The organism is Pseudomonas sp. R43(2017) (assembly GCF_002112345.1).
In the GTDB taxonomy this organism is placed as follows: domain Bacteria; phylum Pseudomonadota; class Gammaproteobacteria; order Pseudomonadales; family Pseudomonadaceae; genus Aquipseudomonas; species Aquipseudomonas kribbensis.
This window is the reverse complement of record NZ_NEHJ01000004.1, coordinates 1-56925: the sequence shown is the minus strand read 5'-3', so window position 1 is coordinate 56925 and position 56925 is coordinate 1. Positions and strand designations below refer to the sequence as shown.

Annotated in this window: 52 protein-coding genes, 2 tRNA genes, 1 rRNA gene and 2 pseudogenes (1 of these 57 only partly in view); 36 read left to right on the top strand and 21 right to left on the bottom strand. The window is 61.2% G+C overall.

Annotated elements, in window-relative coordinates:
- The 9 genes in view from CAG02_RS12265 to CAG02_RS12225 are tightly spaced (at most 52 nt apart) and all read left to right on the top strand, a layout consistent with a single transcriptional unit that may run on beyond the window.
- Window positions 1-396: the 3' portion of a MerR family transcriptional regulator gene (locus tag CAG02_RS12265; RefSeq protein ID WP_085709305.1), read on the top strand. The gene continues 546 nt to the left of window position 1, outside the view; 396 of the gene's 942 nt are visible here — the last part of the coding sequence; its start codon lies beyond the left edge, outside the window; its stop codon occupies window positions 394-396.
- 20 nt (window positions 397-416) lie between these two features.
- Entirely contained in the window at window positions 417-1862 is a 1446-nt protein-coding gene (gene phrB, locus CAG02_RS12260) for a deoxyribodipyrimidine photo-lyase (RefSeq protein WP_139831870.1), read from the top strand.
- Window positions 1855-2277, top strand: coding sequence for a nuclear transport factor 2 family protein (locus CAG02_RS12255; RefSeq protein WP_085709303.1), 423 nt, complete (start codon window positions 1855-1857; stop codon window positions 2275-2277). The genes phrB and CAG02_RS12255 overlap by 8 nt, the downstream gene beginning before the upstream one ends.
- Window positions 2274-3056: an SDR family oxidoreductase gene (locus CAG02_RS12250; RefSeq protein WP_085709302.1), complete on the top strand. Its 783-nt coding sequence runs from the start codon at window positions 2274-2276 to the stop codon at window positions 3054-3056. Before CAG02_RS12255 ends, CAG02_RS12250 begins: the two co-directional genes overlap by 4 nt.
- Window positions 3053-4300, top strand: a complete 1248-nt coding sequence (locus CAG02_RS12245) for an NAD(P)/FAD-dependent oxidoreductase (RefSeq protein WP_085709301.1) — start codon at window positions 3053-3055, stop codon at window positions 4298-4300. The genes CAG02_RS12250 and CAG02_RS12245 overlap by 4 nt, the downstream gene beginning before the upstream one ends.
- Complete coding sequence (locus CAG02_RS12240; RefSeq protein ID WP_085709300.1) at window positions 4297-5112, top strand: DUF1365 domain-containing protein; 816 nt, start codon at window positions 4297-4299, stop codon at window positions 5110-5112. The genes CAG02_RS12245 and CAG02_RS12240 overlap by 4 nt, the downstream gene beginning before the upstream one ends.
- Window positions 5099-6373, top strand: a complete 1275-nt coding sequence (locus tag CAG02_RS12235; protein WP_085709299.1) for a cyclopropane-fatty-acyl-phospholipid synthase family protein — start codon at window positions 5099-5101, stop codon at window positions 6371-6373. Before CAG02_RS12240 ends, CAG02_RS12235 begins: the two co-directional genes overlap by 14 nt.
- The gene (locus tag CAG02_RS12230) at window positions 6366-6857 is read left to right on the top strand and encodes a DUF2878 domain-containing protein (RefSeq protein ID WP_085709298.1); all 492 of its coding nucleotides are present in this window, start codon (window positions 6366-6368) and stop codon (window positions 6855-6857) included. Before CAG02_RS12235 ends, CAG02_RS12230 begins: the two co-directional genes overlap by 8 nt.
- 52 nt (window positions 6858-6909) lie before the next feature.
- Window positions 6910-7215 (top strand): YkgJ family cysteine cluster protein, encoded by a 306-nt coding sequence (locus tag CAG02_RS12225; RefSeq protein ID WP_085709297.1) that lies wholly within the window; start codon window positions 6910-6912, stop codon window positions 7213-7215.
- Between the two features lie 40 nt (window positions 7216-7255).
- Here CAG02_RS12225 and CAG02_RS12220 read toward each other — a convergent pair whose 3' ends face one another.
- From CAG02_RS12220 to hemA, 6 genes are all read right to left on the bottom strand, one after another.
- Window positions 7256-7774 carry an acyloxyacyl hydrolase gene (locus CAG02_RS12220; protein WP_085709732.1) on the bottom strand — a complete coding sequence of 173 codons (519 nt, stop codon included), beginning with the start codon at window positions 7772-7774 and terminating at the stop codon, window positions 7256-7258.
- A gap of 110 nt (window positions 7775-7884) precedes the next feature.
- Complete coding sequence (gene murI / locus CAG02_RS12215; protein ID WP_085709296.1) at window positions 7885-8676, bottom strand: glutamate racemase; 792 nt, start codon at window positions 8674-8676, stop codon at window positions 7885-7887.
- Window positions 8669-9424, bottom strand: coding sequence for a molybdopterin-synthase adenylyltransferase MoeB (locus tag CAG02_RS12210; RefSeq protein WP_085709295.1), 756 nt, complete (start codon window positions 9422-9424; stop codon window positions 8669-8671). Before CAG02_RS12210 ends, murI begins: the two co-directional genes overlap by 8 nt.
- The gene (prmC, locus tag CAG02_RS12205) at window positions 9418-10248 is read right to left on the bottom strand and encodes a peptide chain release factor N(5)-glutamine methyltransferase (protein WP_085709294.1); all 831 of its coding nucleotides are present in this window, start codon (window positions 10246-10248) and stop codon (window positions 9418-9420) included. Before prmC ends, CAG02_RS12210 begins: the two co-directional genes overlap by 7 nt.
- Window positions 10249-11331, bottom strand: coding sequence for a peptide chain release factor 1 (prfA, locus tag CAG02_RS12200; RefSeq protein WP_085709293.1), 1083 nt, complete (start codon window positions 11329-11331; stop codon window positions 10249-10251).
- Window positions 11328-12614, bottom strand: a complete 1287-nt coding sequence (hemA, locus tag CAG02_RS12195; protein WP_085700892.1) for a glutamyl-tRNA reductase — start codon at window positions 12612-12614, stop codon at window positions 11328-11330. The genes prfA and hemA overlap by 4 nt, the downstream gene beginning before the upstream one ends.
- Before the next feature lie 182 nt (window positions 12615-12796).
- Between hemA and CAG02_RS12190 the strand changes: the two genes are divergently transcribed.
- The 8 genes from CAG02_RS12190 to ychF all read left to right on the top strand — a co-directional run bounded on the left by CAG02_RS12190 (window position 12797) and on the right by ychF (window position 19713).
- Complete coding sequence (locus tag CAG02_RS12190) at window positions 12797-14521, top strand: tetratricopeptide repeat protein (RefSeq protein WP_085709292.1); 1725 nt, start codon at window positions 12797-12799, stop codon at window positions 14519-14521.
- Window positions 14522-14524: 3 nt separating this feature from the next.
- Window positions 14525-15142: a lipoprotein insertase outer membrane protein LolB gene (gene lolB / locus CAG02_RS12185; RefSeq protein WP_085709291.1), complete on the top strand. Its 618-nt coding sequence runs from the start codon at window positions 14525-14527 to the stop codon at window positions 15140-15142.
- A gap of 2 nt (window positions 15143-15144) precedes the next feature.
- Window positions 15145-15996: a 4-(cytidine 5'-diphospho)-2-C-methyl-D-erythritol kinase gene (ispE, locus tag CAG02_RS12180; protein WP_085709290.1), complete on the top strand. Its 852-nt coding sequence runs from the start codon at window positions 15145-15147 to the stop codon at window positions 15994-15996.
- Between the two features lie 37 nt (window positions 15997-16033).
- A tRNA-Gln gene (locus CAG02_RS12175) sits at window positions 16034-16108 on the top strand.
- Window positions 16109-16153: 45 nt separating this feature from the next.
- A complete protein-coding gene (locus tag CAG02_RS12170) occupies window positions 16154-17095 on the top strand; it encodes a ribose-phosphate pyrophosphokinase (RefSeq protein WP_003171603.1) in 942 nt (313 codons plus the stop codon).
- Window positions 17096-17235: 140 nt separating this feature from the next.
- The gene (locus CAG02_RS12165) at window positions 17236-17835 is read left to right on the top strand and encodes a 50S ribosomal protein L25/general stress protein Ctc (protein WP_085709289.1); all 600 of its coding nucleotides are present in this window, start codon (window positions 17236-17238) and stop codon (window positions 17833-17835) included.
- Between the two features lie 170 nt (window positions 17836-18005).
- The gene (gene pth, locus CAG02_RS12160; RefSeq protein ID WP_007951726.1) at window positions 18006-18590 is read left to right on the top strand and encodes an aminoacyl-tRNA hydrolase; all 585 of its coding nucleotides are present in this window, start codon (window positions 18006-18008) and stop codon (window positions 18588-18590) included.
- A 22-nt stretch (window positions 18591-18612) separates the two neighbouring features.
- Window positions 18613-19713 carry a redox-regulated ATPase YchF gene (ychF, locus tag CAG02_RS12155; protein ID WP_085709288.1) on the top strand — a complete coding sequence of 367 codons (1101 nt, stop codon included), beginning with the start codon at window positions 18613-18615 and terminating at the stop codon, window positions 19711-19713.
- A gap of 64 nt (window positions 19714-19777) precedes the next feature.
- On the opposite strand, the gene CAG02_RS12150 is transcribed toward ychF, so the two are convergent.
- Entirely contained in the window at window positions 19778-20995 is a 1218-nt protein-coding gene (locus CAG02_RS12150; RefSeq protein WP_085668193.1) for an MFS transporter, read from the bottom strand.
- Between the two features lie 333 nt (window positions 20996-21328).
- On the opposite strand from CAG02_RS12150, the gene CAG02_RS12145 reads away from it, so the two are divergent.
- Window positions 21329-23386 carry a methyl-accepting chemotaxis protein gene (locus CAG02_RS12145; protein WP_085709287.1) on the top strand — a complete coding sequence of 686 codons (2058 nt, stop codon included), beginning with the start codon at window positions 21329-21331 and terminating at the stop codon, window positions 23384-23386.
- Here CAG02_RS12145 and CAG02_RS12140 read toward each other — a convergent pair.
- Window positions 23379-24281, bottom strand: coding sequence for a LysR substrate-binding domain-containing protein (locus CAG02_RS12140; protein WP_085709286.1), 903 nt, complete (start codon window positions 24279-24281; stop codon window positions 23379-23381). The two genes, CAG02_RS12145 and CAG02_RS12140, sit on opposite strands and share 8 nt — an antisense overlap.
- Before the next feature lie 226 nt (window positions 24282-24507).
- Here CAG02_RS12140 and CAG02_RS12135 point away from each other — a divergent pair, with 226 nt between their 5' ends.
- The 6 genes from CAG02_RS12135 to CAG02_RS12110 all read left to right on the top strand — a co-directional run bounded on the left by CAG02_RS12135 (window position 24508) and on the right by CAG02_RS12110 (window position 30121).
- Window positions 24508-25626 (top strand): ABC transporter ATP-binding protein, encoded by a 1119-nt coding sequence (locus CAG02_RS12135; RefSeq protein WP_085709285.1) that lies wholly within the window; start codon window positions 24508-24510, stop codon window positions 25624-25626.
- Between the two features lie 15 nt (window positions 25627-25641).
- Window positions 25642-26562, top strand: a complete 921-nt coding sequence (locus tag CAG02_RS12130; RefSeq protein WP_085709284.1) for an ABC transporter permease — start codon at window positions 25642-25644, stop codon at window positions 26560-26562.
- A complete protein-coding gene (locus CAG02_RS12125) occupies window positions 26562-27368 on the top strand; it encodes an ABC transporter permease (RefSeq protein ID WP_085709283.1) in 807 nt (268 codons plus the stop codon). Before CAG02_RS12130 ends, CAG02_RS12125 begins: the two co-directional genes overlap by 1 nt.
- A 27-nt stretch (window positions 27369-27395) precedes the next feature.
- A complete protein-coding gene (locus tag CAG02_RS12120; protein WP_085709282.1) occupies window positions 27396-28442 on the top strand; it encodes an extracellular solute-binding protein in 1047 nt (348 codons plus the stop codon).
- A 61-nt stretch (window positions 28443-28503) separates the two neighbouring features.
- Window positions 28504-29958, top strand: a complete 1455-nt coding sequence (locus CAG02_RS12115) for an amidase (RefSeq protein WP_085709281.1) — start codon at window positions 28504-28506, stop codon at window positions 29956-29958.
- Between the two features lie 86 nt (window positions 29959-30044).
- Window positions 30045-30121 (top strand) — tRNA-Met (locus tag CAG02_RS12110).
- An 84-nt stretch (window positions 30122-30205) separates the two neighbouring features.
- On the opposite strand, the gene CAG02_RS12105 is transcribed toward CAG02_RS12110, so the two are convergent.
- On the bottom strand, window positions 30206-31306 hold the full coding sequence (locus CAG02_RS12105; protein ID WP_085709280.1) for a DUF2817 domain-containing protein: 1101 nt from the start codon (window positions 31304-31306) through the stop codon (window positions 30206-30208).
- A gap of 155 nt (window positions 31307-31461) precedes the next feature.
- Between CAG02_RS12105 and ggt the strand changes: the two genes are divergently transcribed.
- The 3 genes from ggt to CAG02_RS12090 all read left to right on the top strand — a co-directional run bounded on the left by ggt (window position 31462) and on the right by CAG02_RS12090 (window position 34236).
- Window positions 31462-33294 (top strand): gamma-glutamyltransferase, encoded by a 1833-nt coding sequence (ggt, locus tag CAG02_RS12100; protein ID WP_085709279.1) that lies wholly within the window; start codon window positions 31462-31464, stop codon window positions 33292-33294.
- Between the two features lie 264 nt (window positions 33295-33558).
- Complete coding sequence (locus tag CAG02_RS12095; RefSeq protein ID WP_085709278.1) at window positions 33559-33861, top strand: type II toxin-antitoxin system HigB family toxin; 303 nt, start codon at window positions 33559-33561, stop codon at window positions 33859-33861.
- A gap of 3 nt (window positions 33862-33864) precedes the next feature.
- Window positions 33865-34236, top strand: a complete 372-nt coding sequence (locus CAG02_RS12090) for a type II toxin-antitoxin system HigA family antitoxin (RefSeq protein WP_074692315.1) — start codon at window positions 33865-33867, stop codon at window positions 34234-34236.
- Between the two features lie 199 nt (window positions 34237-34435).
- Here the strand turns inward: CAG02_RS12090 and CAG02_RS12085 are convergent, their stop codons facing one another.
- The 4 genes and pseudogenes from CAG02_RS12085 to CAG02_RS30180 form a co-directional block, all read right to left on the bottom strand.
- Entirely contained in the window at window positions 34436-35059 is a 624-nt protein-coding gene (locus CAG02_RS12085; protein ID WP_085709277.1) for a LysE family translocator, read from the bottom strand.
- Window positions 35060-35133: 74 nt separating this feature from the next.
- Window positions 35134-35733 carry a flavin reductase family protein gene (locus CAG02_RS12080; RefSeq protein WP_085709276.1) on the bottom strand — a complete coding sequence of 200 codons (600 nt, stop codon included), beginning with the start codon at window positions 35731-35733 and terminating at the stop codon, window positions 35134-35136.
- An 87-nt stretch (window positions 35734-35820) separates the two neighbouring features.
- Window positions 35821-36252 (bottom strand): annotated as a pseudogene (locus tag CAG02_RS30185) (methyl-accepting chemotaxis protein); the annotation flags it as partial.
- Window positions 36253-36360: 108 nt separating this feature from the next.
- Window positions 36361-37047 (bottom strand): annotated as a pseudogene (locus CAG02_RS30180) (PAS domain-containing protein); the annotation flags it as partial.
- 329 nt (window positions 37048-37376) lie between these two features.
- Between CAG02_RS30180 and CAG02_RS12070 the strand changes: the two are divergent.
- Window positions 37377-38747 (top strand): gluconate:H+ symporter, encoded by a 1371-nt coding sequence (locus CAG02_RS12070; RefSeq protein ID WP_085709274.1) that lies wholly within the window; start codon window positions 37377-37379, stop codon window positions 38745-38747.
- A 38-nt stretch (window positions 38748-38785) separates the two neighbouring features.
- On the opposite strand, the gene CAG02_RS12065 is transcribed toward CAG02_RS12070, so the two are convergent.
- Entirely contained in the window at window positions 38786-40099 is a 1314-nt protein-coding gene (locus CAG02_RS12065) for an MFS transporter (protein ID WP_085709273.1), read from the bottom strand.
- Window positions 40100-40298: 199 nt separating this feature from the next.
- Between CAG02_RS12065 and CAG02_RS12060 the strand changes: the two genes are divergently transcribed.
- The 4 genes from CAG02_RS12060 (at window position 40299) to CAG02_RS12045 (ending at window position 45569) form a co-directional block, all read left to right on the top strand.
- A complete protein-coding gene (locus CAG02_RS12060; protein WP_085709272.1) occupies window positions 40299-41717 on the top strand; it encodes a short-chain fatty acid transporter in 1419 nt (472 codons plus the stop codon).
- Between the two features lie 156 nt (window positions 41718-41873).
- Complete coding sequence (acpA, locus tag CAG02_RS12055) at window positions 41874-43574, top strand: acid phosphatase (RefSeq protein WP_085709271.1); 1701 nt, start codon at window positions 41874-41876, stop codon at window positions 43572-43574.
- A gap of 119 nt (window positions 43575-43693) precedes the next feature.
- The gene (locus CAG02_RS12050; protein WP_085709270.1) at window positions 43694-44866 is read left to right on the top strand and encodes a hypothetical protein; all 1173 of its coding nucleotides are present in this window, start codon (window positions 43694-43696) and stop codon (window positions 44864-44866) included.
- Window positions 44867-45044: 178 nt separating this feature from the next.
- Window positions 45045-45569: an SET domain-containing protein-lysine N-methyltransferase gene (locus CAG02_RS12045; protein ID WP_085709269.1), complete on the top strand. Its 525-nt coding sequence runs from the start codon at window positions 45045-45047 to the stop codon at window positions 45567-45569.
- A gap of 8 nt (window positions 45570-45577) precedes the next feature.
- On the opposite strand, the gene can is transcribed toward CAG02_RS12045, so the two are convergent.
- On the bottom strand, window positions 45578-46222 hold the full coding sequence (gene can / locus CAG02_RS12040) for a carbonate dehydratase (protein WP_007951756.1): 645 nt from the start codon (window positions 46220-46222) through the stop codon (window positions 45578-45580).
- Between the two features lie 142 nt (window positions 46223-46364).
- On the opposite strand from can, the gene CAG02_RS12035 reads away from it, so the two are divergent.
- Window positions 46365-46769, top strand: a complete 405-nt coding sequence (locus CAG02_RS12035; protein ID WP_085709268.1) for a serine kinase/phosphatase — start codon at window positions 46365-46367, stop codon at window positions 46767-46769.
- A gap of 47 nt (window positions 46770-46816) precedes the next feature.
- Here CAG02_RS12035 and rimI read toward each other — a convergent pair whose 3' ends face one another.
- A complete protein-coding gene (rimI, locus tag CAG02_RS12030; RefSeq protein WP_085709267.1) occupies window positions 46817-47269 on the bottom strand; it encodes a ribosomal protein S18-alanine N-acetyltransferase in 453 nt (150 codons plus the stop codon).
- Window positions 47262-48014, bottom strand: coding sequence for an energy transducer TonB (locus tag CAG02_RS12025; protein WP_085709266.1), 753 nt, complete (start codon window positions 48012-48014; stop codon window positions 47262-47264). The genes rimI and CAG02_RS12025 overlap by 8 nt, the downstream gene beginning before the upstream one ends.
- A gap of 231 nt (window positions 48015-48245) precedes the next feature.
- On the opposite strand from CAG02_RS12025, the gene mksB reads away from it, so the two are divergent.
- Genes mksB through mksF form a run of 3 tightly spaced genes read left to right on the top strand, consistent with a single transcriptional unit; the run spans window position 48246 to window position 53054 of the window.
- Complete coding sequence (mksB, locus tag CAG02_RS12020) at window positions 48246-49526, top strand: Mks condensin complex protein MksB (RefSeq protein ID WP_170931593.1); 1281 nt, start codon at window positions 48246-48248, stop codon at window positions 49524-49526.
- Window positions 49516-50217 carry an Mks condensin complex protein MksE gene (gene mksE / locus CAG02_RS12015; protein ID WP_085709264.1) on the top strand — a complete coding sequence of 234 codons (702 nt, stop codon included), beginning with the start codon at window positions 49516-49518 and terminating at the stop codon, window positions 50215-50217. Before mksB ends, mksE begins: the two co-directional genes overlap by 11 nt.
- Window positions 50214-53054, top strand: coding sequence for an Mks condensin complex protein MksF (mksF, locus tag CAG02_RS12010; protein ID WP_085709263.1), 2841 nt, complete (start codon window positions 50214-50216; stop codon window positions 53052-53054). Before mksE ends, mksF begins: the two co-directional genes overlap by 4 nt.
- 67 nt (window positions 53055-53121) lie before the next feature.
- Here the strand turns inward: mksF and CAG02_RS12005 are convergent, their stop codons facing one another.
- The 4 genes from CAG02_RS12005 to rrf form a co-directional block, all read right to left on the bottom strand.
- Window positions 53122-55425, bottom strand: coding sequence for an intermembrane transport protein PqiB (locus CAG02_RS12005; RefSeq protein WP_085709262.1), 2304 nt, complete (start codon window positions 55423-55425; stop codon window positions 53122-53124).
- The gene (locus tag CAG02_RS12000; protein ID WP_085709261.1) at window positions 55418-56041 is read right to left on the bottom strand and encodes a paraquat-inducible protein A; all 624 of its coding nucleotides are present in this window, start codon (window positions 56039-56041) and stop codon (window positions 55418-55420) included. Before CAG02_RS12000 ends, CAG02_RS12005 begins: the two co-directional genes overlap by 8 nt.
- A complete protein-coding gene (locus CAG02_RS11995) occupies window positions 56028-56687 on the bottom strand; it encodes a paraquat-inducible protein A (RefSeq protein ID WP_085709260.1) in 660 nt (219 codons plus the stop codon). Before CAG02_RS11995 ends, CAG02_RS12000 begins: the two co-directional genes overlap by 14 nt.
- Window positions 56688-56837: 150 nt before the next feature.
- Window positions 56838-56925: ribosomal RNA gene (rrf, locus tag CAG02_RS11990) — 5S ribosomal RNA — on the bottom strand; the annotation flags it as partial.

Genomic DNA, 56925 nt, shown 5'->3' with positions numbered 1-56925 from the left:
TACCATAACAACCGTCAGTTGCGCACAGCGCCGCTGATGCTGGTCAACCAATCGGATTTACTGCTGGAGCCGCACCTGTGGCTCTGCGCCTGGCTGATCAGCAGCGCCGACTGCCCGGTGCAGGTGTTCGACTGGCCGTTGCCCGCCGGGGAGCTGGCATTGGCAGTCGATCACCTGCAAGCCCGGGGCGTACTGCTGTATTCCAGCAAGGCCATGAACCTGGCGCAGTTGCCGAAACTGTTGAATGGCATCAGTTGCCCGAAAATGATTGCCGGACCAACGGTGTGCATCCACCACGCCGAGTTGTCCGTAAGAACTTCCGAGATCGCTGATCTGTACCTGGCCGAAGATCCCTTGTCGGCACATCGGGCACTCCTTCAGCGTGGGTTGATTTAATGATTCGTGCAGAGAACACCATGCAATTGATCTGGCTGCGCAGCGACCTGCGCCAACATGACAACACCGCCCTGACGGCCGCCGCCGAGCGTGGCCCGACCGTGGCCGTGTACCTGTTGAGCCCGGAGCAATGGCAGGAACATGACGACGCCCCGTGCAAGGTCGATTTCTGGCTGCGCAACCTGCGGGAACTGAGCAAGAGCCTCGGCAAGCTGAACATTCCGTTGCTGATCCGCAGCGCTCCGCACTGGGATCAGGTCCCGGCGGTATTGCTTGAGCTTTGCCGGGATTTGCAGGTCGAGGCTGTTCACGTCAATGAGGAATACGGCGTCCACGAAAGCCGCCGCGATGCGGCCGTTGCACGGGCATTGCAGGCCGAAGGCATCGCCTTTCACAGCTATCTCGATCAGTTGCTGTTCAAACCCGGCAGCGTGCTGACCAAAACCGGCACCTACTTTCAGGTCTTCAGCCAGTTCCGCAAAGTCTGCTACGAACGCCTGCATCGCTCGATGCCGTCCTTGATAAAAGCGCCGTCCGCACAGGCCCCGCTGAACATCGCCAGCGACCCGGTACCCGATTCCATCGAAGGATTCCCGACACCCGGCCAATCCCTGCGCAACCTGTGGCCCGCCGGTGAAACCGAAGCCCAACGACGTCTCGACACCTTCGCCGACATGCAGATCGACTACTACAAAAGCGAACGCGACTTCCCGGCCAAGCCCGGCACCAGCCAGCTCTCGGCCTATCTCGCGGCCGGGGTGATCTCGCCGCGCCAGTGCCTGCATGCCGCGCTGCAAAGCAATCAGGGCGAATTCGAAAGCGGCAAGGTCGGCGCGGTTACCTGGATCAACGAACTGTTGTGGCGCGAGTTCTACAAACACATTCTGGTCGGCTACCCACGGGTCTCCCGGCATCGCGCGTTCCGCCCGGAAACCGAAGCCCTGGCCTGGCGCGATGCGCCCCAGGAGCTGGCGGCCTGGCAGGAGGCACGCACCGGCCTGCCGATCATCGACGCGGCCATGCGCCAATTGCTTGAAACCGGCTGGATGCACAATCGCCTGCGCATGGTCGTAGCAATGTTCCTGACCAAGAACCTGCTGATCGACTGGCGCGAAGGCGAGCGTTTTTTCATGCGCCACCTGATCGACGGCGATCTGGCGGCCAACAACGGCGGCTGGCAGTGGAGCGCGTCGACCGGCACCGATGCGGCGCCGTATTTCCGGATTTTCAACCCGGTCAGCCAGTCGGAAAAATTCGACAGCGAAGGCCTGTTCATCAAGCACTGGCTGCCGGAACTGGCCGGGCTGAACAAGAAAGAAGTGCACAACCCTGCAAGCGCTGGCGGACTGTTCGGCGTGGCGGACTATCCGCCGCCGATCGTCAACCTGAGCACCTCGCGGGAGCGGGCACTGACCGCGTTCAAGAATCTGCCCTCCCGTGCATCTGTCGGAGAAGGCCATGAGTGAATTCCTGCGCCGTTTCGCCCGCCAGTTCGCGCAGTTGAACAAGGACAACCTGCACAGCCTGGACGCGCTCTACAGCGAGGACATTCATTTCACCGATCCGCTGCACGAGGTGCAGGGGCTGACGCAATTGCGCGACTACTTCAGCGAGCTGTACGCCAACGTCAGTGAACTGAGGTTCGACTTCCACGGCTTCGACCAGATCGGCGACTGCGAAGGTTACCTGCGCTGGGTCATGAGCTACCGCCACCCGCGTCTGGCGGGCGGACGATTGATTCGTGTCACGGGTTGTTCTCACCTGCTCTGGCGCGACAAGGTTTATCGCCACCGGGATTACTTCGATGCCGGAGCGCTGCTTTACGAACATTTACCGATATTGGGCCGGGTGATCGCCTGGCTGAAAAGGAGATTGGGATGAGTCGTACAACTCCACGCCGTTATTGGCTGACCGGCGCCAGCAGTGGCATCGGTGCGGCACTGGCTGAAGAGATTCTGAAAACCGGCGCGCACCTGGCGGTCAGTTCCCGTCAGGTCGCACCGCTCAAAGTATTGTCGCAGCGTTACCCGGGACAGGTGCTGGTGGTGCCGGGGGATTTGACCAACAGCCAGACCGTACGGGAAATCGGTGAACAGATCGCGCTGGACTGGGGATCGCTGGACAGCGTGATCCTCAACGCCGGCACCTGCGAGTACGTCGATGCCCAGCAGTTCGACGCCTCGATCGTCGAACACGTGGTGCGCACCAATCTGCTTGCCAGCAGCTATTGCATCGAAGCCGCCCTGCCCCTGCTGCGCAAAGGAACCGCACCGCATCTGGTGGGCATGGCCAGTTCCGTCACCTACGTGCCGCTGCCGAGAGCCGAAGCCTACGGTGCGTCGAAGGCCGGGCTGCGTTATCTGTTCGAATCGCTGCGCATCGATCTGGCAGATGAAGGCATTGAGGTCACCATCATCAGCCCGGGCTTTGTGGAAACACCGTTGACGGCGAAAAACGATTTCCCGATGCCATTGAGCTGGCCTGTGGATAAAGCCGCACGCCACATCTTCGCCCGGCTCAAGGATCGGCCGCTGGAGATCGCCTTTCCGGCCTTGTTCATGGCGGCCTTGTGGCCACTGTCGAAATTGCCTGCCCGGGTGCAACTGGCCATCGGCAAGCGCATGGTGCGCAGCAGCCCACCGCTGCGGGATATGACGTGAACATCGCCATCGTCGGCAGCGGGATCGCAGGCCTGACCTGCGCCTACCTGCTCGGTCGCCGACATGACGTCACGGTGTTCGAGGCCGGCGATTGGGTCGGCGGCCATACACACACGGTGACAGTGACGGTGGACGGGCGTGATTACGCAGTCGACACCGGGTTCATCGTGTTCAACGACTGGACGTACCCGAACTTCATACGCCTGCTCGGCCAATTGGGTGTGAGCAGCAAAGCCACCGAGATGAGTTTCTCGGTGACCGATCCCGATACCGGCCTGGAATACAACGGCAACAACCTCGACAGCCTCTTCGCTCAGCGCAGCAATCTGTTGTCGCCGGGGTTCTGGGGCATGCTGCGCGACATCCTGCGTTTCAACAAGGAAGCCCGGCGCGACCTTGCCGAACAGCGGATCGCCAGCGACACCACACTGGACGACTACCTCAAGGCCGGCGGCTACGGCGAGCGTTTCATCCTGCATTACATCGTGCCGATGGGCGCGGCGATCTGGTCGATGCCGATGGCCGAGATGCTGAGTTTTCCGCTGCAGTTCTTTGTGCGGTTCTTCGAGAACCACGGTTTGTTGTCGGTCAGCAATCGCCCGCAATGGCGAGTGATCGAGGGCGGCTCCAGTGCCTACCTCGCACCGTTGACCGCGTCATTCAAAGAGCGGATCCGCGTGAACTGTCCGGTAAACCGGATCGAACGCAACGAACACGGCGTGGTTATCCACAGCCCCGTCGGCATCGAACACTTCGACAAAGTCGTGCTGGCCTGCCACAGCGATCAGGCATTGCGACTGCTGGCCGATCCGAGCCGTGCCGAACGGGAGATTCTTGGCGCCCTGCCCTACGCCGACAACGAAGTGGTGCTGCACACCGACACCCGTCTGCTGCCGATGCGCAAACGGGCCTGGGCCAGCTGGAACTATCGCCTCGGCGGTGCGGGACATACCCAGGCGGCCGTGACTTACGACATGAATATCCTGCAAGGCATCCAGAGCGACACCACGTTCTGCGTCAGCCTCAACCAGAGCGCCGGCATCAGCCCGTCCAAAGTGCTTGCCCGTTTCACCTACGCCCATCCGCAATTCAGCCTCGCAGCGGTGGCGGCCCAACAGCGCTGGGCCGAACTCGACGGCGCGCAGCACACCCATTATTGCGGTGCCTACTGGGCCAACGGTTTTCATGAAGACGGCGTGGTCAGCGCTTTACGCGTCGCCGCCGCGTTCGGAGAAAGCCTGTGAACAGCGCGCTCTACAGTGGCTGGATCGCCCACCGGCGATTCGCCCCGCGTCGGCATGAGTTCCGCTACCGGATCGGGCTGCTCTATCTCGACCTGGCCGAACAGGACGCTGTGCTGAACCTCTCGCCACTGTCCGGCGCGAGCCGCTTTGCCCCATTCTCGTTTCGCGAGACCGACTACCTCAAGACCTTCACCGGTCGCGGTGTGCGACTGATCGATGCGGTGCGCCTGCAGGTCGGTGCGGCCCTCGGTCACGAGCCGCAGGGCTCGATCTGCCTGTTGACCCAGCCGCGAAGCTGGGGCCTGGCATTCAACCCGGTGAGTTTCTTTTATTGCCACGAAGCCGACGGGCAACTGGCGGCGATTCTCTGCGAAGTCAGCAACACGCCGTGGCGCGAGCGCTATCACTATGTACTACCGGCGCGGGCACCAACCAGCGTGCGCGACTTCCACCAGCACTTTGCCGTGGCCAAGGCGTTTCATGTGTCACCGTTCCTGCCACCGGATCTGGAATACCGCATGAGCTTCAGCCCCGCCGCGCAAACCCTCGGCGTGCACATGGCCGACTGGCAGGGCGAACGCAAACTGTTCGACGCCACGCTCAACCTGAAACGCGAACCGCTTGATCGACGCAACTTGCACCGGCATCTGTGGCGCTTTCCGTGGATGACCGCGAAAACCGCCCTCGCGATCTATTGGCAGGCCCTGCGTTTGCTGCTCAAGCGCACCCCGCTGTTTCCCCATCGGACGGCTGACGACAGCTTTCGAACCGCCACTGCGACTCCCGAGGAGCACCGCCATGAAATCCTCTAGCGTTTCGGCCAGAGCCGCCATCCCGTTCAGTACCCACGGCATCACCGGTTCGCTGCTGCGCCGTGGTGTCCTGCGTCAGCTCGCACAGCTCAAGCATGGGCAACTGGTGGTGATCGAGGACGGCGAACGCCAGGTCTTCGGCACACCGGGCAGTGCGTTGCTGGGCGAAATTCATGTCCTCGATGCGGCGGCCTGGGGCATGGTCGCGGGCAACGGCTCGATCGGCGCCGGGGAAGCCTTCATTCACGGCTACTGGAGTTCACCGGACCTGACCGCCGTGGTGCGCGTCTTCGTCAGCAACCTCGAAGTGCTCGACGGCATGGAGGGTGGACTGGCAAAAATCGGCCGGCCGCTGGTGCGCGGTCTGCACTGGCTCAATCGCAACACGCGCAAGGGTTCGCAGAAAAACATCGCCGCGCACTACGACCTCGGCAACGATCTGTTCGAGCAGTTTCTCGACCCGACCATGATGTATTCGGCGGCGCAGTTCCTCAGCCCCGACGACAGTCTGGAACAGGCGCAACTGAACAAACTGGAGCGAATCTGCCAGAAACTCGCACTCGAGCCTGGCGATCACCTACTGGAAATCGGCACCGGTTGGGGCAGCATGGCACTGTATGCCGCGCAGCACTATGGCTGCAAAGTCACCACGACCACCCTGTCCAAAGAGCAATACGCGTTCACCGCCCGGCGCATCGAAAGCCTCGGCCTGCAGGACCGGGTGACGCTGTTGCTCAAGGACTACCGCGACCTCACCGGCCAGTACGACAAACTGGTGTCGATCGAGATGATCGAGGCGGTCGGCCATCGCTTCCTGCCGACCTACTTCAAGCAATGCGCGCACCTGCTCAAGAGCAACGGCCTGATGCTGCTGCAAGCGATCACCATCCGGGACCAGCGCTACGAGCAAGCAAAACGCGGCGTGGATTTCATCCAGCGTTACATCTTCCCCGGCGGCGCCCTGCCCTGTGTGCAGAAGATGCTCGAAATCGTCAGTCGCGACACCGACATGAACCTGCTGCACATGGAAGACTTCGGCCTGCACTACGCCCGGACCCTGCGCCTGTGGCACGAGAATTTTCGCCACGCCCACGGCCGCCTGAGCGAATTGGGCTACGACGATTATTTCCTGCGACTGTGGGAGTTCTATCTGTGCTACTGCGAGGGCGGCTTCCTCGAACGCACCATCGGCACCGCGCAATTGCTGCTGGCCAAACCGGCGGCGATGCCGGCGCCACTGCTCGGACGCTTCGATGCTTGAGCGAATCGCCAACGCGGTACTGTTCCAGGTCGGCTGGCTGGCCTGCGTGCTCGGCGGCAACAGCCTGTGGTTGCTGGTGGCGCTGGCGGTATTGGTAATTCATCTGCGCTGGATCAGCAACTGGGCGGCGGAGGGCCGACTGATTCTCGGCGTGGTGATTCTGGGCACCGCCGTGGACAGTGGCCTGCGCGGTCTCGGGGTCTTTGAGTTCAAGGACCTGTCGCCGCTGATTCCGTTGTGGCTGATGTTGTTGTGGGCACTGTTGGCCACGACATTGCGCCATTGCCTGCAATGGAGCGCCCGGCCATGGTGGCTGGCAAGTGCGCTCGGGGCTGTCGGTGGCGCGTTGTCGTACTGCGCCGGTGGACGACTGGCCGGGGTGCAGTTTCCCTATGGCGAGTTACCGACTTTGATCGGCATCGGCCTGTTGTGGGCGTTGCTGTTTCCGTTGTTGCACCTGTTGTCGCGGCGCCTGGTGCAGTAATCGTCTGTCAGGGCTTTCACACGCACGAGGTTCGCTGCCGTACACTGCGGCCATGAAAACCATTCCCCTGCAGCCAATCGATGAGCCCGCCGTCACTTGTTCGACTTGCGCGGCCTGCTGCTGTCAGCTCGAAGTCATGCTGATCACCGACACCGGCGTGCCCGAGCGTTATATCGATACCGATGAGTGGGGTGGTGAAGTGATGTTGCGCCTGGACGACGGCTGGTGCGCGGCGCTGGATCGCGACACGATGATGTGCACGATCTACGAAAAACGCCCGCTGATCTGCCGCGAATTCGAAATGGGCGCGCCGGAATGCATCGAGGAACGCCTGGGGATTGCCACGGCGTATCGTTGAATACAAAAAAGGAGCGCTTGGCGCTCCTTTTTCATGGGTGTTACAACGGCATCGTGTAGTGCAGCGAGTAGCTTTCTACCCCGTCGTTGTTGCTCGACATGCCGGCGTTGGAATAGTGGGTCGCACGGATCCCCACCTCGTGCCCGCCATGGAAGCGCAGACCGAAACCGATACGGTCTTCAAACTGGAAGGCCTGGCCGATCTTGTTGCCTTCATAGTCGGTGTTGGAGAACACCGCGGCGCCAATGCCCGCCTCGATGTAAGGCTTGATCGACTCACCGGAAAACTCGTAAACAAACACCGGCGAGAACGACAGGCTGTTGTTGCTGGAGCCCTTGTCGCCTTCCCAGTAGGTGTAGGCGCCGCTCCAGTAACCGGTCAGGCGACCGACATCGCTTTGCAGCCAGCTCTTGTCCCAGTCGAAATTCATCCCCAGGCGATAGGTCATCGTTGAATCGCTGGTGGCCCCAACCCCGAATTCCACGCCAGCGGCCTGTGCAGTAATACTTTGCCCCATCAGTGCAGCCGCAATCGCGGCCAAGCAGAATAGTCGCTTCACTTGAAACATCCTTTTCCTAACGGTCGTATGGTTTTTAGTGTGCTTGACGCTTATAGAAATCGGCGCTTGAACAGAAGTTCAGCTGATTTTTCAGTTATGACACAACTTTTTTACATCGCGAAGCTTTGCACATCGCCGGGCGTTTGTCCCAGCAGTGGCAGGATGTTTTTCAAGGATTGCGGATCAGCGCTGGTCCAGAATTTCGCAGGTCGATTCGGGCCGGCGGCGAGCAGATCTCGCTCGGCCAGCAGACGCTGAAGTTGCCGGGCTACGGCGGCGCCGGTGTCGATCAGGCTGATGTCGTCGGGGAGCATCGTCTTGAGCAGCGGCTTGAGGAACGGGTAATGGGTGCAGCCGAGAATGATCGTGTCGCAACCCGCGCCCAGCAGCGGTTCGACATAGCGCTGAAGCAGCTCGCGCAACTCGGCGCTGTGCAGGTCGCCGCTTTCGATCAGTTCCACCAGCCCCGGGCACGGCTGGGTAATGACCCGGATATCGGTGGCAAAACGGTCGAGCAAAGCCGCGAACTTCGCGCTCTGCAAGGTGCCGGTGGTGGCGAGGACGCCGACCACGCCGCTGCGAGTGGCGGCGGCAGCCGGTTTGACCGCCGGCTCCATGCCGACAATCGGCCAGTCGGGAAAATCACGCCGCAGATCGGCAACGCCGGCCACGGTCGCAGTGTTGCAGGCGATCACCAATGCCTTGGCGCCCTGCTCGCGGAAAAAACCGGCCATCACGCTGCAACGCTGGCGGATGAACTCCGGGGATTTCTCGCCATAAGGAATGTGGCCGCAATCGCCGAGGTACAGCAGCGATTCATTGGGCAGCAGCTGCTGGATTTCCGCCAGCACCGACAGGCCACCGACGCCGGAATCGAATACGGCGATCGGCGCTTCACGCATGGTGCGAACCACAGACGCTGCATCCCGGATCCCGCTTGACCCGCAGCTCACGGAATCGCGAGCCCAGTGCATCGATCAACAGCAGGCGCCCCACCAGTGGCTCGCCGAAACCCGCCAGCAGCTTCAAGGCTTCCAGCGCTTGCAGGCTGCCGACCAGCCCCACCAGCGGCCCGACCACGCCGGCTTCGCTGCAAGTCAGTTCGGCTTCGCTGCCGTGACCGTACAGGCAGTGGTAGCACGGGCTCTCGGCGCGACGCGGGTCGAACACCGACAGTTGTCCTTCGAGGCGGATCGCCGCGCCGCTGACCAGCGGTTTGCACACCGCCACACACGCGGCGTTGACCGCTTCGCGGGTGGAGAAATTGTCCGAGCAGTCGAGCACCAGATCCACCGCTGTCACGGCGGCGGCGAGGGAATCCTCGTCCAGTGCCTGACGGTGGGGCACCAGTCGGATTTCAGGGTTGATCGCGCTCAGGCGCTTGAGCGCCGAGTCGACCTTGGTCATGCCGACGCTGTCCGTGTCGTGGATGATCTGGCGTTGCAGGTTGGTCAGGTCGACCGTGTCGAAGTCCGCCAGATGCAGCTCGCCGACGCCCGCCGCCGCCAGATACAAGGCAACCGGTGCACCGAGACCGCCGAGGCCGACGATCAGCACGCGGCTGTCCTTGAGCTTCAACTGGCCATCGATGTCGATGTGTTGCAGGAGGATCTGCCGACTGTAGCGCAACAATTCCTGATCATTCAGCACGGCAGGCGCCCCAGGCTGATCCGTTGATGGCCGCCCAGATCGGTGCGGCTGTGGACTTCTTCGAAACCTTGCGTCAGCAACAGATCGCGCACGGCCTCGGCTTGATCATAGCCGTGTTCGAGCATCAGCCAGCCACCGGCCACCAGATGCGCCGGCGCCTGGGCGATGATCAGACGCAGATCGTCGAGCCCGTCAATGCCGGCCACCAGTGCGCTTTCCGGTTCGAAACGCACATCGCCTTCGACCAGGTGCGGATCGGCGGCGCGGATGTACGGCGGGTTGCTGATGATCAGCTCGAAACGCTTGCCTTCGAGGGCGCTGAACCAGTGACTGCTGAGCACCGTGGCGTTGTTCAGGTGCAGACGCTGACGGTTGCGCTCGGCCAGGGCCACGGCTTCCAGCACGCGATCCACCGCAGTGACGTTCCACGCAGGACGCTCGCTGGCCAGAGCGAGCGCAATCGCCCCGCTGCCGGTGCCCAGGTCGAGAACCTTGGCCGGGGTCGCCGGCAATAACTCCAGTGCGGCTTCCACCAGCAATTCGGTGTCCGGACGCGGAATCAGCGTGTGCGGTGCGACTTCCAGATCCAGCTTCCAGAAACCCTGCTGGCCGAGAATGTAGGCCACCGGCTCGCCGCTGCGGCGGCGTTGCAGGTATTCGGTGAAGACCAGCACGGCTTCGCTCGGCACGATGCGTTCGGGCCAGGTGTGGAGAAAACTGCGGGACTTGCCCAGCGCCGCAGCGAGGAGCAGTTCGGCATCCAGGCGTGCGGTAGGCGAGTCCGGCAGTTCGGCGGCGCGCAACAGGCTGGCGATGATGGTCATTTATTCACCTATCGCTGCCAGTTGGTCGGCCTGGTATTCGGCCAGCAACGGTTCGATCACCGCTTCGACGCCACCGGCGAGGATTTCGTCGAGGGAATACAGGGTCAGGTTGACGCGATGGTCGGTGACCCGGCCCTGGGCAAAGTTGTAGGTACGGATGCGCTCGGAGCGGTCGCCGGAACCCACCAGCAATTTACGTTCGCTGGCGATGGCGTTGGCCGCTGCGGTGGTTTGCTGGTCGTTGAGCTTGGCCGACAGCCAGGCCATCGCCCGCGCACGGTTCTTGTGCTGGGAACGTTCTTCCTGGCACTCGACCACGATGCCGGTCGGCAAGTGGGTGATACGGATCGCCGAGTCGGTCTTGTTGACGTGCTGACCACCGGCCCCGGAGGAACGGTAGGTATCGACGCGCAAGTCCGCCGGGTTGATCTCGATCGCTTCCTGCTCGTCAGGCTCCGGCAACACAGCCACGGTGCAGGCCGAGGTGTGGATCCGGCCCTGGGATTCGGTGGCCGGCACGCGCTGTACGCGGTGGGCGCCGGACTCGAATTTCAGCTTGCCGTAGACATTGTCGCCTTCGACCCGGGCGATGACTTCTTTATAGCCGCCGTGCTCGCCTTCGTTCTCCGAGAGGATTTCCACCCGCCAGCCGCGTTTCTCGGCGTAGCGCGAGTACATGCGGAACAGGTCGCCGGAGAAGATCGCCGCCTCGTCGCCACCGGTGCCGGCGCGGATTTCGAGGAACACGTTGCGCCCGTCGTTGGGATCCTTGGGCAGCAGCATGCGCTGCAAGGTGGCTTCCAGCTCTACGAGTTGCTCTTTGGTTTCGCGGACCTCTTCCACGGCCATTTCGCGCATGTCCGGGTCACCGTCCTTGAGCAGCGCCTGGGCGCCTTCCAGATCGGCCTGGGCCTTGAGCAGCTGTTTATAGGCTTCGACGACCGGCTCGACTTCGGCGTATTCCTTGGAATAGGCGCGGAATTTGGTCTGGTCGGAAATGACTTCGGCGTCGCCGAGCAGCGCCGTCAGTTCCTCGAAACGGTCCTGGAGGATGTCCAGCTTATTGAGCAGTGACGCTTTCATTGCGGTTTTTTATCCGAAAAGCTATCCGGTGAGCCCTCGAGGGCAAAGAGTTCCTGGGCCATGGCCAGCGCATCGAGGCGGCCTTCGGCAGAAAGCTTTTTCAACTGCACGCTCGGGGCGTGCAGGAGTTTATTGGTCAGGCCACGGGCCAACTGGCCCAGCACGTCTTCGGCGTTACCGCCGTTGGCCAGCAGACGCAGGGCCTTTTGCAGTTCTTCGTCACGCAGACGTTCGCTCTGTTGACGATAGGCCTTGAGCACGTCGACCGCCGCCAGCTCGCGCAGGCGCACCATGAAATCGTCGGCGCCGACCGAGACCATCTCTTCGGCGGCTTGCGCTGCGCCCTGACGGCTCTTGAGGTTTTCGGCGACCACTTCGTGCAGATCGTCGACGCTATAGAGGTAAACGTCGTCGAGTTCGCCGACTTCCGGTTCGATATCCCGGGGAACGGCGATGTCGACCATGAAGATCGGTTTGTGCTTGCGCAGCTTCAGGGCGCTTTCAACGGCGCCCTTGCCGAGGATCGGCAACTGACTGGCGGTGGAGCTGATGACGATGTCGCTGCGCACCAGCTCGGCCGGAATGTCCGAGAGCAACACTGCGTGGGCACCGAACTGTTCGGCCAGCAGACTGGCGCGTTCCAATGTGCGGTTGGCCACCACGATACGCTTGACCCCCAGATCATGCAGATGGCGGGCGACCAGGGTGATGGTCTCGCCGGCGCCGATCAGCAGGGCCTGGCTGCGTTGCAGGTCGCTGAAAATCTGCTTGGCCAGGCTGACCGCGGCAAACGCCACGGACACCGGGTTCTCGCCAATGGCGGTGTCGGTGCGCACTTGCTTGGCGGCGTTGAACGTCGCCTGAAACAAGCGCCCGAGCAGCGGCCCGATGGTGCCGGCCTCGCGGGCCACGGCGTAGGCCGATTTCATCTGGCCGAGGATCTGCGGTTCGCCCAGCACCAGCGAGTCGAGCCCGGAGGCGACGCGCATCATGTGACGAACTGCCGCATCATCTTCATGCACATAAGCACTCGCGCGCAGCTCATCGAGGCTTAAATGGTGATAGTCGGCCAGCCAGCGCAGCACGATATCGGCCGAAAGCTGATCCTGTTCTATATACAGTTCACTGCGATTGCAGGTGGAAAGGATCGCAGCTTCGCGGCTGTCGGTGAGTCGGCAGAGCTGCTGCAAGGCCTCCACCAGCTGCTCAGGGGTAAAGGCCACGCGCTCGCGGACGTCTACTGAAGCAGTCTTGTGGTTGATACCGAGTGCAAGGAAGGCCATTCAAGGTCGCTGATGGTGACGTGAAGCCGGCAATTGTCCTACTTCGTCAGATTCAGAACAACTACCGCTGACTATTGTCCCAATTGTCGGCCCCTATAATGGCCACAATCGAGACTCGGTTATGTTTGGCCGAAGGCTTGTGTCATGATGATCCGACCGCAGGTTAGTCGTCCTCTTCCTATATGAATAGATCTTCCGCGTTGCTCCTAGCTTTTGTCTTCCTCAGCGGCTGCCAGGCCTTGGCCCCCGTTTCGCACGATGGCACCTCATCGGTCGAAGACACCACGCCAGCCCCTGAAAAGCCCAAGGTTTACAGCTCGTTCAGCCAGGAAACGGTGTTCAGCCTGCTGAGCGCCGAACTCGCCGGCCAGCGCAATCGTTTCGACATTGCCCTGGACAACTACGTGACCCAGGCCATCAACACCCAGGATCCGGGTGTTTCCGAGCGGGCGTTCCGTATCGCCGAATACCTGGGCGCGGATCAACCGGCGCTGGATACCGCACTGATCTGGGCGAAAAACGCACCTGACGACCTCGAAGCGCAACGCGCCGCCGCCGTGCAACTGGCACGCGCCGGGCGTTATGACGACTCGATGGTCTATATGGAGAAAGTCCTGCAGGGCAAGGGCGACACCCATTTCGACTTCCTCGCGCTGTCGGCCGCCGACACCGATCAGGAAACCCGCAACGGTTTGATGAAAAGCTTCGACCGTCTGCTGCAGCGTCACCCGCACAACAATCAGCTGATTTTCGGCAAGGCCCTGCTGATGCAGCAGGACGGCGACACCAAAGGTGCGCTGACCCTGCTTGAAGACAATCCGCCGGATGACGGCGAAATCGCCCCGATCCTGCTGCGTGCCCGCCTGCTGCAAGGGCTGAACCGTGGCGACGAGGCCCTGCCGCTGCTGCAGAAGAACATCAAGAAGTACCCGGACGACAAGCGCCTGCGCCTGACTTACGCGCGGATGCTGGTGGAACAGGACCGGATGGACGACGCCAAGGTCGAGTTCTCCACACTGGTCCAGCAATACCCGGAAGACGACGAACTGCGCTATTCGCTGGCATTGGTCTGCCTGGAAGCCAAGGCCTGGGACGAGGCCAAGGGTTACCTGGAAGACCTGATCGCCCGGGAAAGCCATGTCGATTCCGCGCATCTGAACCTGGGGCGCATCGCCGAAGAACGCAACGACCCGCAAGGCGCACTGATCGAGTACGCCCAGGTCGGGCCGGGCAATGACTATCTGCCGGCACAACTGCGTCAGGCCGACATCCTGATGAACAACGGCAAGACCGCCGAAGCCCAGAGCAAACTGGCCGCCGAACGTGATGCGCAACCGGATTACGCGATCCAGCTGTACCTGATCGAGGCCGAGACCCTGTCCGCCAACAATCAGGGCGACAAGGCCTGGAAAACCCTGCAACAGGCGTTGCTGCAATACCCGGACGATCTGAATCTGCTCTACACCCGGGCCATGCAGGCGGAAAAACGCAATGACCTGGCACAGATGGAAAAAGACCTGCGCCTGATCATCAAGCGCGATCCGGACAACGCCATGGCGCTCAATGCCCTCGGCTACACCCTGTCCGACCGCACCACACGCTACGCCGAAGCCAAGGCGCTGATCGAGCAGGCGCACCAGATCAACCCGGAAGATCCGGCGGTACTCGACAGCCTCGGCTGGGTGAATTTCCGCATGGGCAACCTGGATGACGCCGAGAAATATCTGCGTCAGGCTCTGGAGCGCTTCCCCGATCACGAAGTCGCCGCTCACCTGGGCGAAGTCCTGTGGACCAAGGGTAACCAGCGCGAAGCCAAACAAATCTGGGGCAAGTTCCTCAAGGATCAGCCCGACAGCACCATTCTGCGCAGCACCATCAAGCGCCTGACCGGATCCGAGACTCTTTAACTCATGTTTTTGCGCCACGTCATCGTTTTCAGCTTCATCGCCCTGCTCGCCGGTTGCGCGGGCTTTGGCGCCCGCGAATCCGTCGAGGGCCACGGCAGCCCGGCACAATGGGCCGCGAACAAACAGCAACTGACCGGCCTCGACGGCTGGCAGATCGACGGCAAGATCGGCATCCGCGCCCCGAAAGACTCGGGCAGCGGCACGCTGTTCTGGCTGCAGCGCCAGGATTATTACGACATCCGCCTGTCCGGCCCGCTGGGTCGCGGCGCAGCCCGTTTGACCGGTCGCCCGGGCAAGGTTTCGCTGGAAGTCGCCAACCAGGGCCGCTATGACGCGCAATCCCCGGAAGTCCTGCTGGAAGAACAGCTGGGCTGGAAACTGCCGGTATCGAATCTGTCCTGGTGGGTTCGAGGCCTGCCGGCCCCGGCCAGCAAGAGCCGCCTGACCCTCGATGCCGACAGTCGCCTGGCCAATCTGGAACAGGACGGCTGGCAGGTCGAGTACCTCGGTTATGCCGAACAGAATGGTTACTGGCTGCCCGAGCGGATCAAACTGCACGGCACCGATCTGGACGTGACCCTGGTCATCAAGACCTGGCAACCGCGTAAATTGGGGCAATAAGCATGACCGCTCCACGCCTGACGCTGCCTTCTCCGGCCAAACTCAACCTGATGCTGCACATTCTCGGTCGCCGGGAAGACGGCTATCACGAATTGCAGACGATTTTTCAGTTCCTCGACTACGGCGACGAAATCACCTTCGCCGTCCGTGACGATGGCGTGATTCACCTGCACACCGAATTCGACGGCGTGCCCCACGACAGTAACCTGATCGTGCGTGCGGCGAAAAAACTTCAGGAACAATCCGGTTGCTCACTCGGCATCGATATCTGGATCGACAAGATCCTGCCGATGGGCGGCGGCATCGGTGGCGGCAGCTCGAATGCGGCGACCACCCTGCTCGGGCTCAATCATCTTTGGCAGTTGGGCTGGGATGAAGATCGGCTGGCAACACTGGGCCTGACACTTGGAGCCGACGTGCCGGTGTTCGTCCGTGGCCACGCGGCTTTCGCCGAAGGTGTCGGCGAGAAACTGACCCCGGTCGAGCCCGCCGAACCGTGGTATGTCGTGCTCGTCCCGCAAGTCTCTGTTAGTACGGCAGAAATTTTTTCAGATCCATTGTTGACACGTAACACGCCGCCCATTAAAGTGCGCCCCGTTCCCGAGGGAAACAGTCGAAATGACTGCTTGTCGGTGGTAGCAAGGCGTTATCCAGAAGTACGTAACGCATTGAATTTGTTAGGTAATTTTACCGAAGCAAAACTCACCGGAACTGGAAGTTGTGTGTTTGGGGGCTTCCCAAGCAAAGCTGAAGCTGATAAAGTCTCGGCCCTTCTGACAGAGACCCTTACAGGGTTTGTAGCAAAAGGAAGCAACGTTTCGATGTTGCATCGCAAGCTGCAAAGTCTGCTCTAAAGGAACCAAGTGCCCGGCACTTGCAAGCAACAGATACAGGGGCGTCGCCAAGCGGTAAGGCAGCAGGTTTTGATCCTGCCATGCGTTGGTTCGAATCCAGCCGCCCCTGCCATTTTCTATACTCATCCAGGTTACCCTCAGCCTCTAGGTACTGCGCGTGTCCAAGATGATGGTCTTTACGGGGAACGCTAACCCCGATCTGGCTCGGCGTGTTGTACGTCAGCTGCATATCCCTCTCGGTGACATCTCTGTCGGTAAATTCTCCGACGGCGAAATTACAGCCGAGATCAATGAAAACGTTCGCGGTAAAGACGTTTTCATTATTCAGCCGACTTGCGCTCCGACCAACGATAACCTGATGGAACTGGTAGTGATGGCTGATGCCTTCCGCCGCTCCTCGGCTACTCGTATCACTGCTGTTATTCCTTATTTTGGTTATGCCCGTCAGGATCGCCGTCCGCGTTCCGCACGTGTGGCTATCAGCGCGAAAGTCGTTGCTGACATGCTTACCGTCGTCGGCATCGACCGTGTTCTCACGGTTGATCTGCATGCTGACCAGATTCAGGGTTTCTTCGATATTCCGGTAGATAACATCTACGGCTCCCCGGTTCTGGTGGATGACATCGAAGATCAGCGCTTCGAGAACCTGATGATCGTGTCCCCGGACATTGGTGGCGTCGTGCGTGCACGTGCTGTTGCCAAGTCGCTGGGCGTGGATCTCGGGATCATCGACAAACGCCGTGAGAAAGCCAATCACTCTGAAGTGATGCATATCATCGGTGATGTCGAAGGGCGTACCTGCATCCTGGTCGATGACATGGTCGATACCGCCGGCACCCTGTGCCACGCGGCCAAGGCCCTGAAAGAGCATGGCGCAGCCAAGGTCTTTGCCTACTGCACACACCCTGTGCTGTCGGGTCGGGCCATCGAGAATATCGAAAATTCCGTGCTGGACGAGCTGGTGGTCACTAACACCATCCCGCTGTCCGCAGCAGCACAAGCCTGTGCACGTATCCGTCAACTGGATATCGCACCGGTTGTTGCCGAAGCGGTTCGCCGCATCAGCAATGAAGAATCGATCAGCGCGATGTTCCGCTAAGGGCCCTGCCCTTCTCGAAATATCTCGTTGACGAAAAGCGCCCCGCCCCAACACTCATGTTGGGGCGGGGCTTTTTTGCCCATGCCGCTTTGACGTCGGTCGCAGACGTCGCCCGGACATGGCTATTTTGGAGATACAAAATGACTGATTTCATCCTGAACGCCGAAGCGCGTACCGACCTGGGGAAAGGTGCGAGCCGCCGCCTGCGTCGTCTCGCCAGCCAGGTTCCTGCCGTTGTATACGGTGGTGACAAGGCTCCTGAGTCCATCATGATGCTGGCTAAAGAAGTAGCCAAGCTGTTCGAAGACGAGGCTGCTTTCAGCCACGTCATCCAACTGAACATCGGCGGCGTCAAGCAAGACGTGGTTGTTAAAGCCATGCAGCGTCACCCGGCCAAGCAGTTCATCATGCACGCCGACTTCGTACGCGTTGTTGCCGGCAAGAAACTGACTGCTGTTGTTCCAGTGCACTTCATCAACGAAGAAGCTCCGGTCAAGAAAGGCGGCGAGATCTCGCACGTTGTTGCAGAAATCGAAGTTTCCTGCGAAGCCAAAGACCTGCCTGAGTTCATCGAAGTCGACCTGGCCAAAGCCGAAATCGGCACCATCATTCACCTGTCGGACCTGAAAGCTCCTAAAGGTGTTGAGTTCGTTGCTCTGGCACACGGCGATGACAAGGCTGTTGCCAACGTCCACGCTCCACGTGTTGCTCCAGAAGCTGCCGAAGGCGCTGCAGAGTAATCACTCTGTAAAGCCGGAGTGAACAGGTAACATCGCGGACTGGAACGTAGCGAGAAAGCGGGCGGGAACGCGGAGTTTACATCCATGGTAAATGAGCATTTTTCGTCCACTTTCGCCGCCTTCCCCGATCGCGGCGATGTTATCCACCACTCCAAGGAAGGGCCCCTATCGTGACTGCCATCAAACTGATCGTTGGCCTGGGAAATCCAGGTGCCGAATACGAACAGACCCGGCATAACGCAGGGGCCCTTTTTGTTGAGCGCATCGCCCACGCACAGAACGTGAATCTCGTGGCCGATCGCAAGTATTTCGGCCTGACCGGGCGTTTTTCGCATCAGGGTCAGGACGTTCGTCTGCTGATTCCCACCACCTACATGAACCGCAGCGGCCAGGCCGTGGCGGCACTCGCCGGTTTCTTCCGCATCAAGCCCGAAGAAATCCTGGTGGCACACGACGAACTCGATCTGCCTCCGGGCGTCGCCAAGCTCAAGGTGGGCGGCGGCCATGGCGGTCACAACGGGTTGCGCGACATCATTGCGCAATTGGGCAATCAGAATACGTTCCACCGCCTGCGGCTTGGCATCGGCCACCCGGGCGTCGCCAGTATGGTTTCAAATTTCGTCCTGGGTCGTGCGCCACGCGCCGAACAGGAAAAACTCGATGCCAGCATCGACTTTGCCCTCGGCGTGCTGCCGGATATCCTCGCCGGTGAATGGAACCGCGCGATGAAAAACCTGCACAGCCAGAAGGCCTGACTCTAATCCGAGGGGAAACACCATGGGATTCAATTGCGGCATCGTCGGCCTGCCTAACGTCGGCAAGTCCACCCTGTTCAACGCCCTGACCAAATCCGGGATCGCGGCCGAGAACTTCCCCTTCTGCACCATCGAGCCGAACAGCGGTATCGTGCCGATGCCGGATCCACGCCTGAATGCTCTGGCGGAAATCGTCAATCCGAAGCGCATCCTGCCGACCACCATGGAATTCGTCGACATCGCAGGCCTGGTGGCCGGCGCGTCGAAAGGTGAAGGCCTGGGCAACAAGTTCCTGGCCAACATCCGCGAAACCGACGCCATCGCTCACGTTGTGCGCTGCTTCGAAGACGAAAACGTGATCCACGTTTCCAACAGCGTCGACCCGAAGCGCGACATCGAAATCATCGACCTGGAACTGATCTTCGCCGACCTCGACAGCTGCGAGAAGCAACTGCAGAAAGTCGCGCGCAACGCCAAGGGCGGTGACAAGGACGCAGTGGCCCAGAAAGCCCTGCTGGAGCAATTGATCCCGCACTTCACCGAAGGCAAGCCTGCGCGCAGCCTGATGAAGAACATGAGCGCCGACGAGAAGGCGATCATCAAGGGCTTCCACCTGCTGACCACCAAGCCGGTCATGTACATCGCCAACGTCGCTGAAGACGGTTTCGAGAACAATCCGCACCTGGACGTGGTCAAGGCCATTGCCGAAGAAGAGGGCGCCATGGTCGTTCCGGTCTGCAACAAGATCGAAGCGGAAATCGCCGAGCTGGACGACGGTGAAGAGAAAGACATGTTCCTCGAGGCCCTGGGCCTGGAAGAGCCTGGCCTGAACCGCGTGATCCGCGCCGGCTACGAAATGCTGCACCTGCAGACCTACTTCACCGCCGGTGTCGAAGAAGTCCGCGCCTGGACCGTCCGCGTCGGTGCCACCGCACCGCAAGCCGCCGGCGTGATCCACACCGACTTCGAGAAAGGCTTCATCCGCGCCGAAGTGATCGCCTACAACGACTTCATCCAGTACAAGGGCGAAGCCGGTACCAAGGAAGCCGGTAAATGGCGCCTGGAAGGCAAGGATTACATCGTCAAAGATGGCGACGTGATGCACTTCCGCTTCAACGTGTAAAAGCTGCACCCCAAAAAAAAGCCGCGTTTGATACGCGGCTTTTTTGTGCCTGAAATTCAGCCCGTCAGGCCTTTTTGGTTCTCGGCAGGAAAATCGCCAGCACCCCGAACAACGGCAGGAACGAGCACAGGAAGTACACGTATTCGATGCCGTGAATGTCCGCCAGATGCCCGAGCAGTGCTGCGCCAATCCCGCCAAAGCCGAACATCAGCCCGAAGAACACCCCGGCAATCATCCCGACATTGCCCGGTACCAGTTCCTGCGCGTACACCACGATGGCCGAGAACGCCGAAGCGAGGATGAAGCCGATCACCACGCTCAGGACACTGGTCCAGAACAGATCCACATGCGGCATCAGCAAGGTGAACGGCGCCACCCCGAGGATCGAGAACCAGATCACTGCCTTACGGCCGATCTTGTCGCCAATCGGCCCGCCGAAGAACGTGCCCGCCGCCACCGCGCCAAGGAACAGGAACAGATGCAGCTGGGAACTGGCCACCGACAGGTCGAACTTCTCGATCAGGTAGAACGTGAAGTAACTGGTCAGGCTGGCCATGTAGAAATACTTGGAGAACACCAGCAACCCGAGCACCACCAGCGCGCTGACCACCCTGCCCTTCGACAGTCCATGAGTGGCAGCCTGGCCGGCCTTGAGCTTGAACAGGTTCAGGTGATGGGCGTACCAGCGACTGATGCGATACAGCACGAACAGCGCAAACACCGCGAACAGCCCGAACCACGCCACGTTGCCTTGTCCGAAGGGAATGATGATCGCCGCTGCCAGTAACGGGCCGAATGCCGAACCGGCGTTACCGCCGACCTGGAAGGTCGATTGCGCCAGACCGAAGCGCCCGCCGGAGGCCAGCCGGGCGATACGAGATGCTTCCGGGTGAAAGGTCGAGGAGCCGATACCGATCAGCGCTGCCGCCAACAAAATCAGCGGGAAACTGCCGACCATCGACATCATCACAATGCCGATCAACGTGCACACGGAACCAGCCGGCAACAACCACGGTTTCGGGTGCCGGTCAGTGTGATAACCGACCCACGGCTGCAACAGCGAAGCGGTCAATTGAAAGGTCAGGGTAATCAGGCCGACCTGAGTGAAGCTCAAGCCGTAGTTGGCCTTGAGCATCGGATAGATCGACGGCAGCACTGACTGGATCAGGTCGTTGATCAAATGCGCCAGCGCCACCGCGCCGATGATGCGCATTACCAGTGGACTGCTTTGGGGAGGAGCGGACGCCGACGCAGCGGCGGTCTGAACGTTGCTGATAGCCATGGGAGTTTCCGTACAGCAGATGGGTGCACGCAGGCAGGTGCGTCAATGTGCCATTTTTCGGTGCGCCAGCGCCATCCCCTTAGCCAGCTAACGAACTATTCATTCATCGCAGTAAAAGTGATAGCGCAAAGCCATGGTCTGATTCTTGCCTTGCTTCTCCGCTTGAACGCGGCCCCCTTACAAAGGGGATCGAGAATGGGAAGTTCTGCTACAGAGTCTGCCTACAGAGCGGGCGAGAGTGGACTTTCGAAGCCTTTTAGCAGGGCACGGATCGCGCTCGCAAAGAGCGCGGCGCACGCCGATGGTGCGTGGTGTCCAGAGGAGTCATGGGGCATGCAGGCTTTCTTGTTACCGGGGATCAAATTGCTGGGGCGGTTTGGCTTCGCGCGTAAATTCCAGTTGTTGTTTCTGCTGTTCATCCTGCCGCTGGCCGGCAGCCTGTTGATGATCGGCCAGGACTATCGCGTCAAACTCAACCTGATTTCCGGTGAGCGTGCCGGCGTACGGCAGTTGCTCGCCCTCGATGCGCTCGACAACCTGCTCGCTGCTCAGCGCGACCGTGCAGCTCGCTGGCGTGCCACGGAAACCAACCGCCAACCGACGCCCGCCACCCTCGCCGCGATGGCTGCATTCGATGCCGTACAACCTGCCGTCGCTCAGGCTACAGTGGATCTGGGCAATGCCTTGCAAGCCGAAGCTGCAGAAGGTGAAACCCTGGCCCGCTTCCAGGCCCTGCAAACCGCCCTCGGCGGTCTGGACTCCAAGAGCCTGGCCGGCGTCGGCTGGTGGCCGGACGGTTACGATCGCTTCACCAACGCCCTCAGCGCCCTGCAAGCGTTGCGCGAACAGATCGCGATGGACAATCGGCTGATCCTCGCGCCGTGGCTGGAAACCTATCTGCTGACGCAGATTTCCACTCAACATGCACCGGACTTGATCGAACGGGTCGGCCGACTCGCGGCGGTCGGGCAAGCATCCGTAGTCTCCGGTCAGTTCACCCTGCAAAGTCGCCTGCAATTGCGGGACCTGCGCAGCCGCATCGGTGATGCCCGCGAGCAGCTTGTTAAAACAGCGAGCCTTCTGGAAGCGCGGCTGCCGAACGACCTGCAAGGCTGGGCCGGGCAGTACCACGACAGCCTCAAACAACTGGATACCGGTTTGAAGGTGCTGGATGACGGCGTGTTCGGCGGCAGCATCAATCTCAAACCGGAAGACTTCGAACGCAGCCTAGATGCCCTGCTCGGCAATCTCGCCACGCTGCGTCAGCAATCACTGGTGGCGCTGGATCAACGTCTGGACGATTACCACGGTTCGGCGATCCGTCAGTTCATCGTGGTCGCGGCAGTGTTCGGGTGCCTGTTGCTCGCGGCGCTGTACCTGTTCGTCTGCCTGCAAGCCTCGATCCGTCGCAGCGCCAGCGGCATCACGGTGCTCGCCGAAGCGTTGCGCGACGGTAATCTGAGCCTGCAGGTGCCTGTCGTGGGTCGCGATGAACTGGCCTCGATCAGCACCGCACTCAACGTGGCCGTGGTGCAATTGCGCACCAGCCTGCTGGGCGTCGATCACGAAACCTCGCAACTGAGCCACGCCGTGCGCAGCCTCAACGATCACTCCAGCGGCGCTCTCAGCGAGGTCGAGGCCCAGCAATTGCAGATCAGCCAGATCGCTGCCGCCGCCACGCAATTGGCGGCCACCTCTCAAGGCGTCGCGCAGAGTTGCGAACAGGCCTCCGGCAGCGCCCAGCACACCCGGCGCATCGCCACCGACAGCAGCCGCGACAGTCAACGCACCACGGCGAGCATTCAACAGCTCAATCAGCGCCTGAACGAAACGGCGGCAGCGCTGGGTCGGGTCAGCGAGCAGGGGCAGCAGATTCAACTGGTGGTCGACACGATTCGCGGCGTCGCCGAGCAGACCAACCTGCTGGCGCTGAACGCCGCCATCGAAGCCGCTCGCGCCGGTGAACAGGGTCGCGGTTTTGCCGTGGTGGCCGACGAGGTCCGCAGCCTTTCGCAGCGTACGCAATCGTCCACTGCGCAGATCGCCGGTACGGTCGACAGTCTGCGCAACACGGTCAATGAAGCGGTGAGCCTGATGGAGGCGGCCTGCGGCCAGGCGCAATCGGATGCCGAAGCCGTCACCGGACTTGGCGAACGTCTGGGGGAAATCGCCAGCGCCGTGCAGAGCGTCACCGACACCCTCGCCCAGATCGCCACGGCGGTGGAAGAACAGGCCAGCACCGCCGATGAGGTCAGCGGCAATATCCAGCAAGTCGATCAGGCCGCGGTTCGCCTCCTCGACGGCGCGCGGGCCGTCAACCTGGCGGCAGACACCTTGAGCCAGGGCAGCAAGGCCTTGAGCGACAACACCGCACGCTTCCGGCTCAGTTGATCAACGCTTCGGGGAAGTCATTTTCCAGTTCGGACTTGAGCCATTGAATGAACCACGCCGCATCCGCCGACAGCTCGGCGGACGGCGTCAGCACCCGATAGCTTTCCAGCTTCACCTGAGCGTCCACTGCGCGCACCAGTTTGCCGGACCTGAGTTCTTCGCGGACCAGCACCTCATTGGCCAACGCGATGCCCTGCCCGCTCTCGGCCACCGATAACGCGTGATCGTTGTTGACGTAGAGCATGTCGGAGTTGAGGTGAATATCCAGGTCATGGGCGGCGAACCACAGGTTCCACCACTCGCCGTCATCGACGTGGATCAACTCGTGCCGGACCAGATCGGCCGGGCCGCCGAGCGGCTCGATGCTTGCCAGGTATTGCGGGGTGCAGATCGGAAACACACGGGGGCAGATCAACGCTTCACGGGAGTCCGCGTACTGCCCGTCGAGGCCGTAGACGATGCCGAGATCGGCGCTTTTGCCATCCACTTCGGTGAAGGTCGAGTTCGGTTCGATGGCAAACTTCAGCCCCGGGCGCAGGTGACGCATGGCCTCGATGCGCGGCATCAGCCAGCGCTTGGCAAAACCCGGCACCACCATGATCCGCAGCCAGCGCTCGGCCTCTTTGGGGCGCGCCTCCTTGCCGGCCTCGATGATCAACTGCAGGGCGGCCGCGATCTTGCGGTGGTACTTCTCACCGGCAGGCGTCAGGTTGACGCCGCGCGACGTGCGCTCGAACAGCTGAATGCCCAGCCAGTCCTCCAGCAACTTCACATGCCGGCCAATCGCCGGCTGAGTCACGTGCAAGGCTTTCGACGCCTCGACATAGCTGCCCAGGCGGGCAGCGGCATCGAACGCACGCACTGCATTGAGTGGCGGCAAACGGTGGTCGGGCATGTTCCTGGCACCTGTCGGTATTAAATTAACTAACACCTGCCATGTTTAAATTGAAGTTTCGCCCCGCGCAACCCCTCGCCGATAATCGAGCCACAGCAGAACAACAAAACAGCTGGTTTCACCCCGTACGCAATCTCGATCCTGCCCAGAAAAATAATATCCATGGCCCGACAGATTCGCTGACCAACAGCGCAATCGCAGGCGATGGGGGAATCGGAGGTAACGCATGAATGCCCTGCATTCGCTGCAAACGCTGGCGGTGTCGATCCGCTCGGTGCGCAAGGTCTACGGCGATCCGTCCACCGGTCCGGTGGCGTTGAAAAACATCGATCTGGATATTCGCGACAACGAATTCTTCACCCTTCTCGGACCCTCCGGCTGCGGCAAGACCACGCTGCTGCGGATGATTGCCGGGTTCGAATTTCCGACCCAGGGCGAGATCCTGCTCTACGGCGAAAACATCGCCGAGCGCCCGCCGTTCCAGCGCCCGGTCAACACGGTGTTCCAGCACTACGCACTGTTCCCGCACATGACCATCGCCGAAAACCTGGCCTTCGGCCTTGAATCGCACCCGATGGGCAAGGTCCTGAACAAGGCGCAGATCGCCGAGCGCGTCCGCGAGATGCTTGCCCTGGTACAGATGGAGCGCTTCGCCCATCGCAAACCGGCGCAACTCTCCGGTGGCCAGCAGCAGCGCGTCGCCCTCGCCCGCGCCCTGGCGCCGCATCCCAAGGTGCTGTTGCTTGACGAGCCGCTGTCGGCACTTGATCTCAAGCTGCGCCAGGCCATGCGCGAAGAGCTGAAAACCATTCAGGCCAGGACCGGCATCACCTTCATCTTCGTCACCCACGACCAGGAAGAAGCGCTGACCATGTCCGACCGCATCGCCGTGCTGTCCGAAGGCGAAGTGCAGCAAGTCGGTCGCCCGGAGGACATCTACGAACGGCCGCGCAATCGCTTCGTGGCCGATTTCATCGGCGAAACCAACTTCATTCAGGCCAGCGTCACTCGGGTCGAGGACGGCATGGCGTGGTTCGCCGGGCCGGCCGGACATCCGCTGCCGGCACAACCGTGCAACGACGTGCAACCGGGTGCCAGTGTGACGCTGTCGGTTCGCCCCGAGCGCCTGCACCTGGTGCCTGCCAACACTGAGGCGGCGTTGCCGTGCCGGGTCGAAGCGCAAATTTATCTGGGCACCGACCTGCAATACCAGGTCAGCCTCGGCGACGGTTCGCGCCTCACCGTGCGCACGCCCAACTGCATCGATCAGAGCCTGCGTTTTGCCGTGGGCAGTCAGGCCGGTCTGTTGTTCGACCGGGGAAGCGCCAGCGTCCTGCACGATTGAACCCGAGGAATTGCCATGCACGCCTTACCGATAACCAACACGCTTGAACGCCGACGGGCGTTCCAGAGCTTCCTCGGTGTCAGCCCGGCGCTGATCGCCATCGCCCTGTTTCTGGTGGTGCCGATCCTGATCGTCATCGGTTATTCGCTGATGGAAGCCAACCCCTATGGCGGGGTGAACAAGGTGTTCAGCAGCGACGCCTACACCTCCCTGCTGTTCGAACGGCAAATGGACGACAGCCTGGCCTTCGCCGACTCCTACCTGATCATCGCCCTGCGCTCGGTCGGGATTGCCGGCCTGACCACCGTCATCACGCTGCTGATCGGTTTCCCGGTGGCGGTGTGGCTGGCCATGCAACCGGCGCATCGGCGTGGTCTGTTGATCTTCCTGATCACCGTGCCGTTCTGGGCCAACCTGCTGATCCGCACTTACGCGTGGATTCTGCTGCTGCGTAACACCGGGGTGATCAACAACAGTCTGATGGGCCTGGGTGTCATCCATGAGCCGCTGCAGTTGCTGTACACCGACGGCGCCGTGCTGCTGGGGCTGGTTTATACCTATGCGCCCTTCGTGGTTCTGCCGATCTACGCCACGCTGGAAAAGATGGATATCCGTCTGCTCGAGGCCGCTCAGGATCTGTATGCCGGACGCCTGCGCACCTTGCGCAAAGTGGTGCTGCCGATCGCCAGACCGGGAATTCTCGCCGGCGCCATTCTCACCTTCGTACCGTGCCTGGGCGCGATGATCGCCCCGGAACTGCTCGGCGGCGGCACGCGGATGATGCTCGGTAACCTGATCTTCCGGCAGTTCAGCGACGCCCGTAACTGGCCGTTCGGCGCAGCGTTGTCGCTGGTGCTGATGGCGGCGGTGATGCTGGTGCTGACGGTTTATGCCTTGCGCGCCGAACGCCAGCGTATCGCCAAAGGAGGTGCGTGATGATCGGTCTGTTCAAACGCAAGGGCCTGGGCGTCCAGGATTTCCCCGGATTCGGCGGTTTCAGTTTCCTGTTCTACCTGTACCTCTACGCGCCGATCGTGGTGCTGGTGGTGTTCTCGTTCAACGCCAACCAGTCGGCCACGGTATGGACCGGCTTCAGCCTCGACTGGTATCGCGCCGCGTTCGCCAATCAGGCGCTGCGCCAGGCGGCCGGCAACAGTCTTCTGATTGCGGTGTGCGCCAGCATGGTCGCCACCGCGATTGCCACCCTCGCGGCCCTCGGCACCTCAAGGGGTGCGAAGTTCAAGGGCCTGCAACTGTCGATGGGCGCGATCATGCTGCCGCTGGTGCTGCCGGAAATCGTCGTTGGCGTCGCCACGCTCGCGCTGTTCTCCACCATCGGCCTGTCGCTCGGCTACGGCAATCTGATCATCGCCCATACGGTGTTCTGCATTCCGTTTGCCTACCTGCCGATCCGGGCCCGACTGAACGACATGGACCTGTCGCTGGAACAAGCCTCCGCCGACCTGTATGCCGGGCCATGGCGGACCTTCCGCAAGGTCACCCTGCCGTTGCTGATGCCGGGGATTTTCTCCGGGCTGATGCTGGCCTTCATCGTCTCGCTGGATAACTTCGTGATCTCGATGATGGTCTCCCAGGCCGGCACCACGACGCTGCCGATCTTCATCTTCGGCCTGTTGCGCATGGGCGTGACACCCGACGTCAACGCCGTGTCGACCCTGATCCTGGGCGTCTCGGTGCTGTTTGTCAGCCTTTCTTACCTGCTGGGCAAAAAGAACGCCTGAACCTTCCAAGAACCGTGGGGAATTAGCATGAGCAAGTGGATAAAAAGCGTCGGTACTTCGTTGTTTCTGACTGTGCCGCTGGTCATGGCCGGGAGTGTTCAGGCCGCCGAAAAACTCAACGTGGTGAGCTGGAGCGGTTACTTTTCACCGGAGATTCTCGCCAAATTCCAGAAGCAGACCGGCATCGAAGTCACCGTCGACTCCTACGACTCCAACGAGACACTGCTGGCCAAACTGAAACAGGGCGGTGCCGGTTACGACGTGGCGATTCCCTCGCACCAGTTCATTCCGATCCTGATCAAGGAAAACCTGCTGGAGCGCTTCGATCCCGTCAAGGAGCCCTACTACGCCAGCGTGGTCGACAACCTGAAGAAACCGAGCTGGGACCCGGAAGGCGCCTATTCGGTGCCGTTCATCTGGGGCACCACCAGCGTGGTGCTCGACAGTGGCCGCTACAAAGGCCCGGCCGACAGTTACAAGGTGCTCTATGAGCCGCCGGCCGAGTTGCAGGGGCGGATCAACATGTTCGATTCGGTCAGCGACATGGTCGACATGGCCAGCCTGTACCTGAACATTCCGCTGTGCAGCGAAGACCCGAAACAGATGCAACAAATCCTCACGCTGCTCAAGGCGCAGAAGCCATTCGTCAAAACCTACAGCTCCAAGGCCGGCTCGATCCGCGAGAACCTCGCCTCGGGCGAGATCGATATGTCGATGTTCTGGGGCGGTTCGTCAATGCGCGCCCGCGAGATGAAACCGAGCCTGAAATACCTGTACCCGAAAGAAGGGGTGCTGGCCTGGGTCGACAACATGGTCATCCCCGCCGGCAGCAAGAACCCGGCGAATGCCAAGGCGTTCATCGCGTTTCTCAGCCAGCCGGAAAACTCGGCGATGACCCAGAACTTCCTCAAGCATCAGAGCCCGATAAAAGGCGTCGAACCGTTCCTCGATGCGAACCTCAAGGATGCGCCGGAACTGCATATTCCCGAGGGTACCCACGTGGTGTTCAGCAAGACCTGCGGTGAAGGCGCGATCCGTCTGGCCGATCGTCTGTGGACCAACCTGATGCGTTGATTTCTACCGCCCCGGCACGAGGCCGGGGCGTTTTTCCAGCCGTCTGAAGGGCGCCGTCGTCATGAACTCCAATAACATCAGCGAACTGGTCCTGTTGCCGGCCATCGAGCTCGCCGAACGCATCCGCCTGCGTCAGGTATCCTGCCGCGAAGTGATGCAGACCTATCTTGCCCACATCGAACGGTTCAACCCGTCAGTCAATGCACTGATCAGTCTGCAAGCGCCGGAAGACCTGCTGGCCCAGGCCGACACACGGGACGCCGAACTGAGCCGGGGCCAATACCGGGGCTGGATGCACGGCCTGCCCCACGCCATCAAGGATCTGTCGCTGACCTGCGGCATCCGCACCACGCTGGGCTCACCGCTATTCAAGTATTTCATTCCCGAGCGTGACGGCATCATGGTCGAGCGGATCAAGGCTGCCGGCGCGATCATCATCGGCAAGACCAACACCCCGGAATTCGGCCTCGGTTCGCAGAGCTACAACCCGTTGTTCGGGGCCACCGGCTGCGCCTTTGACCCGAGCAAAACCGCAGGCGGAAGTAGCGGTGGCGCGGCGGCGGCGCTGGCGATGCATCTGGTGCCGGTGGCCGATGGCAGCGACATGATGGGCTCGCTGCGCAACCCGGCAGCGTTCAACAACATCTTCGGCTTCCGCCCGTCTCAGGGACGCGTGCCGTTCGACGACAGTGCCGATCTGTTCTTCGATCAACTCGGCTATGAAGGGCCCATGGCGCGCAGTGTGCGCGATGCCGCGATGCTGCTGTCGGTGCAGGCCGGCGGCGATGCGCGGGCGCCGTTGTCGATCCGTGAATCCGGAGAGGTCTTTACCGCACCGCTGGAGCGCGACTTCAGCGGCACCCGGATCGGCTGGCTCGGCGACTTCAACGGGTATCTGCCCATGGAGAACGGCATCCTCGCGTTGTGCGAAAAGACGTTCGCCGACTTTGAAAGCCTGGGTTGCCATATCGAGTCGGTACGTCCTGAATTTGCCCCAGAAAAGCTGTGGAGCAGCTGGCGCACCTTGCGCCACTGGATGGTCGCCGGCTCCCTGGGCGCGGCTTACGCCGATCCGCAGAAACGGGCGCTGCTGAAACCGGAAGCCTGCTGGGAAGTGGAAAACGGTCTGAAGCTCTCGGCCAGCGAAGTGTTCGCCGCCTCGGTGGTGCGCAGCGACTGGTATCGGGCAATCTCACGCTTGTTCGAACAGTACGACTATCTGCTGCTGCCCAGCGCGCAGGTCTTCCCGTTCGACAAGTCGCAGCCGTGGCCGACCGCGATCGAGGGCGTGAACATGGACACTTATCATCGCTGGATGGAGGTGGTGATTCCCGGCACGTTATCCGGTTGCCCGGTGGCGAACGTCCAGGCCGGCTTCAATGCACGGGGGTTGCCGATGGGGCTGCAGATCATCGGCCGGCATCAGGCAGACTTCGCCGTTCTACAACTGGCGCACGCGTATGAGCAGGCCAGTCGCTGGTTCCAGCGCTGCCCTTCGCCACTGTTGAACGCCTGATTTTGATAAACGGTTGAAAGCGTAGAAAAAATTTTGAAATTTACGCTTGACGCTTTTCCATTTCAGGGGAATAATGCGCGCCACTTGGCTACATAGCTCAGTTGGTTAGAGCATAGCATTCATAATGCTGGGGTCCGGGGTTCAAGTCCCTGTGTAGCCACCAAGTACTAAAAACGGCTTACCGAAAGGTAGGCCGTTTTTTTATGCCTCGAGAAAAGTGCCGACCGAGGACGGTCGACACCGTTGCTCAGACGGCGAGCGCCGCCAGCCCTTTCGCCCAAATCTGCCGCGTGCGCAAACCCACCATCGCCCGCCAGTCCGGATCCGCCGGATAGAACTGCTCCAGCAGATTCAACTTGATCGCCCGCCCCGTCGCATCCAGCGGATCGCCGTGCAGATGCAGCCAGTGATCATCGCGCAAATAACGATGAACATCAGGCCCCGGATAAGTCCCGCACTCGATCACGAACGGCATCAACTGCACATTCGGCAGCGCGTCGAGCAATGCCTGCGAGGTGTAACCGGTAGCCGTTGCCGCGACACCGGTTTCGCTCAGGGTTTCAGCGCCTGTGTGCAGCGTGTAGAGCCACGGGCCATAGATCGATTGCGCCCGGGCCAGCGCCGGATACGGGGCCCGAGTGATCGTCAGCAGCATCGGATGACCGTACTCGCCGGCACCGGTGTGCAAGTCGAAACACATCACGGTTTCGGCACCGGCCAGATGATTCTCGATGACCTGGTGCAGCGTGCGATTCGACCAGCTCGGGGCAAAGCCTCCGAAGAACAGGCCGTCGGGATGGCTGTGCTGACCGCCCTCGACAATCGACATCACCGCCGGCCAGCCGTGTTCGGCGATCTGCGCATCGAGCAAGGCATCGGCGCGCTGTCGATCGGGGCCGTTCAAATCGGCGCATGCGTAAATTTCGTGCAGCGCGGCGTAGGCCTGGTTGTCCGGTAGGGGCTGGTTGAAATCCAGATGATTGCGGTTGAGGTCGATGTTGTCTTCGTTGACCCGCCGCAGCCATGCAGTGCCCCACGGGTTGATCAGGTGAATCATCACCACCGCGACGTCCTTCGGCAGCGAACCCGGCGTGAAATGCTTCAGCCAGTCGATCTGACATTCCGAACCGTAATAGCCCTCCACCCCGTGGGTGCCGCTGAGCGCCACCAGACGCCGTTTGGCTTGCGGATCCCCCAGCACCGCCACATCGGTGCTCAACGGTTCGCCAAACGGCCCGCAACGCGGATGGGCGTAGGAAGTGAGCGTCGCACCGGCGGCGGTGGCGGCGGCAAGAAACTGTTCGCGCTGCTGGCGGTAGCTGGAGTGGGTCGGAAACTCGCTGTGCATAGTGGCCTCTTGTTAATTGTTCTGGCTTCACGTTTGCCCATGACCCTACAGAAAATTCGCCAAGGCATGAAGGACAAACATACCGACGGTTTGCGTCCTGCACGGTCGGCCGATACAGTCCGTCAGACTTTTATCCCACGGACGGAGAGCCCCGCGTGTTTCCAGCCCAGCCCCTGAAACGCTTTCGCCTGCCGGCCCTGACGTTGATCGTCAGCGCCATCACCCTCGCCGCCTGCAACGCACCACCCTCCTCGACCCTGCCGCTGGCGCCGGAAGCCGCCTCCGGTTACCGCACAGGCCTGCAAGCCAGTCATGCCGATAAACATATGGCCGCTGCTGCGAATCCGCTGGCTGCCGAAGCCGGTCGTGAGATGTTGCGTAAAGGTGGATCGGCCATCGATGCAGCCATTGCGATGCAAGCCGTATTGACCTTGGTCGAGCCGCAATCTTCCGGGATCGGCGGCGGCGCGATGATCGTGCTGTGGGATGGCAAACAGGTGCGCACCTACGACGGTCGCGAAACAGCGCCGGCCGGTGCGACCGAAAAGCTGTTCCTGCAGGCTGATGGAAAACCGATGCCATTCCCGCAGGCGCAGATTGGCGGGCGCTCTGTCGGTACGCCCGGCGTATTGCGCGCATTGGAGATGGCGCACAAACAACACGGTCGTCTGCCGTGGGCAACGTTGTTCGAGCCAGCGATCAAACTCGCCGAACAGGGCTTTGCGATCTCGCCTCGACTGCATTCACTGCTGGAGTCCGACCCGGTGGTGCGAAGCTCGCCGGACATGGCCAGGTATTTCCTCAACAGCGACGGCAGCGTCAAAGCCATCGGCACGCGCCTGCAAAACCCGGCGTTGGCCGCCGTGCTCAAGCGCATCGCCACCGAAGGCGCAGACGCGCTGTACAAAGGCCCGATCGCCGAAGAGATCGTGGCCAAGGTCCAGGGCCACGCCAACCCCGGCAGCCTGTCGTTGAACGACCTTCAGCACTATCAGGCCAAGGAACGCGCGCCACTGTGCACCGACTACAAGCGCTGGCAGGTTTGCGGGATGCCGCCGCCGTCATCGGGCGGGATTGCAGTGGCGCAAATCCTCGGCACTTTGCAGGCCCTGGAGACCCGCGATCCGCGCCTGTCCCTGACACCGCTCAAACCCGTGAAGACCGATAAACCGGCCGGCCTCGAACCCGCGCCACAAGCCGTGCACCTGATCGCTGAAGCCGAACGACTGGCCTACGCCGACCGCGCCCAATACGTGGCCGATACCGACTTCGTACCGGTGCCGGTCAAGGGACTGGTGGACCCGGGTTATCTGGCCAGCCGCGCCAGCCTGATCGGCGATCGCAGCATGGGCACCGCCAAACCGGGCACACCACCGGGGGTGCAGGTTGCCTACGCACCGGACCGCTCGCCGCTGCGCATCTCCACGTCGCAAGTGGTGGCGGTGGATGACTTCGGTGGCGCGGTCTCGATGACCACCACCATCGAAGCGGCATTCGGCTCGCACCTGATGGTTCAGGGCTTCTTGCTCAACAACCAGATGACCGACTTCTCGTTCATCCCCGAAGAAAACGGACAGAAAGTCGCCAACCGCGTCGAGCCCGGCAAACGTCCGCGTTCGTCGATGGCACCGACCCTGATCTTCGACCGCAACAGTGGTGAGTTCGTCGCCACCGTCGGCTCTCCGGGCGGCTCGCAGATCATCGAATACGTGGCCAAAACCACCGTCGGCCTGCTCGACTGGAACCTCGACGCGCAAAGCGCCATCAGCCTGCCCAACTTCGGCAGCCGCAACGGGCCGACGGAACTGGAACAGGGTCAGTTCACCCCGACACTGATCCAGGCACTCAAGGACAAGGGCCACGTTGTGAGCGAAATCGACATGACCAGCGGCACCCAGGCCATCGTGCGGGTCAAGGATGCGCAGGGGAAGGCAACGTTGGCCGGTGGAGCGGATCCACGGCGTGAAGGGGTGGCGTTGGGGGACTGAAATCGCTTCCGCCATCTGAAAAAGGCTTACCGAGAGGTAGGCCTTTTTTGTATGTCCCTGAATCCAATTCGGCTAAATCACATTGCCTTTTCCTACACCGGAAAAATGCTGTCCGGGATAGAGTCTTCACCCTGTGAATTCACTCACGCCCCCTTTCCCTCCACTCCCGACAGCATCGGTAAAAGTCATCAATTGACACCAACCATTTGTCCAGAATCCACCGACAGACTTGCAACAGTCCCACTGCGGGACTAGGATCACGCCATGAGAATCATCGCCATCAGTCAGCTAAAAGTCTTTTGGGAACAATATCCGGAAGCAGAGCAGCCATTGCTGGCATGGATAGACGAAGCAAGAAAGGCAAGCTGGAAAACACCTGTGGATATCAAGTCACAGTTTGCTTGCGCCAGCATTCTGAAAAGCCGAAGAGTTGTATTCAATATCAAAGGCAATTCCTATCGCCTGATAGTCGCCGTGGCATACCGCTTCGGTGCGGTGTACATAAAATTTGTCGGAACTCACAAACAGTACGACGCAATCGACGCTGATACCGTCGAAATGGAGTAACCCATGAACATACGTCCGATTCATACCGAAGAAGACTACCGTGCGGCACTCAAAGACGTGTCCGCTCTTTTCGAGAATGAGCCAGAACCCGGCACGCCTGAAGGTGATTACTTCGACATCATGATCACCCTTATCGAGGCCTATGAGGCCAGGCACTTCCCACTTGACCTGCCCAACCCGATTGATGCCATAAGGTTTCGGATGGAGCAGTCCGGGCTGTCGGCAGCCGATCTCGCTCCTGCAATTGGCCGGACAAATCGCGTTTATGAGGTACTGAATGGCAAACGTGCTCTGACGCTACCCATGATCTGGAAACTTCACGAGTTGTTCGGTATTCCGGCGGAAAGTCTGATCAAACCCATGAAATCAGTCTGATAAAAAACAGCCATGCAGGCACCTCAACATGTACTGCCTACCCTGAGTTTCCCAGCCAACTGAAAAAGGCTTACCGAAAGGTAAGCCTTTTTTGTATGTCCATGAATCCGTTCGGCCGAGCATTCCGATGGTCAGAATTCACGCTCCGTCGAGCATTTGATGACAGCAAAACAAGCGTCATCCGTCGCCCGATTTCCGGTCAGCGATTCGCCACCAGATGCGCACCGAACAGCAGATAGCAACCACCCGCCAGCCGATCCAGCCATTTGCGTGAGCGCTCATAAATCCCGGCAATCCGTCGGCTGGCGAAGAACAGCGCCACACTGCAGTACCAACTGAAAGACAGCGTGGCCATGGTCAGCACCGCCAGCGCCAGCAGCATCGGGGGCACATGGGCCGGCATGGCGGTGGCGAAGATCGTCGCCACGAACAGTGCCGATTTGGGGTTGGTCATGTTGCCCAGAAAACCTCGCCCGTAGGCACCGAGCAAGGTTTGCTCCGTGGTGCCCGGGGCTCCTTGGGAGACAGTGGCCTTACGCTTGAATTGCTTGAGTCCGAGATAGATCAGGTAGCAGCCACCGGCAATCTTGAAGCTCAGATAAAGCGCCGGTGCGGCACTGAACAGCGACTGGATGCCCAGACCACCGGCCAGCCCCCACAATATCGTTCCGCTGGCGACGCCGAGCGCAGCCACCACGCCATGGCGTCGGGAACGGCTGACAGCCAGTTGCGCGATGTTGAAAAAGTTCGGCCCGGGGGTCACCACCGCAACCGTCCACAACAGCGCCAGCGACAACAACGGTGCAAGGTAACTGGAAAACATGGGGCAGGCGCCTGGTCGGTTCGACAATGCCCCTACCTTGCAACATCCAGCGACGTTTTGCCATCAAGCGGCGTTCAGACGGACAGCGTCTTGCCATCCACCGGATCGCCAATCGTCAGGAAATGCCCACCGGCCACGTGGTGCAAAGTGCGCAAACCGTCGTGCCCTTCAAAATGCCAACGCCCATCGCTGAACACTCGCGAATCCGCCTGCGCTGCAATCACCTCAGCCAGAAACAGATCGTACTGTTCGTGATTACGCGGCTCCGGCAGCAACCGGCATTCGAGCCACGCCACGCAGCCGTCCAGCATTGGTGCATCAACCTGCTCGCCGGCGAAGGTCTGCAAGCCATACGCCTGGAACTTGTCCTGCCCTTGATCACGATTGATTTCCAGGCCCGAAGTCGAACCGACGGTCTGCACGATGTCAGCCTGATTCACGCAAGGGACGTTGAGTACGAAGGTGCCGGACTCTTCGAGCAGTTGCCGGGTCCAGGTGGATTTATCGAGGACCACCGCGACTTTCGGCGGTTCGAAATCCAGCGGCATGGCCCAGGCCGCAGCCATGATGTTGCGCTGCCCGTCGTGAGCGGCGCTGACCAGCACGGTCGGCCCGTGGTTGAGCAAACGGTAGGCTTTGTTCAGGGGAACCGGGCGACGGAAGGACTCGCTCATGGGATCTGCTCCGGGAAAAAGAGCCGATTGTAGCGGGATAAAAACAGCGAAGGGATTGCCATGAACAATCCCTTCGCCTGACAAGCATCAGTTGGATAGCTGGTTGGCGAACTGGCCGACCGCGTCCACCACTTTCTGCGCGCCATCCTGGATTTCGACGATCACCGTGCCCGCCTCCGCCGCCAGCGCCAGCCCTTGCTCGGCCTGGAGCTTGCCGTCGGTCATCAGCGCCACGGCGTTGCGCGCCATATCCTGGTTCTGACGGACCACGCCGACGATTTCCTCGGTGGCCTGGCTGGTGCGCGAGGCCAGTTGCCGTACTTCGTCGGCCACCACCGCAAACCCACGGCCCTGCTCGCCTGCACGGGCGGCTTCAATGGCGGCGTTGAGCGCCAGCAGGTTGGTCTGCTCGGCAATACCGCTGATGGTCTTGACGATGGTGCCGATCACCTGGGATTGCTCGTTCAACGCCTCGATGCCTTCGCCGGCAGTCTGCATGTGCCGCGACAGGTCGCGCATCACATTGACCGCTTCAGTGACCACGCGGGTCCCGCGCTGGGCAGTGCTGTCGGTCTGCAAGGACGTGCTGTAGGCAATGTTGGCGGCCTCGGCGACGGCTTGCTCCTGATTGACCTGATCGGTGATCACCGTGGCGAATTTCACCACTTTGTAGAGCTTTTCGTTGGCGTCGAGCACCGGGTTGTAGGACGCCTCCAGCCAGACCTCGCGACCATGGGCGTCGATCCGCTTGAAGCGACCGGCGACGAACTCACCGTTGTTCAGACGGCGCCAGAAGTTCTGGTACTCGGCGCTGTTGGCCTCGCCCGAGTCACAGAACATGCGGTGATGTTTGCCCTTGATCTGCGCCAGGCTGTAACCCATGCCCTGAAGGAAGCGGTCGTTGGCGCTCAGCACGTTACCGTTGAGGTCGAACTCGATCACAGCAGTCGAACGCACCAGTGCGCCGATCAGGTTCTCGTGCTCGCGAGAGGCTTCGATGGTGCGGGTCAGGTCGCTGGAGAAAATCGAAAAGTGCTTGATCCGCCCGTCCGAAGAGCGGATCGGCTGGACGATCGAGCGCAACCACGCCTCTTCGCCATTGCCGCGTGACAGGCGCACGGCGCCGGCGAAGTGCTCGCCCCGGCTCAGTGCGGCCCGGAAGCGGTGATGAAACTCGTCGGACTTCACATGGGCCGGCACGATGTCTTCGATCGCGCGGCCGATCAGGTCGTGGCTCTTGTAGAGCATTTCATTGAGGAAGTTCTGGTTGACCGATTGAATCCGCCCGTCGGGCTCAAGGGTCAGCACCAGCATCTCGCTTTCCAGGCTCTCCTTCACTTGCAGAAGGCTGGAGAGTTCTTCACGAAGAGCCGCCAGCTCTTGCTTGAGGCGTTTGTTGAACATGGGAAAGCACCGATGGACTGGAGGGAAAGCGGGGTTGCAGCCCTAACCATCGGCCTTGGAAATCTTTTCTGAAGAGCGATCGAGACCGGCCAGTCAAAAATAATCTCAATTGGCCATTGGTCTTATCCGCCCGCGCAGAACGGATACAAAACCCGCCGCTCTGGCCCGGCCATATCAGGTATTCTCAAGTCAAATTGCAACAACATGTTGCCGCTATCCGCCCGATAAGGAGTTCCGTTTTGGATTTATCGACCGCTGCCTGGATGGTTCACGACACCCGCCTGATTCTCTGCTGCCTGCTGGCGATTGCGACGATTATCGTGTTGATCAGCGCCAGCAAGCTACCGCCCTTTCTATCGATCCTGATCGGTACGTTCATCGCCGGCGTCGGTGCCGGGTTACCGCCAGAGGACGTGGCAAAGGCGTTCAGCAAGGGCGCCGGGGCGATTCTCGGTGAAGCGGGGATCATCATCGCGCTGGGCTCGATGCTGGGTGCGCTGATGGCCGAGTCCGGTGCAGCCGACCGCATCGCGTCGACCTTGCTCGGACTGGGCAAAGGCAAGTCCCTGCCGTGGGTCATGGCGCTGGTGGCGATGGTGATCGGCCTGCCGCTGTTCTTCGAAGTGGGGCTGGTGATGATGGTTCCGATCATCTTCGTCATGGCCCGCCGTTCCGGTCAGCCGCTGTTGAAAATCGCGATTCCGGCGCTGGCCGGCATGACCACGCTGCATGCCCTGATGCCGCCGCATCCCGGACCGCTGATCGCGGTCAGCGCATTGCATGCCGACCTCGGGCTGACCATGTTGCTGGGCTTCAGCATCGCCATCCCGGCGGTGATCCTGGCCGGACCGGTCTACGGCAACTGGCTGTCGAAACGCATGCACGTCGATGAGCCGGCAGAACTGGGCGCGCTGTTCAGCGCCCCGCCGAAAGCGCCGCGCCAGCCGAGTTTCGGCATGTCGCTGCTGATCATTCTGTTGCCGGTGTTGCTGATGCTCGGCAGCACGCTGGCGAAAGTCGCGATGAGCCCGGAAAGCGGCGTCGCCCTGACCCTGAAGTTTCTCGGAGAACCCTTGGTGGCGCTGGGCATTGCCGTCATGGCGGCGGTGATCTGCCTCGGCTGGGCCAACGGCATGCCGCGTGAACACGTCGGCGGCACCCTGCGCAAAAGCCTCGTGCCGATTGCCGTGCTGTTGCTGACCATCGGGGCCGGTGGCGGCTTGAAGCAGACCTTGCTGGATGCCGGCGTCAGCCAGACCATCAGCAAAGTCGCCGAAGGCGCGCACATGCCGTATCTGCTGCTGGCGTGGCTGATTGCCGTGGCACTGCGTCAGGCCACAGGCTCGGCGACGGTGGCCACCACGACGACGGCGGGGATTCTCGCGCCGATGATGGCGGGCCTTGCCGCGACGCAAAGTTCGTTGGTGGCGCTGGCGATTGGCGCCGGCTCAGTGTTCTTCTGCCACGTGAACGACGCCGGCTTCTGGATGGTTCGCGAGTACTTCGGCCTGCAGCTGAAACAGACGATCTGGGTCTGGTCGGTCCTGCAAACCATTGTCTCGGTGGTGGGTCTGGTGGGGACCTTGCTGTGGTGGCACTGGTTGACGTGACGACGAGGCGAACTTGCGCAGAGGCCGTCAACCAACCCTCAGGAACAGGGCGCCACCGAACGGCGCCCGCCACCGGGCATGCGCACACCGAAGTACGCCGCGCTGACGATGCCGACCGCGCCCATCACCGCGCAAAACATCACACAAATCCATGGGCTCCACGGCATCAGACCGATCAGCAACAGCGGTGTGATGCTTGCCCATGCGGCGTAAGCAATGTTGTAGGTGAAGGAGATGCCCGAAACACGAATCCGTGCCGGAAACAGGCTGACCATCACCGACGGCACCGCACCGACCACACCGCAGGCCAGGCCGGCGATGGCGTATGCCAGCCCTACCCAGTCGCCGCCCATAATCAAACAGCTGTAAAGCACACCGATGCCCAATGGCAGCAGCAGGCTATAAAGCATGACTGTGCGCCAGGCACCGAGACGATCGACCAGCAACCCGGCGATCACGCAGCCAATGTTCAGGAACACGATGCCCAACGCGCTTAGGGCAAAGGTATGGCCGGCGGTCATGCCGAAGGTCTTCTGCATCATGGTCGGGGTAATGACCACAAACACCACCACCGCCGAAGTCAGTACGCACGTCAACAGCATGGCCGGCAGCATCGCCAGACGATGCTCGCGCAAGACTGTGCGCAACGGCAGTTCGACCCGCGCCTCACGCTGCGCTTCCATGGCCATGAACACCGGGGTTTCGCTCAGCCAGCGGCGCAGGTACACGCCGATCACGCCGAACACTCCACCGAGCAGGAACGGATAACGCCAGGCGTAATCGAGGATTTCCGCCGGGGTAAACACCTGTGCGAGAAACGTCGCAGTCAATGCGCCGATCAGGTAACCGAAGGTCAGCCCGGCCTGAAGAAAGCCCAGTGCATAACCACGATGCGCAACCGGTGCGTGCTCGGCCACGAACACCCAGGCGCTCGGCACCTCACCGCCCACCGCCGCGCCTTGCAGGATGCGCAGCGCCAGCAGCAACAGCGGTGCGAAATAGCCGATCTGCGCGTAGGTCGGCATGATCCCGATCAGCAGGCACGGCAGCGCCATCATCAGGATGCTCAGGCTGAAGACCTTCTTGCGCCCCAGCCGGTCGGCGAAATGCGCCATCAGGATCCCGCCCAGCGGCCGTGCCAGATAGCCCGTGACAAAGATCCCGAAGCTTTGCAGCAGGCGCAGCCACTCGGGCATTTCCGGCGGGAAGAACAACTGGCTGAGGGTCAGGGCGAAGAACACGAAAATGATGAAATCGTAGATCTCCAGCGCCCCGCCCAGGGCCGCAAGGCCGAGGGTCTTGTAGTCGGAACGGCTGAACGGCGCCGGTCGGGCAGTGGAATGGGCAGTCATGGCAAAGAACTCTGGCAGGCAAAAAACCAAGGCGCCCATGGTCTACGCAAACGGGCCGATCGACAACCCGTTAGACCATAGTCTGATTCAGTGAAACGCGGTCACAAAAATCCGCCGGTTGATTTACTGTTGGCACCTGTCCAGACGGGCCGGCCAAGCCCCGAAGACCACAATAAACATAAAAATCCGAGGTACTCCCGTGGCCGTTGATATCGAAGATAGCCGCTCTGCGCGCTTTGCCTTGCGCTGCTCCAGTTTTGCCGAACGCTGGTTTCCCGATTCCTGGGTGTTCGCCGCACTCGCCGTGATCATCGTGGCCCTGGCCACCCTGGCCATGGGCGCCAAACCCACCGACGCCGCCATGGCCTTCGGTGACGGCTTCTGGAGCCTGATCCCCTTCACCATGCAGATGGCCTTCGTGGTGATCGGCGGTTACGTGGTGGCCAGCTCGCCGCCCGCCGTGAAACTGATCGATCGCCTGGCGCGAATCCCGAAGAACGGCCGCTCCGCCGTGGCCTGGGTCGCACTGATCTCGATGGTCGCATCGTTGCTGAACTGGGGCCTGTCGCTGGTATTCGGCGGTCTGCTGGTGCGCGCCCTCGCCCGCCGCACCGATCTGAAAATGGATTACCGCGCCGCCGGAGCCGCGGCTTATCTGGGTCTTGGCGCCGTGTGGGCGCTGGGCCTGTCGTCGTCCGCCGCGCAACTGCAGGCCAACCCCGCCAGCCTGCCGCCGTCGATTCTGTCGATCACCGGGGTGATTCCGTTCACCCAGACGATTTTCCTCTGGCAGTCGGGCGTGATGTTGCTGGCGCTGGTGGTGATCTCGATCATCATCGCCTACGCCACCGCGCCCGGCCCGAACTCGGCGCGTGACGCCAAGGCCTGCGGCATCGACCCGGCCTTCAACCTGCCGCCGCTGCAACCGCGCACCCGGCCCGGCGAATGGCTGGAGCACAGCCCGCTGCTGATCATCGTGCTGGTGCTGCTGGCGGCCGGATGGCTGTTCCACGAGTTCTCGACCAAACCGGCGATCACCGCGATTTCCGGGCTCAACACCTACAACTTCCTGTTCATCATGCTTGGCGCATTGCTGCACTGGCGCCCGCGCAGCTTCCTCGATGCGGTGGCGCGAGCGGTGCCGACCACCACCGGCGTACTGATCCAGTTCCCGCTGTACGGTTCGATTGCCGCGCTGATGACCACGGTCAAAGGCACCGATGCCCAGACTCTGGCTCACCATATCTCGACGTTTTTCGTCAGCATCGCCTCCCACGACACCTATGCGCTGCTGATGGGCGTGTACTCGGCGATTCTCGGTTTCTTCATTCCGTCCGGGGGCGGCAAGTGGATCATCGAGGCGCCGTATGTGATGCAGGTGGCCACCGATCTGAAGTACCACCTCGGCTGGGCCGTGCAGATCTACAACGCCGCCGAAGCCCTGCCGAACCTGATCAACCCGTTCTACATGCTGCCGCTGCTGGGCGTGCTGGGGTTGAAGGCGCGGGATCTGATCGGTTTCTCGTTCGTGCAACTGCTGGTGCATACGCCGCTGGTGCTGCTGTTGCTGTGGGCGCTGGGGACGACATTGGCGTATACGCCGCCGGTGATGCCATGACGCGGAATCCTCTCCAGGCGTGATTCTCATGAGGGAGCTAGCGTACTGGCTCCCTCATTTGTTTCTGCGCCTTGGAAATGTCACCCAACCGTCACATTCCCTTGCTAGCGTCCGCCCGAAACATACTGAAACAATTAAGCATAAACGGACTTCTAAATGAACGACGACACCGACGGCAAAGACCCTTCCTCGCCTGAATCCGACAATCCCACCGATACCAGCCGCCGCCGTTTTCTCGGTGGTGTCGCCGTGCTGGGTGTGGGCGCCACGCTGGCCGGGTGCGGGAATGCCGCTGATCAGCCGGGCAAACCCGACGAGCGTCCGCTTTCGCCCGCAGAACTGGACAAGGCCCTGCGCGATCAGGTGAAGACCGTCGTGGTGATCTACGCCGAGAACCGCAGCTTCAATAACCTGTTCGGTGATTTCCCCGGTGTCGAGAAGCCGCTGTCCGCACTCAAGCCCGAGGAATACCAACAGCGCGACCGCGACGGCAGCCTGCTGCAGACCCTGCCGCCGGCCTGGGGCGGTGTATTGCAAGTCGGCCCGCAAACGCTTGATGGCGTGACCTATCCCAACGCCGTGCAGTTTCAGGAAAACCTGCCCAACGCGCCTTTCGCTCTGAAAGGCCCGAATGCCGAAGACTTGCCACTTGGCCTGGTAACCCGCGACCTTTGGCACGTGTTCTATCAGAACCAGATGCAGATCAACGGCGGCAAGAATGACGGCTTCGTGGCCTGGGCCGACTCCGGCGGCCTGACCATGGGTCACTATGCCCAGAGCCGCTACTCCCTGCGCCTGTGGGACGTGGCTCAGGAATTTGTGCTGTGCGACAACTTCTTCCAGGGTGCCTTCGGTGGCTCGTTCCTCAATCACCAATACCTGATCAGCGCCACCGCGCCGTTCTACCCGAACGTCACCAGTTCGGTCGCCAAGAGCCAGATCGCCGCGCTGCAAAGCGATGACCCCGCCGACCCGCGCCTCAAGCCGCTGGATCAGTCCCCGGCCAGCGCCATGACCGGCCCGCCGCAGTTCGGCCCGAGCGCGCTGACCCCGGACGGGTATGGGGTCAACACCCTGGCCCCGCCGTACTGGCCGACCTGGATCCGCGACCCGGAGCGTCCGGCGTATTCCAAGGCCGATCTGCCGAACGTCATGGTGCCGCAGACCCACGAGCACATTGGCGACAAGCTGTCGAAGAAGAACATCGACTGGGCGTGGTACGCCGGTGCCTGGCAGGCGACGCTGGATCAATTCAAGGATTCCGGCGGCATCCCGAAAATCCCCAACTTCCAGTATCACCACCAGCCGTTCAACTACTTCCAGCAACAAGGCCCGGAGCACCCCGAAGAACGCAGCAAACGCCTGCGCGACGCCGGCCTGGGAGACGAATCGAGCACCAACAAGTTCTTCGCCGATGCCGAGGCGGGCAAGTTGCCGGCCGTGAGTTTCTACAAACCCCAGGGCAACCTGAACATGCACGCCGGTTACGCTGACGTGGCTTCGGGCGATCGCCATATCGTCCGCGCGTTGAAAGTGCTACGGGAAAGTCCGCAATGGAAAAACATGGTGGTGATCGTGACCGTCGATGAAAACGGCGGCTGGTGGGACCACGTCGCACCGCCCAAGGGCGATCGCTGGGGGCCGGGTTCGCGGGTGCCGGCGCTGGTGGTGTCGCCGTTTGCCCGCAAAGGCACGGTGGATCACACGGTCTATGACACCGCGTCGATCCTGCGCCTGATCACCCGCGTGTTCCAGCTGGAGACCCTGGCGGGGATCAAACAGCGTGACGATGCGATGACCGGCCGGGGCCAGAAACCCATGGGCGATTTGACCAACGCCCTGCATTTCAAGGCCTGAGGACGAGTCCTGCGATACGGCCCAAAAAACTGTGGCTGACGGCTTCTCGCCATCACCCGGCTGATCCAATATGTGGCGCACCCGAGCAACGGGGAACCCACGCTGAAAAGGATCTGAGCATGTTCAAACTCGCAGGACTCACCCTCGCTGCGCTCACATTGAGCGCAGCCGCCCACGCCGATGTCGACCTGAAACTGGGCAGCACCGAACGCGTCACCCGCCTCTTCGCTTATCCCAACAATTGCAGCGTGATCTGCTTTCGCAACTGGACGCTTGAGCAGACCGTCGCCCATTATCTGAGCCAGAGCGTGCAACGCGATGGTTATACCGGTGCCAAGGTGCTGGTGAAGAACGATAACGGTCAGATCTATGCCGAGATCAGCGGGGTGCCGAAAGGTTACGACAAGCCGCTGACCGCGCTGCTGGATGCCGGGGACCTGGCCTACACCGGCGCCAGCAAGCTCAACGCCGATGGCAAATGGGCGTACAGCTGGTATCTGTTCCTGCCGCTGGGCATGGCCCTGGAAAACCGTAAAAGTGTCGAACTGCTGCACTTCCCGCCGGATTACTCGCTGACCCAGGCCCAGGATTACCTGCGCTCCAACACCACCGATCGCTGGGCCGCGCTGCTGACCGACAACGGCATCCCGGCCGACCAGACGCCGGGCTACCAGACCATCGTCGACATCGCGCCGATTGCCGCCCCCGCCAGCGCCGGCAGCGATCTTGAAGGGGTCTACGACTACTTCAAGGACTACCAGACCACCATGGTCAAACAGGTCAGCGTCAGCGCCAGCGGTGCTGCCCTGCCGATGGTGGCCTTCGGTGCACCGGTGCGTAACTGGATCAAACAGCAATATGGACCGACCGTGAACGTACTCGGCCTGGCAACCATCACTCCGAGCGCCGGGGTGAACGTGCCGGTATTGGGTTCCAACCACCCGAGCTACATCTGGTACGCCGCCGATCCCAAGAGCTACACCGGTGACGACGCCCAGGCCAAGGCTGACGCGGCGGGGCTGAAAGTGATGGGCCAGGACTTGAGCGCCGCCTGCTGGCAGGCCGGCATGGGCAGCAAGCCGGGCACCGACCCGAAAACCCTGCTGAACAGCTGCACCCAGACCTGGCAAGTGACGCAGAAGGTCAAGACCTGCGAGCTGTTCTACACCTCGATCCGCAACCTGACCGCCGAACAGGCCGCCGCCAAGTGCGCCACCACGCCGATCAAGGCCCAGTTGCAACAACTCCAGAGCCCTATGCCGGACGCCGCAGTGCCTGCTCCGCATATTTGACGCAAGAATGGCTTTTCCGTGTCAGCGCAGGCTGACGCGGAAAAGCGTCTTTCGCCCCTGTCAGATGTGACAGTAGATCTGTAGTTTCATATACGCGATATTGGATCCAATACTGTGTTGCCGGGCCGAATGGAAACTGCCCTGTTGAAGTCGCAGCATCTTTTCGACAGGGATCGTTATGAATACGCAAGTCCTTCACCATCCCACGCCCCGCGATACAGAGGGGATCTACCCGTTCATGGGGCTTCCCGTGCGCCTCGGATTCCCTTCCCGTGCCGACTTCGAAGTGATTCACGACGCCCGGGGAACGCCCTGCGCAGTCGTCGCGCGCCGGGAATTCCTGCGCATCACCCGCATGTGCAGGGTCTCGGGCCAACTGCTGCCCTACCGCTGCCGCCAGACCCGGCAATTACAGGCCGGCATCCATATTTACGATCCACGCTTCTGCGGATTGCTTGAACACTCCTGCGATCCGAACGTGTTCATCGACATGAGCGAATTATGGCTGTGGGCCGTGCGAGACATTCAGCCGGGCGAGCGACTGACCATGGATCTCACCGCTACCGAAGACAAACTGCTCAGGCAGTTCGCCTGCGGTTGCGGATCTGCTCATTGTCGCGGCTGGATTACCGGCTATGACGAACCACCCAGCCTTGAAGGCCAGCGCTATTTGAAGAGCTGGCTGCGACAAGGCTTGCGCTGACTTGCAGGTTACGGTGCGCCGACCGGCCGCAAGCGGTATTGCGGTGGCAGTTGCTCGAAACCGCTGATGGTGGTGTTCAGACTTTTCCAGCGGCCATCCTTGATGCCGTAGATGCAACCGTGGATCGACAGGCTCTGCCCGCGATGCCAGGCGTTCTGGATGATGCTGGTGTGAGCGACGTTGGCCACTTGCTGGATCACGTTGAGCTCGCACAGGCGATCGACCTGTTCCTCTTCAGTCGGCAGTTTGGCGAGTTCTTCGCGCTTTTCGTAATACAGATCGCGAATCGACCGCAGCCAGCCATCGATCAGGCCGAACTGGCGATCCTGCATCGACGCCCGCACACCGCCGCAACCGTAGTGGCCGGTCACCAGAATGTGTTTGACCTTGAGCACGTCCACGGCGTACTGGATCACCGACAGGCAGTTGAGATCGGTGTGCAGCACCACGTTGGCGACGTTGCGGTGGACGAACAGATCGCCCGGCAGCATGCCGACGATTTCGTTGGCCGGAACCCGTGCATCGGAGCAACCGATCCACAGGTATTCAGGCGTCTGCTGACGGGCCAGTTTGGCGAAGAAATCCGGGTCTTCCTTGGTGATCGCGTCAGCCCAACGCTCGTTGTTATCAATCAGGTCTTGTAAGTCATGCATGCTGTAAGGCCTCAAGAAAGATGCGCTGCTATGACAGACAACCGTCCGTCGGGGTCACGAAAGGATCGCAAGTGATTTCATTGGAATTTCTCGTGTGCCGGGTGAGTCCACCTGAGTAAGGCCCACAGTATGAGGATTTGCCATGACTGATTCACGACGTCCCTTCGACGCGGTGCAGCCGGAGCCCATCGATGATAACGAAGACCGCATGGGATCGGTGCATGAGCTGGATTTCGACGACGAACAGCCCAGCGCAAAGATCGGTGATGAACTGCCGGAACGTGAGCGTGAGCAACGGATGCCTCGGGAACGGGTACGGGAGGCGGGTCTGACTGGCGCTTCAGTGGCTGATCATGAGCCGACCGACGATGACCTGAGCCCGGAAACCCTGATCCGCGAAGACGGCGCCCGTGATGCCGATGAGCTGGGGTCAGGCAATCAGGCGGATTGGGATTTGAGCATTGTCGATGAGGACGACATTGGCGGCGGCGACGGGCTGGATGAAGCGGAAATGGCGCGACGCGACCCGATGGATCGCAAACGCTGAAGTGCTCGCTGGAAGCTGCCTCAGATTGAAGCAGCTTCCAACGGCGATCAGTCAACCAGGGTGCAGGCCATGACCACGGCGTCTTCACGCCCGCCCACTGCCGGGTAGTAATCGCGACGACGGCCGATTTCATTGAAACCGTAGCGCTCGTACAGGCGGAACGCCGCTGTGTTGCTGTCGCGCACTTCCAGGAAACATTCCCGGGCATCGGCCGCATAGGCACGGGACATCAGGTATTCGAGCAATGTCAGCCCCAGACCACGACCTTGGTTCTCCGGTTTTACCGTGATGTTGAGCAGGTGCGCTTCATCCAGAATGATCTGCACCACCCCGTGGCCGACCTGCTGCTCGCCTTCGAACATCAGCCAGATCTGGTATTTACCCAGCCCGTCGAGAAAAATCCCGCGGGTCCAGGGATGGCTGTAGGCCGCGAATTCAATTTTCAGCACAGCGTCCAGATCGGCTTCGACCATCGGACGGAAGGTTACCGCATCACTCATTCGATTCTTTCCAGCGCGCCATCAGCCGACGCATGGCTTGCCACACGGCGGCTTTGCGCTGTGGCTCTTCCATCAACAATTCCAGTCCCGGCACGGCCCAGGCCAGGCCAAGACCCTCGATCTGCAATTCACTGTTGAACGCTTCGGCGTCCTTTTCACCGGCGAAGCGCACCGCCGGCAGACCGATCAGCCACAGGCAGGCGCACGGCGCGGCTTCCATTTGCACCGAAAGGAAACCCTGGACGAAATCCCGGGCGGCATCCGGCCCCTGATCCATGGTGCCGCGCACCAGCAGTGGCCAACGCACCGGATCGCCGACGATCTGCGGCGCATCCGGCAGACCGGCGGCCCGCAGCATGTCCTTGAGCAGCAGATAGGCCGGATCCCGGCTCTGGAACGATTCGCCTGTGGGTAACTCCACCAGCAACAGGCAACGACCGGCGCGCAGCAATTGCAGGGCGAAACGCGGTGGCGGCACTGGCGCGGGCCTTGCGACCACTGGCGCCTCTTCGGCTTCCTCCACCGGTTTGGCGGCGGGACGGCTGCTGGCAGGCGTCGGGCGCGGGACCTCGATCTTCGGCCGCTCGGCCACACGCGCAGCCGGTTGAGCCGGCGCCTCAGCCGGGGATGCCGGTGCGACGGACAGCAAAACCTCGGGCTCTGGCTCCAGCGGCTCCAGCAGCTCGGGCCGCGACGGAGCGGCGAAGGGCAATTCGGTGCGCGGCAGCCAGTTGACCACCTGCATGGCGTTCAAATAGGCGCGGCGGCGGGACTCGATTAGCAAGGGTCGGCCACTTGTGGATAACTGAAGTGCGCTGATTCTACCGCCCTTCGCTCAAGATCGCCCGCTGTTGATCGATAGTCTTGACCGATACCTTGACGCAAAGAAAAGCGACAGCCCGTCCCGAGAGTGAATCGCATCCCGCGTGATGCAGTACAATCGCGGCTTTTAATCGCCAACCAGCCGGCCATTCCGATGATCGAACCCAAGCGCGTCTTGCGCGCCCTCGCTGAACACTGGGCACTTCTGGAGCCACTGTGCGAGCACTTCGACCAGGGCACCCTGAGCCTCAACGAACTGCGCACGCAACTGGCCGCCCAACAACTGGAAAGCACGCCACAGGACATCACCAGCCTGCTCGACGTGTGGATTCGCCTCGACATTCTGGTTCCCGTGGCGAAAAGCCCGAACCGTTTCGAGCTCAACGCGCAAATCCACGACTTCCTCGCCTACCTGCGCCGGGAGCACCGTCTGGGCCTGTGCCTGGAAATCGAAGCCTACCTGCGTCACCTCGAGCGTCTGGCCGGTTATATCCAGGATGCGTTCGACGTCCGTGACGGCAATGACCTGGCCCGTCAGCTGCGCCTGCTCGACATGCGTGTGCGTGACGTCCTGAAGAAACTCGACAACGACGAACAGGCGCTGGTGGCGGTGGCCGAACGGGCCAAGACCAGCGACCGGCAAATCCCCCTGCGTCAGCGTTACGCTGAAGTACTGGCGACCTGGGACGAATACGTCGAGCCGATGATCGATCTGGTGAACGCCGACGGCGCCTTCGAACAAGGCGTGCGCAAGGTCGAAACCGTGTTGTTGAAGATGCTTAGCGAACAACAGCGCCTCGGCCACCTGGTCGATGACGACATGCTGCTGCGCACCCACGCGCGCATCCTCGAAATGCAGACCAGCGCCCAGTTGACCTTGCGTCACGCCCGGGAACTGCTGCTGCCGCTGCGTGAAGAGGCGCGCCGGCACAACGCCGTGACCCGTGGTGCCGCGCTGGCGCTGGCGGCGATCCGCCGCAAAGGCATCGACGCCGTGCCGCAAGCCGCGATGCCGCTGTTCACCCGGCCGCAAAGCACCTTCCTCGGCAGCGCCAGTCAGGTTGAAGCCTACGTCTACGCCCTGGCCCGTTTCGAGCCGAAACCGGCGCGCTTCCCCAAGGCGCACAAGTCGCAAAAGACCGGCGATGCCCCGCGTGCACCGCGCACCGTGCGCGAAATGGTCGACCGCTGCGAAGAATCCCTGCCGATGCCGGATCTGATGACCTGGCTGCTGGAGCAGGAACCGGACGGCGCCACCGACGAATTGCTTTACTGGTTCTCGCGTCTGTCGCGGGAAAAACGCTTCAAGCGCGAGCGTCTGGAACGCCGCGAATACCACACTCATGAGCATCAGGTCAGCCTGCGCTCCTTCGCCCTGCTCTCGGCCCGCGACCCCGCCGCCGAGGATTCTGCGAGCACTCCACATGCATCTTGATCTCTCCGAACTGTCTCAACTGGCGCCGATCTTCCGCGAACTGTTCAAGGGCTACCACGTCAGCCGCCGCGATCCTGAGCTGTACGCGCAGCTGTCGAACTTCCAGGACCAGTACCGCACGCTGTTCAAGGCCCTGGGCTTCGAACTGGTCTGCGACACCCGTGGTTTCTACTACTTCGTGCCGGACATGGCCGCCGCCGCAGTAAACAAGACCGCCCAGCGTCTGGCGCTGTTCACCTTCATCCTTGTCGAGCACCTGGCTGACCAGGGTCGCGACCCGATCGCCGTGCTGGACGGCGGCAGTCTCGGCCGCGACGAACTGCCATCGCTGCTGGAAAAGTACCGCGACCTGTTCATCCAGGCCGAAGTGCAGACCGTTGATGAGCTGGAAGAGAAGATCATGCGCCGCATGACCCAGCTCGGTTTCGCCGGCGAAGAAAACGGTGTGTACCGCTTCCTGCCGCCGATGCACCGCTTCCTCGACGTGTGCCTGTCGGTGCAGCAGGACCGCGATCTGGCGGCCAGCGTCCACAGCGTGCTGCCGCTGCCGGCACCGGTGCTGATCGACGAGGAAGCCGAGGCCAGGCTGCTGGAAACCGACGATCCGCTAGACCTGACCGAGTTTGAAGAAGAAAGCGAAGAAGACGCACTGGCCCGCGCCATTGCCGAAGAACAGGAGTCCGACGCATGAGCCAGGAACGCTACGGCATCCGCCGCTTTGCCCTTTTGAACACCGCCGGTTACAGCCTCGGCCTGTTCCCGCTGGAAGAGCCGCTGTCGGTCTACGGCGCGAACAACCTCGGTAAATCCGCCTCGATCAACGCCTTGCAGTTCCCGATCCTGGCGCGCATGTCGGACATGAGTTTCGGCAAATACAGCCTGGAACAATCCCGGCGTTTCTACTTTGCCTCCGACACCAGCTACATCCTCGTCGAAGTGAACCTGCCTCATGGCCCGCACGTGATCGGCGTCGTCGGTCGCGGCCCCGGCGGTGGTTTCGGTCACCAGTTCTTTGCCTATGCCGGCAAGCTCGATCTGGCCCACTACCAGAAAAACGATACCTGCCTGCGCCAGAAAGAACTGTTCAGCAACCTTGAAAAAGAAGGCCTGAAAGCCTACGAACTCAAGCCTGATGAACTGCGTCGCTTGCTGGTTGGCGGTCATACGTCGATCCCGCTGGATCTGACCCTGATTCCGCTGCGCTCCACCAGCGAGCAGAGCCTGAAGACTTTCCGCGCACTGTTCATCAACCTGCTGCACATGCGCGAAATCACCGCCGCCAAGCTCAAGCAGCTGTTCCTCGATGCCTTCGAACACAGCCTGCGTTCCGGCAGCGTCGACTACATCGCGGCCTGCGAAGAAGCCTTCCGCGACGTGCGTCGCATGGAACAGGACTACAACTCGCTGGTGGCCGCCGGCCCGTTGGTCGAAGCCTTGGCCAACGGCGTGAAACAGCGCGACGTGCTGCGCGGCAAGCTGCATCGCCTGTCGCCACTGCTCGACTCGTTGCTCGGTACGTGGTCGGACTACGCCACGGCGCGCAAGGAAGAGCTGACCATTCAGGCCGAGCACTACCGTCGCGAACAGGACGACCTGCAGAACGATCAGCGCGGCGGCACTCAGGAGCTGATGCGTCTGGAGCGGGAAATCTCCGGCATCCAGCGCTGGCTGGGTGAGTTGTCGGTGCTGAAGAATCGCTTTGCACTGATCGATGACGTCAAAGTGCTCGAGCAGCAACTGCTCGCCGCCAAGGACGCTCACGATGAACTGGCCGGTGCGCTGGCGCAGTCCCGTCAGTTCAGCGCCGAGGATCTCGAAGAGCGTCTGCGGGATCTGGAAAAACGCCTGAAGTCGGTGAAGCAGCAACTCGATCACGCCGACAACAACAGCTACGCCCGTCTGCGCGAAGAGTTTTCGCAACAGGACGTCGAGCGTCTGATGCGTCTGTTCAACAGCGCGCTGTTCAGCCTGCCGCTGGGTGAACACGGCATCACCCTCGACGAGGATGGCGAATGGGTGAAATCGGTCGAGCTGATCCTCGACGGCTTCAAGGGCGAGCGTTTCGAAGTGCCGGGCCTGTCGATCGACATCTCGCACATCGAGCCGCCGGCCCTGCAAGCGCTGGCTGACCGTGCCGCGCTGCGCGATCAGAAAGAGCGTCTGGAAAAAGAACTCAAGCAACTGAAAACCCAACAAGCCGTGGCCGCCGACCGCGCCGCGAGCAAGACCCAGACCGAAGCGCTGTACCAGCAGGTGCTGGACGCTCAGAAAGCGCTGGAAGATTTCCGTCGTACCCAGACCCTGAGTGCCGAAGAAGGCGACAAGCTGGAGCAACTGGCGCAGATGGAAGCCGCGCAGGACGAACTCAAGCGTTCCAGCGATGCGTTCACCGAGCGCGTCCAGCAACTGTCGGCCAAGCTGCAACTGGTCGGCCGGCAGATCGCCGACATGGAAGCCAAGCAGCGCACCCTCGACGATGCCCTGCGTCGCCGTCAGTTGCTGCCTGCTGATCTGCCGTTCGGCACGCCGTTCATGGATCCGGTCGACGATTCCATGGACAACCTGCTGCCGCTGCTCAACGACTATCAGGACAGCTGGCAAGGCCTGCTGCGTGCCGATGGCCAGATCGAAGCGCTGTACGCGCAGGTACGCCTCAAGGGCGTGGCCAAGTTCGACAGCGAAGACGACATGGAGCGACGCCTGTCGTTGCTGATCAACGCTTACGCGCATCGCACCGACGAAGCGCTGACCCTGGGCAAGGCCCGTCGCGCGGCGGTCACCGATATCGCCCGGACCCTGCGCAACATCCGCAGCGACTACGACAGCCTCGAGCATCAACTGGCGTTGTTCAACCGCGAGATCAACAAGCGTCAGGTGTCCAACCTGCAGAGCTTCCGCATCGTGCTCGCGCCGAACAAGGAAGCACTCAAGCACATCGACCAGATCATCCACAGCGCCGGTCAGTACGAAGAAGGCGAAACCCTGTCGGTGTTCGACCTGAGCCAGAGCGCCGAGCAGGACAACAAGAACGAAGAGGCCAAGGAATATCTGGCGCGGCTGGTGGCGGCGAACCACAACCAGCTCGGCCTCAAGGACTTGTTCGAACTGGCGTTCGAGATCACCAAGGTCAACGGCCAGCCGGTAATCCACACCGACATCGATGGCGCCGCTTCCAACGGCACCACGATGACCATCAAGGCGCTGACCAACATGTACTTGTTGCTGCACTTGATGGACCGCGATCTGGCCGGTCGCGTTCGCCTGCCGTACTACCTCGACGAGGCGGCGGACATCGACGAAAGGAACCAGGCCGCACTGCTGGAAACCAGCCTGCAACTGGGCTTCGTGCCGATTCTGGCGAGCGTGAAGCCGCAGGTCTGCGCCAGTGTCGCTATTGACCTGGAAGGCGGCAGCGGCCCGGCGGGCATCTACATCGACGAGGCGGACTGGAAGTACATCCGCCGCCACGATGTGGTGAAAGCCACGATCAATGTCGAAGCGGATGAACCAGAGCTGGATGCGGTTTGATGCGTAACTGACGGGCACAAAAAAGGGCCGCGATCCATTGGATCGCGGCCCTTTTCATTGGGCGGGATTATTTGCCGAGGGGGATTTTCGGCGCCCAGGTCAGCCACTCGTCTTCAAACTTGTCGAACAGCGGGAAGGTCTGCTCGGCGCGGGCCGGGTTGCCCATCCGCTCGCCGTCCGGTGTGGCGAAGGCGATACCGCCCTGAATCGCGGTCTCAAGCGACTCGGTACGTACGGTCAGGCCATTGAACAAACCGATGTCGAACCCTACACCACTGGTGTTCCAGAAGCGGCTGCCACTGCGTACCAGTGGCGCGTATTTCGGCTCGATCAGGATGTGCACCAGTACGCGGTCGGCGGTCTGACCCAGTTCGTAACCAGTGACTTTACCCACCGTGATTTCGCGATAGGTCACCGGCACGCCGGGTTTCAGCGAGCCGCGGCGGGCAGCGCTCAATACCAGGCTGAGGCCGGCCTCTTGTTTGCTCACTTCCGGTGGATTGGCCAAGGCCACGAAGTTCTTCTGCGGGCCTAGGCTCTTCGCCGCCGGCTGGACTTCGATGTACTGCCCCGTGACCAGGGTTTCCAGATTCGAGGTCTTGATCAGCCCCAGCTCCGGCTTGACCACCCAGAACTGACTGCCGACCCGGGCAATCTTCTCCGGCACTTCGGTGATGCGCGCAGTGAGGATCACCGATTGCAGGTCATCGGTCAGGTCGACACTTTCGATCTTGCCGACATCCAGTCCCTTGAAACGGACCGGCGTGCCGCTGCGCAGGCCGTCAGCGCGGTCAACCTTGATGGTCACCACCTCACCCTTCTGATTCGCGTCATCATGATTGGCGAACAGACGGAAGCGCGGAATCCGCTTCTGCAATGGCGCCTTGGCTTGCGGCGTTTCGAAGGCGATGCCGCCGGCCATCAAGGTCTGCAAGGACTCGCTCTTGACCTGTATCCCGCCAGTCAGGCCGCCGGTCAACGTGATGCCGCTGACGTTCCAGAACCGGGTCGAGGCGTTGACCAGGTTTTCGTATTCCTTCTCGATGTGGACGCCGATCACCAGTTGCTTTTTGGTCTTGGAAAACTGATAGCTCTGCACCGAGCCGACCTTGACCTGTTTGTAGAGAATCGGACTGCCGACCTCGATCGAACCGAGGCTGTCGGTGAACAGCACCAGGTGCAGGCCCGGTGCCTTAAGATCCAGTGGTGGCGCTTTTGGCCGAGCCTCGAACTCGCGTTGCGGCGCACCGCCCTTGTCGCCCGGGCGCACGGCGATGTAGTTACCTTTGACCAGTGCTTCCAGACCGGTGATGCCAGCCAGGGAGATCGAAGGTTTGACCACCCAGAATTGCGTGCCGGTGACCAGATAGTCTTCGGCCAGCGGATCGAGGGTCAGCTCGGCGGTAGCACTGGACAGGTCCGGGTCGATCTTCAGCGCTTTCAGGTTACCGACCTGAATGCCCTTGTACATCACCGGGGTGCGCCCGGCCTGCAGGCCTTCGAAATCGCTGAGTTTGACCTTCACACGGATGCCGGCGGCGGCTGCATCGAAATCCTCATACAAACGGAACGGCAGGCTCGGATCGGTGGGCGGGCTGTCCTTGCGGTTCTCTGGCGTGGCGAAAGCAATACCGCCGGCGACGATGCTGGCCAAGGACTCGCTGCGCACTTTCACGCCGGACAGGTTGGCGTCGATGCTGATGCCGCTGGCGTTCCAGAAACGTGTGTGTTTGCGCACCAGTTTGGCGTAGGTCGGTTCGATGAATACCTTGAGTTCGACGGTGCTCTGGTCTTCCGACAGCACGTAACTCTTGATCTGGCCGACCTTGATCTGCTTGTAGAACACCGGGCTGCCACGGTTCAGCGAACCCAGGCGATCAGCCTTGATCGTCAGGTGCAGGCCGGGTTTGGAGTCCGACAGCGGCGGCTCTTCGGCCAAGGCCTTGAACTTGCGTGTGGGCTCGCCTTCGCCCGGGCTGATCGCGACATAGTTACCCGACACCAGGGTTTCCAGACCGGTGATGCCAGCCAGCGTCACGCTCGGTTTGACCAGCCAGAAGCGGGTGCTGGTCTTCAGGTATTGATCGACATCCTTGTTCATCTCGATGGTGGCAATCACACCTTTGGTGCCGCCTTCGTCATCGAGCTTGAGGGATTTGACCTTACCGACGGACATGCCTTTGTAGACCACCTCAGTCTTGTTGGCCTGGATGCCTTCACCACTTTCGAAACGCACCTGAATCTCGATGCCGGTTTCGTTGTAGGCACGCCATCCCAGCCAGCCGCCGATGATCAGGGCAATCAGGGGCAGTACCCAAATGGCAGACCAGTTCGAAGCCGGTCGGGTTTTCGCTACAGGCAAATCAGTCATGGTCGGCGTCCGACTCCGTGTTATCCCAAATCAGTCGGGGATCGAAAGTGACAGCGGCGAGCATCGTCAGAATCACCACACTGGCGAAGGCGATGGCGCCCAGATTGGCTTCGACGCTGGCAAGCCGGCCGAAGTTGACGACCGCCACCAGAATGGCGATCACGAAAATGTCGAGCATCGACCAGCGACCGATGAACTCGATGAAGCGGTACATCCAGATTCGCTGACGCGCAGATAACGGCTGACGGCGCTGTACCGAAAACAACAGCAGCGCGATGCCGACCAGCTTGAATGTAGGCACCAGGATACTGGCGATGAACACCACGGCAGCAATCGGAATCATGCCGTGCTGCACCAGTTGAATGACACCGGACATGATCGTGCTCGGATCACCCTGCCCCAGAGAGCTGACTGTCATGATCGGCAGTACGTTGGCCGGAATGTAGACAATCGCGGCCGTGATCAGCAGCGCCCAGGTTCGCGCGAGGCTGTTGGGCCGTCGGGCGTGGACCAGCGCACCGCATCGGGTGCAGGTCTGCACGTCGCTGTCGGCATCCTGCTTGTTCAGTTCGTGGCATTCGGTACAAATCAGAATGCCCGCATCAATCGCCCGCATGGGCATCTTCTCCTGATAACGCCTGCCAGATTTGGTGCGGTGACATCACCACTTCGAGCCAGACCTGAACCAGTAACAAACCGATGAAACATGCCAGACCGAGACCGACGGTGATGGCCGCCATGTCCGCCAGTTTGACGATCGCCACCAGGACACCCATGAGGTAGACCTCAAGCATGCCCCAGTCTTTGAGGTGGTGATAAATGCGGTAGAGCAACAGGCCGTAGCTACGACCGATGTTGAAACGGATGGTCAGCAACACGATCAACTGACACAGCAGTTTCAGCAGTGGGATCGCCATGCTGCACAGGAATACGACGACTGAAACACCGCGCATATCGGTATTGAACAGACCGACAACGCCGCTCCAGACAGTGTCCTGCGACGATTGCCCGAGAACATTGAGCTGCATGATGGGTAAAAAGTTCGCCGGCACGTAGAGCAACAGTGCGGCAATGACCAGGGCAAGACTGCGTTGCACCACGTTATGGCGGTGCGCATACAGTTCGTAACCGCAGCGTGGGCAGAGGGCTTTTTCGCCGTGAGCAAGCTTAGGCTTGCGCATCAGCAGATCGCACTCATGGCAGGCCACCAAGTCATCCAGCGGTAAATCTGACAGCCCGGGGGCGTCAACCGAATCCGACATAAGGGCTCTGGCTCCGAAAAAGATGGGGACTATTCTAGTGTTCTGATTCGAAAATAACTGTGCAAATTTGTTCGCTGTTGCAGGCAAAAAACTTTCCTGCGGGCAAAACAAAACCCCAACTGCTTTCGCAATTGGGGTCTCGGAATTTAATCTTGACGATGACCTACTCTCACATGGGGAAACCCCACACTACCATCGGCGATGCATCGTTTCACTTCTGAGTTCGGGATGGGATCAG

Excerpts from the sequence above, each read along its gene's own strand:
- phrB (WP_139831870.1), top strand. The coding sequence starts at position 417 with ATGCAATTGATCTGGCTGCGCAGCGACCTGCGCCAACATGACAACACC.
- CAG02_RS12255 (WP_085709303.1), top strand. The coding sequence starts at position 1,855 with ATGAGTGAATTCCTGCGCCGTTTCGCCCGCCAGTTCGCGCAGTTGAAC.
- CAG02_RS12250 (WP_085709302.1), top strand. The coding sequence starts at position 2,274 with ATGAGTCGTACAACTCCACGCCGTTATTGGCTGACCGGCGCCAGCAGT.
- CAG02_RS12235 (WP_085709299.1), top strand. The coding sequence starts at position 5,099 with ATGAAATCCTCTAGCGTTTCGGCCAGAGCCGCCATCCCGTTCAGTACC.
- CAG02_RS12230 (WP_085709298.1), top strand. The coding sequence starts at position 6,366 with ATGCTTGAGCGAATCGCCAACGCGGTACTGTTCCAGGTCGGCTGGCTG.
- CAG02_RS12225 (WP_085709297.1), top strand. The coding sequence starts at position 6,910 with ATGAAAACCATTCCCCTGCAGCCAATCGATGAGCCCGCCGTCACTTGT.
- murI (WP_085709296.1), bottom strand. The coding sequence starts at position 8,676 with ATGCGTGAAGCGCCGATCGCCGTATTCGATTCCGGCGTCGGTGGCCTG.
- prmC (WP_085709294.1), bottom strand. The coding sequence starts at position 10,248 with ATGACCATCATCGCCAGCCTGTTGCGCGCCGCCGAACTGCCGGACTCG.
- prfA (WP_085709293.1), bottom strand. The coding sequence starts at position 11,331 with ATGAAAGCGTCACTGCTCAATAAGCTGGACATCCTCCAGGACCGTTTC.
- hemA (WP_085700892.1), bottom strand. The coding sequence starts at position 12,614 with ATGGCCTTCCTTGCACTCGGTATCAACCACAAGACTGCTTCAGTAGAC.
- CAG02_RS12190 (WP_085709292.1), top strand. The coding sequence starts at position 12,797 with ATGAATAGATCTTCCGCGTTGCTCCTAGCTTTTGTCTTCCTCAGCGGC.
- lolB (WP_085709291.1), top strand. The coding sequence starts at position 14,525 with ATGTTTTTGCGCCACGTCATCGTTTTCAGCTTCATCGCCCTGCTCGCC.
- ispE (WP_085709290.1), top strand. The coding sequence starts at position 15,145 with ATGACCGCTCCACGCCTGACGCTGCCTTCTCCGGCCAAACTCAACCTG.
- CAG02_RS12165 (WP_085709289.1), top strand. The coding sequence starts at position 17,236 with ATGACTGATTTCATCCTGAACGCCGAAGCGCGTACCGACCTGGGGAAA.
- ychF (WP_085709288.1), top strand. The coding sequence starts at position 18,613 with ATGGGATTCAATTGCGGCATCGTCGGCCTGCCTAACGTCGGCAAGTCC.
- CAG02_RS12150 (WP_085668193.1), bottom strand. The coding sequence starts at position 20,995 with ATGGCTATCAGCAACGTTCAGACCGCCGCTGCGTCGGCGTCCGCTCCT.
- CAG02_RS12145 (WP_085709287.1), top strand. The coding sequence starts at position 21,329 with ATGCAGGCTTTCTTGTTACCGGGGATCAAATTGCTGGGGCGGTTTGGC.
- CAG02_RS12140 (WP_085709286.1), bottom strand. The coding sequence starts at position 24,281 with ATGCCCGACCACCGTTTGCCGCCACTCAATGCAGTGCGTGCGTTCGAT.
- CAG02_RS12135 (WP_085709285.1), top strand. The coding sequence starts at position 24,508 with ATGAATGCCCTGCATTCGCTGCAAACGCTGGCGGTGTCGATCCGCTCG.
- CAG02_RS12130 (WP_085709284.1), top strand. The coding sequence starts at position 25,642 with ATGCACGCCTTACCGATAACCAACACGCTTGAACGCCGACGGGCGTTC.
- CAG02_RS12125 (WP_085709283.1), top strand. The coding sequence starts at position 26,562 with ATGATCGGTCTGTTCAAACGCAAGGGCCTGGGCGTCCAGGATTTCCCC.
- CAG02_RS12120 (WP_085709282.1), top strand. The coding sequence starts at position 27,396 with ATGAGCAAGTGGATAAAAAGCGTCGGTACTTCGTTGTTTCTGACTGTG.
- CAG02_RS12115 (WP_085709281.1), top strand. The coding sequence starts at position 28,504 with ATGAACTCCAATAACATCAGCGAACTGGTCCTGTTGCCGGCCATCGAG.
- CAG02_RS12105 (WP_085709280.1), bottom strand. The coding sequence starts at position 31,306 with ATGCACAGCGAGTTTCCGACCCACTCCAGCTACCGCCAGCAGCGCGAA.
- CAG02_RS12095 (WP_085709278.1), top strand. The coding sequence starts at position 33,559 with ATGAGAATCATCGCCATCAGTCAGCTAAAAGTCTTTTGGGAACAATAT.
- CAG02_RS12090 (WP_074692315.1), top strand. The coding sequence starts at position 33,865 with ATGAACATACGTCCGATTCATACCGAAGAAGACTACCGTGCGGCACTC.
- CAG02_RS12085 (WP_085709277.1), bottom strand. The coding sequence starts at position 35,059 with ATGTTTTCCAGTTACCTTGCACCGTTGTTGTCGCTGGCGCTGTTGTGG.
- CAG02_RS12080 (WP_085709276.1), bottom strand. The coding sequence starts at position 35,733 with ATGAGCGAGTCCTTCCGTCGCCCGGTTCCCCTGAACAAAGCCTACCGT.
- CAG02_RS12065 (WP_085709273.1), bottom strand. The coding sequence starts at position 40,099 with ATGACTGCCCATTCCACTGCCCGACCGGCGCCGTTCAGCCGTTCCGAC.
- acpA (WP_085709271.1), top strand. The coding sequence starts at position 41,874 with ATGAACGACGACACCGACGGCAAAGACCCTTCCTCGCCTGAATCCGAC.
- CAG02_RS12050 (WP_085709270.1), top strand. The coding sequence starts at position 43,694 with ATGTTCAAACTCGCAGGACTCACCCTCGCTGCGCTCACATTGAGCGCA.
- CAG02_RS12045 (WP_085709269.1), top strand. The coding sequence starts at position 45,045 with ATGAATACGCAAGTCCTTCACCATCCCACGCCCCGCGATACAGAGGGG.
- can (WP_007951756.1), bottom strand. The coding sequence starts at position 46,222 with ATGCATGACTTACAAGACCTGATTGATAACAACGAGCGTTGGGCTGAC.
- CAG02_RS12035 (WP_085709268.1), top strand. The coding sequence starts at position 46,365 with ATGACTGATTCACGACGTCCCTTCGACGCGGTGCAGCCGGAGCCCATC.
- rimI (WP_085709267.1), bottom strand. The coding sequence starts at position 47,269 with ATGAGTGATGCGGTAACCTTCCGTCCGATGGTCGAAGCCGATCTGGAC.
- CAG02_RS12025 (WP_085709266.1), bottom strand. The coding sequence starts at position 48,014 with ATGCAGGTGGTCAACTGGCTGCCGCGCACCGAATTGCCCTTCGCCGCT.
- mksB (WP_170931593.1), top strand. The coding sequence starts at position 48,246 with ATGATCGAACCCAAGCGCGTCTTGCGCGCCCTCGCTGAACACTGGGCA.
- mksE (WP_085709264.1), top strand. The coding sequence starts at position 49,516 with ATGCATCTTGATCTCTCCGAACTGTCTCAACTGGCGCCGATCTTCCGC.
- mksF (WP_085709263.1), top strand. The coding sequence starts at position 50,214 with ATGAGCCAGGAACGCTACGGCATCCGCCGCTTTGCCCTTTTGAACACC.
- CAG02_RS12005 (WP_085709262.1), bottom strand. The coding sequence starts at position 55,425 with ATGACTGATTTGCCTGTAGCGAAAACCCGACCGGCTTCGAACTGGTCT.
- CAG02_RS12000 (WP_085709261.1), bottom strand. The coding sequence starts at position 56,041 with ATGCGGGCGATTGATGCGGGCATTCTGATTTGTACCGAATGCCACGAA.
- CAG02_RS11995 (WP_085709260.1), bottom strand. The coding sequence starts at position 56,687 with ATGTCGGATTCGGTTGACGCCCCCGGGCTGTCAGATTTACCGCTGGAT.